This window comes from Synergistaceae bacterium, from assembly GCA_017540085.1.
In the GTDB taxonomy this organism is placed as follows: Bacteria; Synergistota; Synergistia; order Synergistales; family Aminobacteriaceae; genus JAFUXM01.
In genome coordinates this window covers 1-57,671 of the sequence record JAFYBQ010000033.1, presented here as the reverse complement: position 1 = coordinate 57,671, position 57,671 = coordinate 1, and the positions used below count along the sequence as shown (strand labels likewise).

Here is a 57,671-nt window from a genome sequence, read left to right as displayed (position 1 = left end):
AGGAAGCGGAATCGGCCCTGAAACCCTCGCCCCTGTTGACTGCGCCGTCTCTGCAATTTGTGCCGCCGAGATGTCTAAGACCCTGTGATCAAATGACTTCAGACGTATGCGGATTTTGCGTGCCATGATGATTTACTCGATTATCTGGGTTACGACTCCCGCGCCTACTGTGTGTCCGCCCTCGCGAACTGCGAAGCGGAGTCCCTCTTCCATCGCTATAGGCACAATCAGCTCAACCTCGAATGTTGCGTTGTCGCCGGGCATTACCATTTCGACACCCTCAGGAAGTTTGATGTTGCCGGTAACGTCTGTTGTCCTGAAGTAGAACTGAGGCTTGTAGCCCGCAAAGAACGGTGTATGACGGCCGCCTTCCTCTTTCTTCAGTACGTAAACTTCGCCCTTGAATTTCGTATGAGGAGTAACGGTGCCGGGCTTGGCAAGAACCTGTCCGCGCTGGACTTCGTTCTTGTCGATGCCGCGTAACAATACGCCTACGTTGTCTCCTGCCTCTGCGCTGTCAAGAATCTTCCTGAACATTTCGAGTGATGTTGCGACTGTCTTCTGAGTGTCTCTGCTCATTCCGACGATTTCAACAGCCTCGCCCGCATTGATTACGCCGCGCTCGACTCTTCCTGTAACAACCGTGCCGCGTCCTGAAATGGTGAAAACGTCCTCAATCGGCATAAGATAGGGCTTGTCGATTTCGCGAACGGGGTCGGGAATGTAGTTGTCGCAAGCGTCCATAAGATCGAATATCGGCTTGCAGATGGGATCGTCCTTCTTGCCCGTGCCTTTTTCGAGGACTTCAAGCGCAGAGCCGCGAATAATCGGGATGTCATCGCCGGGGAACTCGTACTTGTTGAGAAGCTCGCGGACTTCCATCTCTACGAGGTCAAGAAGTTCGGGGTCGTCAACCTGGTCTGTCTTGTTCATGAAGACGACAAGCGCGGGAACGTTGACCTGACGCGCAAGAAGTACATGCTCACGAGTCTGAGGCATAGGGCCGTCAGCCGCTGAAACTACGAGGATTGCGCCGTCCATCTGTGCGGCTCCCGTAATCATGTTCTTGATGTAGTCAGCGTGCCCGGGGCAGTCGATGTGCGCGTAGTGCCTCTTCGGTGTCTGATACTCAACGTGCGCGATGTTGATTGTGATTCCGCGCTCTCTCTCTTCGGGGGCTTTGTCGATCATGTCATACGCTGTGAACTCCGCGAAATTCTCAGTGGCAAGGCATTTTGTGATTGCCGCCGTGAGTGTCGTTTTGCCGTGGTCGATATGCCCGATTGTACCGATATTCAAATGAGGCTTGGTGCGCTCAAACTTTTCTTTTGCCATTTTTATTAACTCCTTACTTTGTTAAATTCTTCCCTGCAAAATCTTTTCGCTGACTTCTGCGGGAGTCTGCTCGTAATGGTCAAATTCCATTGAGTAATTTGCCCGTCCTGAAGTCTTGCTCCTCAAGTCCGTTGCGTAACCGAACATTCCTACAAGCGGGACAAAGGCTTTCACCTCGCGGGCGTTGGCTTTCATTTCCATTCCGTCAATGCGTCCGCGCCTCGATGACAGGTCGCCGATTACGTCCCCTAAGTATTCTTCCGGCGTTGTTACTTCAACTTTCATCACCGGCTCCATGAGTACGGGGTCAGCCTTCTTCATGGCCTCTTTGAATCCCATTGACGCGGCAATCTTGAACGCCATCTCCGAGCTGTCAACCTCGTGATAACTTCCGTCAACAAGCGCAACTTTCACGCCTATTACGGGGTAGCCTCCGAGAACGCCCGACTGCACAGCCTCTTCGAGTCCTTTCTCTACAGCGGCGATAAATTCTTTCGGGATCGCTCCGCCGACAATCTTATCCTCAAACTCGAACTTTCCGCCTTCAATCGGTTCAATCTCAAACACTACATGACCGTACTGGCCGCGACCGCCTGACTGACGTATATACTTGCCTTCAGCCCGCGCCGGTTTCCTGATTGCCTCGCGGTAGGAGACCTGCGGATTTCCGACTTTCACGTCAACGCCAAACTCACGCTTGAGCCTGTCAACAATAATCTCAAGGTGCAATTCTCCCATGCCTGATATTACCGTCTGGCCGCTTTCCTCGTCATTATGGACTCTGAATGTCGGATCCTCATCCGCAAGAGCGTTGAGTCCTTTCGACAGCTTCACTTTGTCCTGCTGAGTCGCGGGTTCAACTGCCAGAGATATAACCGGCTCAGGAAATTCGAGACTCTCAAGCACAATCGGCTTTGACTCGTCGCAAAGCGTGTCGCCTGTCCTTGTGGCCTTCAGTGATGGCACTGCTACAATCATTCCGGCTTCCATTGAATCGATGTCCTCGCGCTTGTTTGAGTGCATTCTCATTATGCGCCCGATTCGCTCTTTCTGCCTCGATGTAGGATTGTACAACGCCCCGCCCTTGTCCATTTTCCCCGAATAAACACGGAGGAAATATATTTTTCCCAAGAACGGATCTACAGCCACCTTGAACGCTAACGCCGAAAACGGCTCGTCAACACTGCTGTGTCTCTCAACAACTTTTTCCGGGTCAGTCGGCAAAAATCCTTTCACCGCAGGAAGGTCAACAGGACTCGGCAGATATTCCACAACCGCGTCAAGCAGAGGCTCTACGCACTTGTTCTTGAACGCCGAACCGCACAATACCGGGACTGCCTTCAGGCTGATTACGGCCTCGCGCATAGTCTTGCGGATTAATTCCGGGCTTACGGGTTTTCCCTCAAGATAGAGCATCATTATGTCATCGCTGAAATCCGAAAGGGATTCCACTATCTTGTCTCTTCCCTCTTTGGCCGCCATCGCCAGCTCCGGGGGAATTGTTCCCTCTCTCGGAGGCTGTCCCAGAACGCCGGGGAAGTAATACGCTTTCTGCTCTATGAGGTCAACAACGCCCTGAAAATCGTCCTCCGCGCCTATCGGTAACTGTATCGGGATTGCGTTTGCCCCTAACTTTTCGCGCATGGCCTTCACTACTGACGGGAAATCAGCGCCGATTCTGTCCATTTTATTGACGAATGCCACTCTCGGAACATCGTATTTGTCCGCCTGCCGCCATACTGTTTCGGACTGAGGCTCTACACCTCCTACCGCGCAGAACACCGCCACGACTCCGTCAAGTACGCGCAATGACCGCTCTACTTCCGCTGTAAAATCCACGTGGCCTGGCGTATCAATAAGATTGATAGTATGACCCTTCCACGCACATGTAGTAGCTGCTGAGGTTATTGTTATTCCCCTCTCGCGCTCCTGCTCCATCCAGTCCATTGTCGCGTTGCCTTCATGAACTTCTCCGACCTTGTAATTACTCCCCGTGTAATAGAGGATTCTCTCGCTGGTCGTAGTTTTTCCGGCATCGATATGGGCTGCTATTCCTATGTTTCTTACCTTGCTAATATCCTGCAAAAACTAACACCTGCACAAATAAATTTTTCTTTCAGACTACCAGCGGTAATGTGCAAATGCCCGGTTAGCTTCCGCCATTCTGTGTGTGTCATCACGGCGCTTGATTGAAGCTCCCTCGTTCTTGTATGCATCCATCAACTCACGCATGAGCCTTTCACCCATAGGCATTCCCTTTTTGGCACGGGCATATGAGACTATCCAGCGTATAGAGAGCTGGACTCCGCGCTCCGGCGTAACTTCAACGGGAACCTGATACGTTGCGCCACCTACACGGCGGGGACGTACTTCAATGTTCGGCGTAACGTTTGCCATTGCCTTCTCGAAAACCTCAAAGGGTTCAACGCCTAACTTTTCCGCAGCTCCTTCAAGTGCGCCGTAAAATATTCTCTCGGCTGTGCTGCGTTTTCCTCCCATCATCAATGCGCTGATAAACCTTCCCGCCGCGGCGTTATGGAATCTCACATCGGGCTGAGGCTCGCGCTTCTTGATATGTCCTTTTCTCGGCATGATTCAGAAATCCTCCCTAATTGGCTTTCGGCCTGCGTGCGCCATACTTTGAGCGGCTTCTCTTGCGGTTCTCAACGCCTCCGCAGTCAAGCGTACCCCTGATTATATGGTAACGGACGCCGGGCAAGTCCTTAACCCTTCCGCCCCTCACAAGGACTACTGAGTGTTCCTGTAAGTTATGGCCGATTCCGGGAATATATGACGTTACTTCGATGCCGTTTGTGAGTCTCACACGCGCAACTTTCCGCAACGCTGAATTGGGCTTCTTAGGGGTTATCGTGTACACTCTGGTGCAGACTCCCCTGCGGGCCGGATTCCCCTGCAATGCCGGAGAATTGCTCTTGCTCTTCTTTTCCTCGCGGCCTAACCGCACTAACTGATTAATTGTCGGCACAAGTCTCCGCTGTCAAAATTATTCCTGTAACTTTTCGGGCTGAAATTCACCGCCCTATTGACAGCAGATTTCCCCTCCTTCCTGAAATTTTGTCTGTGGAAAAACAGCCTGACAATCTTAGCAAATACAAGCCGTTAATGTCAATTCCCTGCTGTGAATTATTCTGACTGCGTTATGAGATTCATTGCTGCGTTTTCGTCATGTTCTACAGCGAGTTCAACGGATTTTACTGCAAGGGCTATGAGGCGTTCGGATTCTTTTCTGAGGGCGAAAGAGTCGCGGACATGTTCGGAGATTGACTGCTGAGTCTGTGAGTCGAATATTGGAATAACGGTGCGGGCAATGTCGCCGGGCTTCCAGTGTTTTATGATTGCTCCATTGGAATCGCGTTCGGCCTGCAAGCGCACAGCCTCTGAATTAAGCACAAGCGCAAGATAATCCGGCATGACTTCAGAGTCAGTAACACGCAAATGAAGCAACGCCCCCGATGTTACAGCCTCCATATCAGAGTCAACTTTGTACGCAATTCCTATAGTGCCGTCCTTCGACAACAAGATAGTATCTTTCTTCGGGTAAAGTTTCTCATTCTCAGATGTCCAAGGGATTCGTATTGCCGGAGGTGTTATGCCTGTCTCTGTGATGTCGCTGACACGGATAAAGGGTATTCCTTCTGTGCTGTAACATTCGCTGCCGGGTTCGATGGATTTCGTGATAGTTACGATTTCGCCGAGACGTTTTGCCGGGAGGGTCTCAAGGTGCGCTAAGAGTTCGTCATATTTGGGCATGAAGTATTCCGCGTCCATACGTCCTGCGCTGAAGACCTGCGAGAATGATACGGCAGTGATATTTGAGTCTGAATGCGCCGAGGGGGTGAAGTGTATTGCGTCATTGAGGATTGATTGTGCGCGGGCGTAGAGGGATTCGGAGTCGGCTATTGCGGTCATGGCCTGACGGGTTATTGATTCTATGAGCGAGTCAAATTCGTCGGACATTTTCGGGACTCGTATATCGTCAAATTCAAGTAATGCTATTTCGGGGCGCGTGGCCTTTACTCCCCTCCTGCGTAACTGTGAATAGCCGTAATTACAATTCAGAAACGCCGAGACAAAATAGGGATTATATTCATCTTTAAGCCGTATCATAGCAACATGTGAACTCATATTAGCTTCTTGTATATCGTCAGGCGTAACAGCACTTTTTCCGAAATATACACCCGTTTTTGTAACTAATACATCTCGCGGACGTGTTGCAGATTTTCGCAAGGTTTCATGTTTTTCCAGCGTTATGTAGCGTATTTTGCTTTTGTCTATATATCCCGTCTGTACAGTCTCACTCAAAAGATACGGAATGCCATCATCAAAATATTCTGGTGAATCGTGATCGCCGTCCGTAATTATTTGAGACATATTGCCAAGAGTTTCTGACTTCCTGCAAGCCTGAACTTTGCAAGCCGCATACACATAGCCTTTTGCGTAATATTCTGCACCAAGCGTAAAATAATTCTCAAGCCTGCTCAACATCACTTCACTCACTTCAAGCCCGCTCACTAATTCCCCGTAACGTTCCTCAGAGAAGCGGGCATCACCGAAAAAACTTAATCCCTCCCTTTTCGCAAACTCTATGAACGCCTCCGCTATTCCGTCCTGAGTCAAGCCCTCGTGATTATACAGATCATGATCAACAACCGGGTGATTATGCGCGTCCCTCAGTATATGCCCGTCTGAGTCCCTTACGTAAATTTTCCCGCCGGAATTGTCCTTCCCCGGCTTCCTCATTGTCGCGAAAAACACCGGGTAATCTTCACGGTGCGGGCATAAATCATCATCCCATTTCTGCACGAACAGCACAGAAGTCTTTGTGCCTGTGTGAGGCTTGAAGACGTTTTCATGAAGCCCGATTACCGCCAGAATCCTGCACTCCCTCGCAATGAAGCTCCGAATGTATTTGTCGCTCGAATTGTTGAAGCGTCCCTGCGGGAGTACTATTGCCATTCTTCCGCCGGGTTTCAGGAAATGAATATTGCGCTCAATGAATAATATATCCCGTCCGATTCTCTGCGCGTATTTGCCTTTTGCGTCTCTTGCGAGTTCATAGCGGGATATGATTTTGCCCTCTTTGATGTCGCCCGCAAAAGGAGGGTTAGCCATGACAATATCAAACGCAAAATTGCCGTAATCCTCTTCAGTGCCGCAGAAATCCGTAAACCTGAGCCAGCCTTCACTGTAGATTTTCTGCCATGCCCGCGGCTTTATTGTCTCCTCCCAGCGTCCGTAATCCAGCGTGTTAAGGTGAAGTACATTTGTCCGCCCGTCTCCGGCTATAAGGTTAAGCGTACGAGCGACTCTCACGGCTTTTTCGTCAAAGTCAATGGCAAAAACTTTATCCTTCACGTACTCTTGACACTCCGGGGGCTTTTCTTCCGCTGTGAACAAATGACTCTGTTCGATTCCCTTTTCGGCAAGAATATTTTTCCACACGTGAAATATTGTGTGAACGGGGAATCCGCATGAGCCTGCCGCGGTGTCAATCATTGACTCGTTCTTTTTGGGATTGAGCATTCTCACGCACATATCGATAACATAACGCGGGGTGAAAAACTGCCCTTTCTCGCCCTTGCTTGACTTGCTCATGAGGTACTCGAATGCGTCATCAATGACATCAAGATTAGAGTTGAAGAGCTTGACGCTTTGCAGAGCCGAGACACAAACGGACAAATGCGAGGGGGTCAATGATATTGTGTCGTTGTCGTTGAAGACTCCCGGCCATTTCCGCATAGCCTGCTTGAAGAGTGCCTGAATGTTTGCTTTGAGGTCAGAGTCTGTGTCGCCGTAATTCCTGAACTCAAGAATACGCGACTTGTCCCGCCCGCTTTGCATTTCGTCAAAAAGTTTCGTGTATATCAGCTTGAACACTTCCTCGAAAACATCGACTCCGGCGTTGGCTAATACCTCGTCTTCCATTTCCTGAATCAGCCCGGTCAATGATTTATGGCCGTCCCTGAGCCTGTCTTTTGCTTCAAGGTCTGAGATTGTCCAGCGTTCCCGGAGAATGTCGCGGAGTTTCTGCTTTGCTTTGGGTATGTCGGGTATGTTCTCGAAATAATTTGGGTCTTTGCGGTGATAGTATGCGAAATCCTGCCCGTTAGTCCAGACTCCCATTATTGCGCCTGAAGCATTGCAGTATGATTTGAGCTGTGCTTTTCCGTCGCGTGAGTTTGGCTTCTTGACCTCGACAATGATATATTCCGAGTTCGGGTGATCCTTCTCGAATATCACAATGTCAGCGCGCTTGATTTCACGCCCGAAATTTATTCCGTGTTCAAGCCTGATATTTTCCGGGTCATATCCATACTCATGAATCAGCCTGTAAATGTATAGCTGTCTGACGGCTTCTTCCGGGTTCAGGCGTATTTCCTTTTTGCGGATTATGCACTTGATGAAGGGGATAATTTTCCCGCGCTGTTCTTTCGTGTAAATCATGGACTCGACCGCGTGAACTGTTCCGGGTGTGAAGGCCGAGTCATCATGCGTTGAGTTCCTGAATAACTCTGAAAGCGAATACATATTATTTTCTGCTTGCCCGTCCTAATTCAGATAGCCCGGCTTGTTGTAGATAAGCGCAATAAATTCAAGCTCATCATCAGAATTATTCTCCAGTGAATGCCACTGACCCACGCGAATCACGCACACCTGCCCCGCGTGAACATGAGTCCGCCTCTTGTCGTTTTCCGAGTCTCCCTCGATGAAGTCGCCCTCACCGCGCAGAATGTAGTACGGCTCTGTGTCGTTGACATGCTGATGCCATCCCACGCAAGACCCCGGCGCAAGCACTATCCGCGCATAGAGTCTCCCGTGTCCGTTAAGCTCCTCCGGCGGCACTATCACATAGCGCATTGCCTTCCCTTTTCCGCCCGCTAAATTCTCAGCCTCTACTCCTGTTACATCACGAATCATTTTTTGACCTCCTCATTAATTTACAGCCGCAAACGGCCATGATACCGAAAATATTTCCGGCGACAACATACGCCCGCCAAGATACGCGAAAATCTCCGGGCCGAATATCATCGTCAGAAAGCAGCCTATTGACAGAAACGGCACTAACGGAATCGACTCTCCCCTTCCCCAGTGAAGACGGCCGATTATCATCATCAGTATCACCCAGAAGCCCCCGGACATTATTCCCGCGTAGAACGCAAAGAGCGTGAACTTCAAGCCCATAGCCGCACCGATCCCGGCCATGAATACAGCATCGCCCCAGCCCATTCCGCCGCGTGAAAGCACGATTATCACCGCAAAGACCGCCCAGCCCGAAACAGCCCCCGCGAGTCCGTCAAGCACCGCCGGAAATCCTCCCGCAATCCTCAGCAATAGGCACACAATCCCGGGCGCAACCGCGAAAACGTCAAAGACATCTCCCGACTCGTAGTCCGTCAGAGAGTTCAAGACAAGCCCGCAAGTCCCAATTCCCGCAATCAGTGCCGCCCATGTCAGCCGCCAGCGGTATATTATTGTTACGGCAAGAGCCGCGCAGATTACTTCAACGATGATATAACGCGCAGAAATTTTCGCCCCGCAGTGTCGGCACCTTCCCCGCTGTATGAGCCATGATATTACCGGGACAAGCTCAATCACCCCTAGCACATGGCCGCATGACTCGCAGGCTGAACGCTCATTCCCCCGCCATGAACGCCCCTGAATGCTTCTGTGCGCGACTACGTTCAGGAACGAGCCGAGACACGCTCCGAGAATCCCCGCGATGATTAGAGTCTGAGTCATCATTTCCGCTTCTGGGTGTCGTAAACATAGTGCCGACCGTCATTCTTCTTGTTCTGACTGTCCCGGGCGTAAAGGACTCCGCCGTATGTATTGATGTTGCGTTTGAGTTTCTCGGCCTCCGCGTTAATCGCCTCCGCTAATTTCTGCCGTGAGCCTTTCTTTTCGCGGCTGTAGGTCTGCAAGTCCCGCTCAATATATCCCAGGTCAACGAGAGCCTGAATATCAACAGGGCTTATCTCCATATCATCGGCGAGAGTCTCAAGGTCAAAATCCTTGTCCTGATTGTCGCGCATATACTCGTGAACGCGCCCGTATATTTCCTCAAGCCTGCGTATACAGTTCCCGCAGACACGCTGACCCTCAAAGCCGTTATAGATTCTCCGGCATAATCTGCACTCTGTTAATGGCATTCTTTATCCCCTCCGTGTTATTTTTTCCTCTTGCGCCTGTTTTTATAACGCTGGTAAACTCCGCCGTATGTAGTCGCCTTGTGATGTTCGACCATTTTCGCAAGCTCCTCGGCAAATTCCTTCGCTAACTTTCTGCGCTCTGTTACTGTGTCGGTGTAGGTCTGAATATCGCGCTCCATCCAGCCAAGCTCAAGAATTATCTCCATTTCGGCGGGAGTTGTCTTTGTTGCTTCCATTATCTTGGCGGGGTCGATGTCTTTTGTTTCGCGTATGTAGTTGTGGATTCGGGCATAAGTTCCTTCAAGCCTCATGCGGCAGTCGTGGCATATTTCTGTCGTGCCTATGAAGGTTTCATCATCATAAAGCGATTTGCAGACTTTGCATTCTCTGAGCGACATGGAAAACTCTCCCCGTGAAAATATACATGGTAATTTTACATGATATTATGAGAAAAATTTTCATCAGGAGGAAATTAATCACGCTGAAATTTTTTGTCGGACTGATTCGAATCATGCCTCATAATTTCGCGCTTGCCTTCGGGAAATTCATCGGGCGGGTTCTCCGTCTCATTTTATGGAAGACAACAGACAGGTGCGAGGCGCGGTGCGTTTCGTCTCTGGGAGTCGGCGTAACAATATCACGCGGAATAATCCGGGACTCGTTCGCCAATCTCGGAATGTCAGCCGCAGAATTTATCCGCCTGCCCAAAGTCATATCACGTATCAATGAGCTTGTAGAGTTTCCCGCAGAAAGCATTGACGTTTTGCGCTCGGCATTGTCGCGGGGGAACGGGGCAATCCTCATGTGCCAGCATTACGCCAACTGGGAATACGCCGCGGCAAGAGTCATTCACGAGGGCTTTCACCTTCACGCGGTCTACACTCCTCAAAGGGACAAAGGAGTCGAGTCGGTCATAATGTCAACAAGGGAAAACATTTCGCACATGGCCATGATTGACAGTGATACGGGCCTGCGGGAAATATTCCGCGTTCTGAAGGCCGGGGAAGTTCTTGTGATTATGCAGGACTTAGATGCACGGCAGGACGGAATCCCCTCCGAATTTCTCGGACTCCCTGCGCGGACTCACGAGGGTATCATCAAGCTGTACCGAAAATTCCGCTGCCCTATAATTCACGGGGTACACTGGCGCGACATTAAGCACCCTTCACGGCATCACATACGGCTTCACGGAATACTCAGCGACATGAACGACATTAACGGCAGGCCGTTCGGCGAGGACATTCCCGCAAGTATAAGACTCTGCAACGAGCATATAGAGAGCCTCATAAAGGAGCGTCCCGGTCAATGGCTCTGGCTTCTTGACAGATGGCAATACACATTAGGGAAGACGGTATAGCCTTAGGGTTTGACCCGGGGAGGGACAAAACCGGATTCGCGTTCGTGAGTCTTGACGGGGAGTTAGTGATGTCCGGGATATTTCCGACAGAGGAGACAGAGAAATTTTTTGCGGACTTCTCGCCGTATGTCATTGAGGGTGATATTTCTTTTGCTGACGGAATAATGTCCCGCGTGAAATTTATCGTGATTGGGAACGGGACTACTGGCAGGGCTTTCACGGAGCGAGTGAGAAAGATTGTCGGCCATGAGATTATTACGGTTGACGAGAGGAACACGACGCTTGAAGCGCGGAGTCTCTATTGGAGGCTTCACAGGCCGGGAATTTTCGTGCGTCTTCTGCCGGAGGGGATGAGAGTCCCGCCGAGAGTGATTGATGATTTAGCGGCGTGGGCTGTGGCTCTGCGCGGGCTGAAAGAATATAGAGATATACGCGGGAATAAGCTATAATAATGCAAATTCAAATTCCAATGACAATATAAATTACAGGGAGGGAGATTAATTTCAGATGGCCGGTAACGATAAACTAATCGCTCTGGTAAATAGTTTTGCATCGGCTGTTCTTTCCGTAGGGCGAGAAGTAGGGCTTAATATCACCCTCAACAAGTCAAAAGTTTCCCCGGGAATAAAAGTCGGCAATATCTGCACAACCGCCTTAATTGGAGTCGTCGGCGTAGGCTCACGCGGAACTGTCAATATCATGCTTAACAAGGACGGCTTCGACAACATCATCAAAGCCATGTCGGGCGGAATGATAATGCCTCAGTTAGGCGATGACGTATCAATGAGCGTAATAGGCGAGCTGTCTAACATGATAGGCGGGCGCGCATTGGTTCAGAGCGCACTGGGTACTGTAGACGTAACGCCGCCGCAATTAATCGTAGGGGAAAATATCAGGAACGTAACGAAAGAGGACAACGGCATGAGGAGCTTCACGCTTCCTTTTGAGCTTCAGCCGTCAGGGGGGCTTTATCTTGTGCTGTCGTTCAAAATTGACTAGCCTGTAACAGTTTCGCATATCGCAGATGAAATCAACCGGGCGGTTCTGGTCTGAATGGGCCGGAGCCGTTTTTCACATTAAGAGGGAGGAATAATTTTCATGTTCAGACGCTGTATATTCGCATTCATGGCCGCGGTGATTATAGCAATGACTCCGATTCAGGGGGACGCGGGAGTCGTTCTCGTTCTTTCGGGCGGAGGGACAAAGGGATTCGCTCACTTGGGAGTCATGGAGACGTTAGAGCTAAACGGAGTCGAGATTGTCGGGATTGTCGGCACGAGCATGGGTGCTTTGATGGGGGCTTTGAGGGCGAGCGGGTACTCAACAAGGGACATGCACAGAATCTTGAAGGAGTTAGACCTTCCCAGCCTCCTCAGCGAAAACACCGGGCCTATGTTCGTCTTCACGGGCAACGACAGACGCGCAAAGACAAACACCGTCAGCCTTCTGACCTACAAGAAGCAGGAAGGGCAGGTAGGGCCTAAAGGACTCTTAACGGGGGATAAGCTGTTCAGGTATTTTTCCCAGCTCATGAAGCATGTTACCGAGACGGATTTTCACAACCTCCCTATACCGTATGCGGCAGTTGCGACGGACATAAACACCGGGGAGAAAGTAGTCCTCAAAGAAGGCAACTTAGCGGCGGCAATGAGGGCATCAATGTCGATTCCGATGGTGTTCGAGCCGTGGAAGATTGATGATCATCTTCTTGTTGACGGCGGAATAGTCTCAAACCTTCCTGTTTACACCGCCAAAGAATTATTCCCCGGCGTACCGATTGTAGCAGTCGACATTTCCGGGGCGATGGAAAGCAAAGTAAATTCATACATGGATGTGCTGAATCAGTCATTGACGATTCTGATGAGGCGTACGACAGACGAGGAAGCATTAGCGGCGGATATACTGCTGAAGCCGGATGTTTCCGGGATGGGTACGCTTGACAATGTAGACCCTGAAATAGTAATCGCGCTTGGCACTGAAGAGGCAATGAAACATCTTGACGAGATAAAAGCACTCTCCGAGACAGGCCCGGAGCTTTTCACGCTGAAGAAGGAAGAAAGTAAGCAGAATAATATTGTCGGTGATGTTGAAGTTCACGGACTTCCGCCGAAAATGGCCGAGCTTGTGCGGAAAAGAATGCTGCGATGGATAGGCAAGCCAGTGGACGACAAGAAGATAGCTGACGGCCTCGACAGGCTTTCGGAATCAGTCGGTATTGACATGGCGGACTACCAGTTAGGGCGGACGGCTTCGGGAGATGTCCTTGTGCGTATTGACGTGAGGAGGTCCCCTGAGATTAAAGCGGGGATTTCAGGTTACACGACAAACCTTCACCCAAACAGATGGCTTTACCTGAAAGGCGAGCTGAACGGAATTTTGTCGGAGTATGACTCACTTGTGGGCGTGGCGAAAATCGGAGAGCAGTGGGGATTTGACCTGACATATCAGACAGCCCCTCAGCCTATGGACGGATGGCAGTTCACATTCAGCGCACAAAACTGGCGGCCTGCCGGGGAAGATGACCACCTCCGGGACTGGGACAGATACGCGACGGGAATTGCGCGGCTTTTCACGCTGGGCGATGTCAATATGGGATTCGGATATGCGTATGAGCATGTTGACGGGAACGCAATTTCAACAAAAGACGGCACGGAATCTGGCGGTCTTACGTTCTTTGCGGAATATGACACTCTTGACATGCCTTCAGACCCTACGAGGGGCTATGCGTGGAAGGTCAATGCCTGGTGGCCGAGCTTTGACGAGATAAATTACAGGCTGACTTACTTCAAGCCGCTTGATGTTTCGAGCCTTTGGAGGACGTATCTGCGTCTTGGTTTTGCTGAGGGCGACATGAACAGGAGAGCGCACGCGGTGTACTTGGGGGCGGCTGAGGAGCTTTACTCTGTGGCGGCGAATCCCATTGAGGCCGAGCGAATGTTCTGGGCTAACCTAGCTTTCAGGAAGATACTTAACCGAACGGCGGTCGGAGTCTTGGCGGGTGAGATTTTCGCGAGCTGGGGCTATGCTATGGACAAGGGCTGGGGAAAGATAGACGCTCCGTGGGAAGTAGGGCTTGCCGTGAATTTCCCGAACAACATAATCGACATGAAGCTGGCAATAATGTACGGCTCTGAGGAACTGAAGACGGGATTTTTCCTGGGTGTGCCGATATGGGATCATTATCCTTTGCCGTAGGAAGGAGGGAGAAAGATGATACTGAGTGAGGAAGATTTGAAGGTTCTTGAGGCAGTGCCGGCGGGAAAATGGCATGAGGTTATGGATTTCGCACGCTACCTCATAGCAAGCTCGGAGAAGGAGAGAACTGCGGAAGTCCGGAAGGGAAAGCAGTATCGTTCGGGCGGATGGGTTAAAGGAGAAATCTGGATGTCTGATGATTTCGGTGATCCGATGGAATTTGTTTCGCCTGATGAAATGCGGGTGCTTGAGGCCATGCGCGGAAACAGACAGGAAAAATTGCAGGAGGTCGCAGTCTGATGTATTTGCTTGATACATGCGCGTTCATATGGTACATAGAGACCAGCGGCAGACTTCCGGAGGCAGTGAGGGAGATAATAGACACCAGCGAGAATATTTATCTCAGCCAAGCCACATTGTGGGAGATTGCAATAAAGCAGACAACCGGGAAAATCAGCCTGCCTATGACGAGCTTTGAGCTTGAAGACAAATGCAGGGAGGAAAAAATTACCGTTCTTCCGTTAGAGTGCAGGTACTTCGAGCGCATAAAGCAATTGCCATTGATACACCGCGACCCGTTCGACAGAATCATAATCGCCTCAGCAATTGAAGAGGGATATACGATTCTCACAAGTGATGAAATTATCCCGCGCTACAGCGGAGTAAAAACACTCTGGCAGATAACGTAAAGGAGGGGAGTTAATTATGACACTGAGGGAAGAAGCCGCGCTCGCTCTTGAGACTGTTCCGGATTTCAAGCTGTCGGAGCTGATACACTACATGAGATTCCTTAGCGAATGCCCTGTGAGTCTCGGACAGCCTGACAAGCCAAGAGGAAAGCCGCGGGATTTGCCGGGACTGCTGAGAGGCAAAATTAAAGTTGCGGATGATTTTGACGACCCTATGGAGCTTGTGTTTTCCAGCGAGCTTAAGAAGCTGAGGGAAGCGGCAGAACGCAACTCTGCTGTACCACAGGAGGCCGTTGTATGAAATATCTGCTTGACACCTGCGCATTAGTCTGGCACATGACAGGGGACAAGAAATTATCTGACACCGCAAGGGAAATCATATTCAGCAGTGATAATGTCTATGTGAGCATCGTTACTCTCTGGGAAATCGCCGTGAAACAGACTATAGGGAAACTTTCTGCCGTAACAAAAAGCGTTTACGAGATTGCTGAAATTTGCGCGGACGGCGGAGTAAAAACAATCTGGCAAACACAAAAGGAGGACAAATAGAAATTGGCACGAAACATCACACCGAGAAAAGAAAACTATTCGCAGTGGTATCTTGACGTAATCAAAGCGGCGGAACTCGCAGATTATGCCCCCGTTCGAGGCTGTATGGTGATACGTCCGACAGGCTATGCGCTCTGGGAAAATATACAGGCCAAACTTGACGCTGAGTTCAAGAAGACCGGCCACGTAAACGCATATTTCCCGCTCCTTATCCCCGACTCATTTTTCCGCAAAGAGGCCGAACACGTAGAGGGATTCACCCCGGAGCTGGCTATGGTTACGCACGCAGGCGGCGAGAAACTCGAAGAGCCTTACGCAGTCCGCCCGACATCAGAGACCGTTATCGGCTACATGTACTCAAAGTGGATACAGTCATGGCGGGATCTTCCTGTTCTCATTAATCAGTGGTGCAACGTAATGCGCTGGGAGAAACGCCCGCGCCTGTTCCTGCGAACGTCCGAATTTCTATGGCAGGAAGGACACACAGCACACGAAACAGAGCAGGAAGCCCGCGAGGAAACTATCAGAATGCTTAACGTCTACAGGAAGGTGCTTGAGGAAGAATTAGCGGTGCCGGTGCTTTCGGGCGAAAAGACAGCGGGAGAAAGATTCCCCGGAGCTGAAGACACGTACACATGCGAGGCAATGATGAGCGACACAAAGGCGTTACAGTCAGCAACGAGTCATTTTCTCGGACAGAATTTCGCCAAGGCTTTCGAGATTCAGTATCAGAACAGGGACGGCGAATTGTCTTACTGCTGGACTACAAGCTGGGGACTCTCGACTCGTTCTATCGGCGCGCTTATCATGACACACTCGGACGATGACGGACTCGTAATTCCTCCCCGAATCGCTCCCGTGAAGGCCGTAATTCTTCCCATCTCGAAAGATGAGGCAGTCGCCGCAAATGACATTCTCCCGAAAGCCAAAGAGCTGTCAGAAAAACTTGACGCGGAATTAGGCGGAATGTATACGAAAGTTGATACTGACTTCCACATGAGGCCGGGAGATAGATTTTTCGCGCACCTTCAGAAGGGAGTCCCGTTACGGCTTGAGCTTGGCGAGAAAGATTTAGCGGCCGGGACTGTCAGACTTGTACGCAGGGACACAGGAGCAAAAATTGACGTGAGAAATGACGACATAATTCCGACTGTGATAAAAACTCTTGACGATATACAAGCTAATCTTTTCACACGCGCAAAAGACTTCAGGGAAGCAAATACTCATGACGCAGCGACATATGACGAGTTGAAAGAAATTATCGCGGACAAGGGCGGATTCGTCCGGGCATATTTCGGAGGCACTAAGGACGATGAGACACGAATCCGAGAGGAAACCGGCGCGACTCCCCGCGTGGTTTTGCCGGGGAATGACACGGGCAAATGTATCATCACGGGCAATGACGGCGCAAGGCTCACAGTTTTTGCGAAAGCGTATTGATTCATGAGGGAAAAATACGAGGCTGATTTAGTTTTCGCGGGCGGGGGAGGAAAAAACTATCTTCCGTCCGCTGATTTGTGGATGGTTATTGACGTTCTCCGGGCGACTACCGTAATGACACGCTGGTTTGAGCTTGGCGGGACTGAGCTTTACCCGGTGAAATCCCCCGATGAGGCGCGGAATCTTGTCGCTGAACTCAAAGCGCGGGGGTCATCTCCTCTTCTCATGGGCGAGGTGAACGGAATCCCCCCTGAAGGTTTCGACATGGGAAACTCTCCGCTTGACCTGAATTATGACATAATCCGGGAGCATTACTGCGGTGTAATGTCAACAACAAACGGAACAGGCGCATTGCTTGAGGCTGAGTCGTCCGGCTGTCCTGTCATGGCCGTAAGTCTCAGGAATTATTCTGCGTGTGTCGATTACGCTTTGACGATTGGGACTCGTGTCGGGATTCTTTGCTCAGGCAGGAAAGGCCGCCCCTCATGGGAAGATACCCTATGCGCCGGGGCAGTCATTGAGGATTTATTGAGGCGCGGAGAAGTCATAATGTCAGACAGCGCAAGAATCGCTCTCACTTTGTGGCAGGCAAGCGGAAACGACACAGAGTCATGCGTCAGGAAATCGAATCACGCGCAGTACTTGACGCAGATAGGGTACAGCAAGGATATATCATTCGCGTGTGAGATTGACTCGTCAACAGTTGTCCCGATGTTAGCGGAGAATGAAGAGCGCACAGTACTGCGGGCAGTCTCAGGAAGCGCGAGGCCGTATCACCGTGAGAATATCCCGCAGAAGAAGGCTGACCCGTTCGAGGAATTATTAGCATACACATGAAAGAAGGCTCAATGATTGAAGACGTTATATCTTGACTGTTTCGCGGGGATTGCGGGCGACATGTTCATAGGGGCATTGCTGAATCTCGTACCCAATCCCGAAATAATACGCGACGAAATCGGGAAGATTCATGCAATTGATGACGAGTACGACATAATCATAGAACACACTACAAGGAACGGAATCGCCGGGATAAATTTTGACGTTCGAGTCTTTCACGGAGACGAGCATGAACACGGCCATGAACACGCCACAGTCCACGCCCACGCCCACGAGCATGACTCGCACCATCATCACAGGCATTTGCGCGACATAGAGGCGATAATTTCCGGGAGCGGACTCTCTCAGAGGGTGAAGCGCGAAACATTGCGGGCGTTCTCATTGCTGGCTGAGGCTGAAGCACACGTACACGGGACAACGCCGGACGAGATTCACTTTCACGAGGTTGGAGCGGTTGACTCAATCATCGACATTGCCGGGGCTTTCGTGCTTATGGAGGCTCTTGGCTGGCCGCGTGTGATATGTTCGCCCGTTAATGTCGGCTCAGGTACGGTTAAATGCGCTCACGGCGTATTGCCTGTGCCTGCTCCGGCGGCTGAATATTTGCTGAGGGGGCTTCCTGTTTTCGCAAACGGCTCGCCGATGGAACGCACGACTCCTACAGGGGCATTGCTGGTGAAGATTCTTGCTGACGGATTCGGGGCAATACCTGCGGGGAAAATCACGATTTCGGGATTCGGATTCGGGAATCATGAGTCAGACGAAATGCCCAACGCTTTGCGGGCTGTTCTGACTGACAGCGCGGACGAGGCCGGCGGGCTTGTGTACGAGAAAGTTACGCTGATTGAGTGCAACATTGACGACATGAACCCGCAGGATTATGAGTCTGTCTGCGCGAAACTGTTTGAGTCGGGTGCGCTTGACGTTTGGACGGAAAATATCAGCATGAAAAAATTCCGGCCGGGCGTGAAATTATGCTGTCTCACTGTCCCGGAAAACGCCGTGAAATTATGCCGGGTGATTCTCACTGACACTACATCGCAGGGAGTCAGGCTGAAAGATTTTGACCGCCTCCGCCTGAAGTGGCATGTTGAGGAGGCTGATACATCGCTGGGAAAAGTCCGGGTGAAAGTTACGGAGCTTGACGGAGAAATTTTGCGGAGAGTCCCGGAATATGAAGACGTGAAAGAAATCGCAAGTCAGAAAAATATCCCTGTGAACGAGGCAAGGAATATCATCATCAGGGAAATATAGAGACACTAATCCCCCCGCCGGATTCATTCTGACGGGGGGAATTTTTGTTACTTTCGTATGTTGTATGTGAACTCGTTGCCGTCAATCGTGATTGTCATTCTGAGGGGTACTGTTTTGTCCTGCACGGGGTAATTCGGGATCTTGCAGAAAAATCCGTAATGCCCTGTGTACATAGGCTCTATAGAGAAGTCCGGGGCAAATTCTGTTTTGCTGCGGTTGTAATTGAACTGCCCTGTAAGCCCGTTATATTCGTATTCGTCATCATATACAGCTTGCACGCTTATGCTGCCCAGAAAATTTACATCTTTCTTCTGTAAGTTTCTTATGTCCGCTTTGAGAAGTGCTATATCAGCTTCATTTCCGCTTTCGACATTCAGCGTATGTAGCTGCCCGATAGAATCCACAAAGCTGAACTCCTGAAACGTAATCACCGCATAGCCCTTAATCTTGTAGGCTTTACCGAACGTTACATCATCAATCTTGAGCTTCTCGCCGTCATCCGCAAACGAAATCCCCGCGAACATCAAAGCAATAACTAGCGCAAACGCAAAAATTTTCCTCACTGTAATTCCTCCCTACATTAATTCTTGAGCGTCGACTCTTAATGTGTATTCATGGAGTCCAAGCTCTAATTCTTCAGGCTCTAAACGGGATATTGATATTATATATTTCCCCGCGTCCAAAACAAATGGCTTGATCTTCCTCGACGGCGTTGCGTCCCCCCTGAAGACAAAATTTCTGTCATCAACTGTAAGCCCGTAAAATTTCTTGTCGTATACCCTTCTTCCGTTCATGACTTCGCGAAACTCAAGGCAAGGGCGAATCATCATCGGCTTCTCAAGCGTGAACGTGAAATAATCCGTGTCATTATGCGTTCCTGACGAGGCACTGACATTTTTATTCAGCGGGATAACATTTGCTGTCTGCGGAGAATTGTTGCTCTCCTGCTCGGCGTTGCTGACGCGTGAAGTGCTGACTGTGATTCTGTAGGGCTTCCCGCTCCATGAATAGCCCCGCTCAATGTTCACCGTGTAATTTCCCGGACGCAGATATATATTCCCCGTTCCTGTGTGAAGGTTCTCGCTGTCGATCGTCTTGCGCGTAATGACATGGCCGGAGTCCCCTCTCACTGTCAGAACGTAATACGCTTTGTCGCCGTCAGAAGGTGTGAACGATATATTTGCCGCGCATGAATGAGTCAGCGTGAATGAATGAGTGTCTACGCTGCTGCGAGTCTTAAGCCATCCTGTGAACGTGAAATTTTCGGGTGCTGAGTCATCGCTGAGAGTCACGGCGTGAATGTCATGCGAAATTTTCTGAGGCTCAAACGTTTTCATGTCCTCTGAAATTTTTGCAGACGATTCATTTTTCCTGCGTGTGAAAATATCTGAGTGTTTGATTATGAACTGATAGATTAATTCTGTCCTGTCAATTTTTTCTTGAGGACTCGAATCTTTGCTGAACGTTTCTGCTGGCAGTGTGTCATTTGGTTCTTGCTGAATGACAGCGGGCTTTATGTCATATGAGATTTCCTGAACAATAAATGGCTGTTTGTCTTGCGATGCTTGCGGAATATCTACGCTACTGCGGGTCTTGTGCCATCCTGTGAACGTGAAATTTTCAGGTGCTGAGTCATCGCTGAGAGTCACGGCGTGAATGTCATGCGAAATTTTCTGAGGCTCAAACGTTTTCATGTCCTCTGAAATTTTTGCGGGCGATTCATTTTTTCTGCGTGTGAAAATATCTGAGTGTTTGATTATGAACTGATAGATTAATTCTGTCCTGTAAAATTTTTCTTGAGGACTCGAATCTTTGCTGAAAGTTTTTGCGGCTAATGTGTCATTTGAGATTGTCTGAACGATAACGGGCTTTATGTCTTGCGACGCTTGCGGAACAACGGCTGGCTTTGTGTCTTTTGAGGCTTGATTGACGGTAACGGGCGGTATATTTTCGGGAATGTTAGTTTTTGGCGGCGACTCAGAAATTGTTGCGGGGATATTCTGCTGTATGTCGACAGAATGAATCACGCCTGAAATTTTGCTGTCATTATCGCTGTGATTGTGTATGATGACAGTTCCTCCGACAAAAATATTGTCCGCAACCTTATGCAAAAGGCTGTCGAAAATGTTAAAGGCCACAAGCCCTCCGACAGAAATAAACAGTACAACTTTCATCACATTTTTCATAATTATTCACGCAGTCAATAAAATTTTTGGGGATTAATGCCTGAATTATAGCAGATAAAAAATCCCCGGCCATTTTCTGACCGGGGAGGATGATTTTCTTCCTGTGATTTTACTCTGCGGGAGTCTCGGCTGTTTCCTCTTCTGCTGACGGACTCACATCTTCCGGCGCGGGGGAAAGTCCTTTCTTCTGTCTTTCCTCTATGCGGTCAAGCCTCCGCGTGAATCTCCATGTCTCAATCTCCTGCTTCAGCGTAAGCATTTTCGCGTGAACCTCAAGAGCTTTCTCCCTGTTGAGCGGGCGTGATGTCATGGCCTCCTCAAGATCAATTCTCAGCTTGGCGAGTTCGGCGGCCTTCTCGCGGATTTCCTTGGGCATGTCGGGTGTGAAGATTCTGCTTCCGGCGCAGGGAGCGGGCTTAGGTGCGTCATGGCCGGGAATCTGCTGCTCCATTCTCGCGGGAGGATTCCTGCGGGGCTGGCTGTCTTTCGTACGGGCTAATGCTGTCCCCGTAACACAACACACTACGCACACTAACACTAACGCTAATACTTTCTTCATGATTATTCCTCCTAATTTCTGGGCTGTACACCCTGCTGTGATGTCCTGTTCATTCTGTGTTCGGGCGGTCTTCTGTCTCCTGAGTGCGGCGGGAAGGGCGGCCTTTTGTCCCCGCTGATTCTTGGGTGCCTTCCGTCAGGCGGGAGGGGCGGCCTCTTGTCCCGGCTCATAGGGCGGTTCATTCTGTCGAATCCTTCCGGCAGCTCCGGCGGTCTCTGTCCGCCTGTCTGAGTCTTTGCGGCTTTCACACCGCTGTCCCGGATAATTCTGCCTGTTTTGTTTTCCGCGAATGATGTTCCCGACAACGCTATTATTCCCGCTATCACTAATCCTGCTGTCATTGCTTTCTTCATGGCAAGATTTCTCCTTTCTTCACTGCTGTAATTATACCCTACCAGCGCGGGGGGCATCCTCTTTCAGGCGGCGGGGGCGGCGGAAAATGTCCCGGCCCTCTGTGATGTCTGTGAGGCGGGAAATCTCTTCCCGGCCCTTCATGAAATCCCATATGCTGCGGGCCTCTATCGAACTCGTGCGGGGGCATGTGGTGATGATGCTCCGGGCCTCTGCGCCATTCACGCGGCGGGGGCGAGGGAAAATGCCCGTGATGATGCCTCGACGCTTCTACCTTCTCTGCTCCTGCAATGTTCGCTGAGAGTAATGCGCTTCCTGCTGCTATTATCATCAATGCCGATGTGATTTTCGTCTTCTTCATTTTTCGTTACCTCCTTGTTTCAACGCTGATAGAATAATCCCGGATTGTGAACGCGCAGTGAAATCAATCTATAATTCTTGTGAAGGAGTCTGATTCACCCATGAAAATTTTAATCGTTGAGGACGAAGCCGCAATCGCTGAAGTCGTCAGTGCATACGCAAAGCGCGAGGGCTACGACACAGTAACAGCCGCTGACGGAATATCAGCCCTCGAAATTTTTGACCGCGAAGATATTTCCCTCGTCATTCTTGACCTAATGCTCCCGAAACTTTCAGGCGAGGAAGTCTGCCGGCGTATCAGGGAAAAATCCCAAGTCCCGATAATCATGCTCACCGCCAAGACCGGAGAGTCTGATGTCGTTTACGGTCTTGACATAGGCGCAAATGATTACGTCGCAAAACCTTTCAGCCCCCGCGTTTTGATGGCAAGAGTCCGCGCTCAGATGAGGCCGACAGCGGCAAGGGACAATATAGCGTCCGGGTTCTTTGCTGACGGAAGAATAGAGATTGACCCGGAGAGGGTAGAAATCCGCAAGGACGGGAAATCTATCCCCGTAACAAAAAGCGAGTTCCTCATATTTTCGACTCTCGCGTCGCGCCCGGTCCGCACATGGTCAAGAGACGAGATTATACGGTCAGCACTGGGCGATGATTATGACGGTTTCGACAGGACAATAGACACCTACATAAAGAATCTCCGCAAGAAATTAGCCGAGCCAGGCCACGAAAATGGATGGATTAAAACGGTCTACGGATTCGGCTACAGGTTTGACGATGAAAAGTAAGTCTCTCCGTTCTCACTTCCTAATGCTGTATGTGATTCTTGCGGTGCTTGCGGGAATCGTTGTGCCTGTGCTGGGTCTGAAATTGAGCGTTGACGCTTTCAGGAATTACCAGATTCAGCGCAGGCAGGCGGATCTTGAGAATCTCGGCGAGTCATTGTCTGAACTCTACAGCGAGGAAGGCGGAGTATGGAAACGCCGCAGGGTGATGGACATATTGCGCCCCGCTCCGCAGTGGGCAGGGATGATTATTGTCCTTGTCGACTCTTTCGGGAATGAGATATACACGCTCCGTCCCATGCCAATGCCCCGCATGAGAATGCACAGCTCCGCGCAGGAGACTCCCCCGTCAGCAAACACAGCCGAAACCGAGCACATTACGGTGAAACTTTCGGGGAACATCGGACGACTCGAAATTGAGCGCAGGCTTCCTTCAGGACGCTATGAGATGTCGTTCATATCGTACCTAATGCGCTACACTATGGGAGGGGCGTTAGTGATGATACTTTGCGCGTGCGGAGTCGGCTATGTTGTTGCCGGGAGATTAAGCCGTCCTGTTATTGCGGCCATTGAGAGAACGAAACACATTGCGCGGGGAGATTATGACGTTCATGAAGAGTCAAAGCCTGTGGGAATCCGTGAGCTTGACGCATTAACGCGAGGCGTTGAGGATCTTGGGCGGTCATTGGCTGGTCAGGAAAAATTGCGGCGGCGGCTGATGGTTGACGTAGCGCACGAACTGCGGACTCCCCTCACTGTAACGCGGACTCAGATTGAAGCGATTGCTGACGGAATACTTGAGCCGACTCCCGAACGCCTCACCCTTTGCGTGAACGAGATGACAAGACTCGCTGACTTAATCGGGAACATTGACGTATTGTCGCGGATTGAGGGAGAAACTTTGCGGCTTGACCTCGAAATCACAGACATGAAAAAGTTTCTTGAGTATGTAGCAGAGAGCTTCAAACCTGTTTTTGCGAAAGCAGGAATAAATCTGACGGCTGAACTTGAGACCGTGAAATGTGAAATTGACCGTGAAAAATTCCGTCATGTAATCGATAATCTTCTGTCGAACGCACTGCGCTACACTGACGCGGGCGGGAATGTTACGCTGAGGCTATATGCGCGTGATGATGACGCTGTTATAGAGGTTGCCGACACTGGAATCGGAATCGCGCCGGAGGATTTGCCGAATATCTTTGAGCGTTTCTGGCGGGCTGATGAGTCGCGGACTCGTGTTACGGGCGGAAGCGGGGTCGGACTGGCTATCGTGAAGGCTACTGTCGAGGCACACGGCGGGAAAATTTCAGCGGTCAGCAAAAAGGGTGAGGGGACTTGCTTCATTGTCAAGCTAAAACGAGTATAAACACGCTCAATCACTCATAGAGAATCAGCCGTCTAATGATATACTTTGCGTAATCATCACAAAATGAAAGGTGTGCTTAGAATTGGCCATGCCTGTACTAAAGATAGGGAGATACAAGCCTAAGTACCCTCTAATACAGGGGGGAATGGGAGTCGATATATCCGGGCCGAACCTAGCCGGCCATGTCGCGAAAAACGGCGCAATAGGGACAATTGCCAGCGTCGGACTTGCTCATGACTCGCCCTTGTTCCAGATAGAGAAGCATAATTATTTTGACGTGAATGAGATAGTCCTGAAGGAAGCAGTCGCAAAAGCCAAATCAATCGCCGGCCCTGAAGGAATAATCGCGGTGAACTGCATGGTAGCATTGACGGACTACGACAGGCAGGTGCGCTCGTCAGCAGAAGGAGGAGCGGACATCATCATATCGGGCGCGGGACTTCCTCTGAGGCTGCCGGACTACACGAAAGATTTTCCCGATGTCGCCCTAGTGCCGATAGTCTCATCAGCGAAAGCCGCAAGCCTAATCACACGGCACTGGGAAAAGAAATATCACCGAGTCCCGGACGCATTTGTTGTTGAGGAGCCAGCCACAGCCGGGGGGCATTTGGGAGCGATGACTATAGAGCAGGTCTACGATCCCGCATTGAGGCTCGAAAACGCGCTGCCCGATGTCGTGCGGTATGTACATGACGAAATGAAGAGCGACATACCGGTGATAGCGGCCGGGGGAATCTGGGACAGGTCAGACCTTGAACGGGTGTTTGCGCTGGGTGCATCGGGCGTTCAGATGGGTACGCGGTTCGCCTGCACTGTTGAGGGGGACGCTTCCGACAGGTTCAAGCAGGCGTATATTGACGCGAAGGAGGAAGACGTTGTATTGATTCACAGCCCTGCAGGTTTGCCTGGGAGGGCGATAAAGAATCCGTTTGTGGCGAAATATCTTGAAGGTGAAGTAGAGAGTAAGCCATGTTTCGCAAACTGCCTGACGCACTGCCGATACCGCAAGACAAAGGAAACATTCTGCATTGCCGCGGCGCTTGTTGACGCTCAGGTGGGGAACTGGGAGACGGGACTATTTTTCTGCGGGTCTAATGTCGTGAAGGTGAACAAAGTAGAAAAGGTAGCTGATATTATCTCGGAGCTATTTGCGTAAAACGCCATCCCCCTTGCTGTAACGGTGAGGGGGATTTATTCCTCCCTTAACGCCTCATTCACTGCCCTGTCCGTGAATCCTCTCGAAATAAGCCGGGATTTTATTTTCCTTTCCTCGACTCCTGACTCCCGGAGGCTGCCGGAAATTTCCCGCGCCCTTTCGGATTCGTCAGCAATATCATCAAGCGCAGACCGTATATTTTCCCGCGACACTCCCCGCGTTGAGAGTTCATGCGAAATTTTCGCGTTGCCCCATGAGGTGTGGCCGTCAGCAAAAAGCCGGGCATATGCCAAATCATCAATCAATCCCGCGTCTGTGGCCTCGTCCAATAATGACTCAGGTAGCTTCATGCGGTGCAGATATTCACGCGCCTGCTTCTTTGTTGATGTTTTCCGCAGAAGGTACGCAAAGAATTTATCCCGGGATTCTCTTTCGGGGTCAATGAGTTCCGCCCAGTCTTTCATGATGTCGCGGCAAGCTCCAAAACTCCGCCGAGCCTCCGCAGAATTTCGCGCTTCAAGTCCGGCTCAGTCCTCAAATCAGGATCATCATCAAGCAGCTTTTTCGCCTCATCACGCGCAAGAGTCAAAATTTTCTCGTCCCGAATCAAGTCCGCAACCCTGAAATCCGTAACGCCGTGCTGATGAGTCCCGCAGATTTCCCCCGGCCCGCGCAAGTCCAAATCACGCGCTGAAAGCTCGAAGCCGTCAGAAATTTTCACCATCGCTTCAACCCTGAACTCACCCGCCCCGGACATCTCGTTGTTCTCAAGAAGAACGCAGCAGCTTTTTGCCTCGCCGCGCCCAACACGCCCCCGCAGCTGATGGAGCTGGGAGAGTCCGAACTGCCCCGCGTCCTGTATCACAATCATTGTCGCGTTCGGGACATCTACGCCGACTTCAATCACCGTTGTTGCTATGAGGATGTCAATTTTCCCCTCGCTGAAGTCCTGCATTATTTTCGCTTTCTCGTCAACGAGGAGACGGCCATGAAGTATAGCTGTCCTCATTTCGGGCATGGCAGAGCTTATGCGGTCAAATGCGTCTGTTACGCTGTGGAGGTCTTTCTCTGTCTCATCGATTACGGGGCATACCCAGTAGACTTGATGGCCTTTGCTGACTTCCTCGCGTATCATTCCGTAAACGCGCTTGGCATTTCGTGGACTTAGTGAAGTTGTCTTGACGGGCTTGCGTCCTTTGGGCATTTCGTTTAACGTAGACACCTCTAAATCGCCGTATATCGACATAATCAGGGTACGTGGGATAGGCGTTGCGGTCATGGCGAGAACGTGAGGGGCCTCCGATTTTGCTGTGAGGCTCCCGCGCTGAAGGACTCCGAATCTGTGCTGCTCATCGATAATGGCGAGCGCAAGATTCTGGAACGTTACCCCTTCCGAGAAAAGAGCGTGAGTCCCGATGGCAATATTAATACTCCCGTCAGAAAGTCCCGCGAGAATTTGACGGCGTTCGGAGGCTCTGAGGCTTCCTGTGAGGAGTGCTGTTTTCACGCCGAGGGGGGCAAGAAACTTTTTCAGGCTCAAATAATGCTGCTGGGCTAAAATTTCTGTCGGTGCCATGAACGCGGACTGAACGCCCGAATCACACGCCGCTAACATGGCCGAAATTGCCACGAGAGTTTTCCCGGAGCCTACATCGCCCTGCAATAATCTGTTCATGGGATACGGCTTCTCTATGTCCTCGAATATCTCATAGATTGCTATCCTCTGTGCGTCCGTCATCCTGAACGGGAGACTGTCGGAGAATTTCGCGAAAATTTTTCCGGGCTTCAGGCTGTGAGCGTGATATTTCCCGGTGAATGACCTCCTCCGCATTATGACTCCCGCCTGAAGGAGGAATAATTCATCAAAGGACAGCCGATTCCTTGCGCGTATAAATGCGTTCTCGTCTTTGGGATTGTGGACGGTCTTCACGGCTTCTTCAAGCGTCATCATTTTGTGGCGCGATGTTATACGTTTCGGGAGGAAGTCAGAAAGCAGCGAGGGCGCGTAAAGATTCAGGGCGTTGTCAACAAATTTCTTTATTGCTTTCTGCGTCAAGTCAGCCGTTCCCGGGTAAATGGGAAATATTTTGCCGATTATTGTCGGAGTCTTGTTCCTGTAGAGAATCTCAAACTCAGGGTGAGAAAACTGCGGCACAAGATAGTAATTACTCAGCTGACCGTAAAGAGCCAGCCTCATGCCCTCGTAAACAAACTCCGAAATCTTGTCCGTGAACCACACAACACGCGCAGAGCCAGAGTCGTCCGTAATTACTGCCTCTGTGCGTCCGTTCACCGCTGTAATTTCTGCAACAGTCGCAACGGCGCATTCAGTTTCGCCCGGCCTGAGTTCGGCCAAAGGCTTGGGAAATCTCCTGTCCTCATAGCGTCTCGGCAGAAGGAAGAAGAGATCCTCAAGCGTGAAAACTTTGAGCCTTCCGAATGCTTTTGCGGTTTTCGGGCCGACTCCTGCGAGGATTGTTACGGGGGAGTCAAGCGCGGGATTACTGCTGTTCCGTGTCAGGGCTGTCAATTTCCGGCTCTTGTGCCTGTTCCGGGAGTGTCCCGGCTTCCGGGGCTGTATCGTGTTCGGGGTATTCTTCCGGCTCTGATTCGGGCTGTGATTCACGGGCGTTATGTTCGGCGTTGTCGGCTTCAATTTCCGCGTCAATATCTTCCTGCGCCCGGTCGATTATCTTCCCGAAATCTATCAGCAGTGAATAAGCGTCCTTCAGGAACTGCTGTTTTTGCAGGCTGAGAAATCTCATCTGCCCCTCGTGGCGGACTGTCTCCGATTCTGCCTCGTCAAGAACTTTCTGCGCCTCTGCTTTTGCTGACGATATTATTTCCTCAGCTTGGGACTCTGCTTCCTGCCGCCTTGATTCAAGCTCCTGCTCAATAGTTGAGAGTGAATGCTCTGCCTTTGCGCGCCTGTCTTCTGTTGACAGGGTGATTTCCTCTGCGCTGATTTTTGCCTGGGCTAATATGTCGTTGGCTTTGCGTTCTGCCTCGTCAATTTTCTGCTGAACAAGTGCGTCCGCCTCGGCTACATGCTGCTTTGCTTCCTCGTCAGCCTCAGCGAGAATTTTCTCGGTCTGAGTGCGGGCTTGCTCCTCCATGTCTTTGGCGGCTTTGCGTGCCTGAATTAATGCGTCCTTTATTGCGTCGGTCATGGCCTCCTGCTTTTTCACGAACGCTTCAAGCTCCTGAATGCGTGCGTCCTTCTCGTCAATCTGCGTAACGTAGGCTTCAAGATCATCGGCAACCTGATTCAGGAAGTCTTCAACCTCCGGGACTGAGTAACCGCCGAATCTGACCTTCTTGAAGATTTTGACCTCTACATCTTTTGCTGTGAGTAAATCGCTCATTCGTGGGACTCCTCTTCCGGCCAGACCTCGAACATGTCAGGGCGCGGGGTAACTAGATACTGCGCCGGCTCAATGAATTTCAGCTCACCGTTTCGGGCAAAGGCAACTCCGCCCATGAAGGTAATGAAGTCTTTTCCGTCCTCGTCAAATTCGCGCTGGTTGAGCGTGTGAAGGTCAATAAGAATCATCGCGCCGCTGTTGAACGCCTCGCGGAGTCTGCGTTTGTCATTGTCTGAAGCAACGCCGTTGAAGAGGATTAATTTTCCCCCTGCGCTTGTTCCGCCTGATGATGAGCGTGTGTTTTCTTTGCGTGATGGCTGTGATTTCCTGCGGGGTTCTTCTTTGTAGTCTTCGCTGTCGTCGTAATCGTCCTCGTCAGTCTCGAAGCCGAAAAATTTCATCAAATTCAACGCTAACTACCTCCAGTAAAAATTGTGTGGATTATGAATGTTAATATATCATAAAATACAGTGATTAGTGTTTAGTGTAATCCCGCGGGCCGAAAAGAAGAGTCCCAATCCGGATTAATGTACTGCCCTCAAGAATAGCCGCCTCAAAATCTCCGCTCATGCCCATAGACAGAATCGGCAAAGCGAGTCCCGTCTCAGACCTTGCATTTTCCGCAAGCCCTCTCAGAGTCGCAAAAGCTCTCCTGATTTCGCGCTCATCGTCCGTAATCGGGCCGACTGTCATTAGTCCGTCAAGCCGCAAATTTTTCCCTGAGACTACAGCGTCAAGCAATGCGGGGAAATTTTCCGGGCTGACTCCTGACTTGCTCATTTCGCCGGAAGTGTTGACCTCAATCAATACGGGGATGACTTTTCCAAGTTCGCCTGCTATGCGGTCAAGCCTCTGTGATAATTCGGGGGAGTCTATGCTGTCTATCGTGTCAAAAATCTCAGCGGCCTTCCTTGCCTTGTTCGCCTGAAGGTGTCCGATTAGCCGCCAAGGGATTCGGGACTCGCCGTAAACTTTGCGCTTTGACTCTGCCTCTTGGACTCTGTTCTCGCCGAAAAAGTCAACCCACGAAATTTTTTCGGCCTCTCTCATTTCGTCAACATTGCGAGTCTTGCTGACCGCCGCAAAATATACCTTGTCCCGCCGTCCTGCTTTTGACATTGCCGAGTCTATTCGCTCGCGGATTATTTCTGCGTTCAACTTTTACCATATCCTTCCGTTTTCGTCTTTTATCGTGTTCGCGTCAAGTATGAGCTTGTCGCCGTGCCTGACTCCTGTCTCGATGAAAAAATTTTCCTCGTCTGCCGGGAATCCTTCAACATCATGCGACACAAGGCTGTTGCCCTGAAGCAGGAAGACTTTATTTTTCCCCCCGCGTGTAATCACTGCCGTGTCAGGAATCATTATGCCCTTCTGAATGTCAGTAACAGCACTGGCCGTGAATCTTCTTGACCGCAATAACCCCGGCGGGAAAAACGGCAGGCGCAGATATACTTTGAGCTTCTGCCCTGAAGATTTCACCGCGACAACATCGGACTTTCTTTCTTTGCCCTCGTATTCAGTCCTGACTCGTATTGTCGGGCTGTTCTTGTTGCGGAGGGCGCGTTCAAGCGAGGGAGTCGTGTCAAGATAGGCGATACATCTTAGGGTCTGAGGCTGCGGAATAAGTTTGCCGATTGGGTCTCCGCGGCGGATATACTGCCCGTCCCTGATGAGTGTCGCGTCCTGAAAATCGGGGAACGGTGAGAAATCCGGCCACAGTTTAGAGTAAGCCCAGCTTCCTTCCTGGCCGTCAAGACCGGGGAAAAAGTATGCAGGGTAAGGCGCGTACACCGCAGAGCCGTCAACCGCCGCAATCATTTCGCCCTTTGCCACCATTCTTGCCCGCGGTGAAGGGTAGGTGATTATTCCGTCCCTTGTGGCGTAGACTAGCTGCTCATCCCACAATAATATACCGTCAAGCGGCTGTTCCTCGCTGTAGTTTGTTGTTACGGCCTCGATCACATGAGGGTGTGAATACTTGTAGTCCTCGTACCATGAGCTGTATACCCTGTAGGCCATGAGGAACAAGAAGAGAATGACGGAATAATACAGGAGTCTTTGAGGGAGTCCCCGGCGTTTTCTTCGGCTCATTTCGTGCGCTCAATCTCCGCGAACGCGCTGTGATCGTGTATGCTTTCTTCACTCTCAACGCTCGCACTGTACCACGTAATGCGGTCATCATCGTCAAGCCTCACAGCAAGCTCCCGTATAACGTCCTCGACAAAGCGCGGATTCTCGTAGGCGTGTTCGGTGATATATTTCTCGTCCTCACGCTTCAGGAGGGTATACAGGGGTGAAGACGCTGACTCCTCAATCATTGCTATAAGCTCCTCGAACCAAACAAGCCCCCTGCACCTGACTTTGAGCGAGACAACAGCCCGCTGATTATGCGCCCCGTACTGTGATATTTCCTTGGAGCATGGGCATAGCGTCTGAACACTCAGCGCGAGGCCCGTAACCATGTCGAAATGTCCGGCGGTGTAATTTGCCTGAAGATCTATGTCGCACTTGCTGAAGCTCTCAATCCCTGAGACGGGAGCCTTCTTGCGGAAGTAATACGGGAAAAGGAATCTCACGGAGCTTTCCGGGGCGTTAAGTTTCTCGCACAGCCTGCGGGTGAAGCCCTCAAGATTATGCGGGGAGACTCTTCCGCGGTATTCTTCTAGTGTCTCAATAAAGCGGCTCATGTGAGTCCCTCGGTATTCTCTCGGAAGTAGTACGCTCATTGAGATTTTTGCGATTGTGGACTGAGTCCCGCCGTCATGGTACAGCGTGATTATAGGGTAACTGACATTGCGGACTCCAACGCGGTCAATCTGAATGTTACGCGGGTCATATTCCTTCTGAACGTCTTTCATTGTGTCATCTTCCGTTCTCGTACAATTCTTCACAGCTAAGGTCAATTTCATCGTTCCAGATTATTCCGTAACCGCCCGTATCAATTCTCACCTGCTCAAAGAGTCCGTGAACATATCGGAGCATATCAAACACGGGAATTTTTTTCATCAGCGGCTTAACGTCATAAAATTTTTTCGAGCCGTCAAGAAATTCTGCCTTCAGCGTGAAATCAGGAAGCGGGGTAATACTCTTCAGCCTGTGAAATATCACCTCCGGCAATTTATATCCTCCCTCCTGAGAATAACCCGGCTGTCTGCTGTCTCCCACACATGAATCTCATACAGGCTGCAATTTTCCCGCCTCACAGACTCTTCAAGCTCCGCCCATATCCATACCGCTATATTCTCCGCGCTGGGCTGTGTGATTATGTCGTTGATATATGAATGGTCAAGCCGGGAGAGTATTTTTTCTTTCACTATGGCTTTAAGCTCTATGAAGTCGATAATCATTCCTTCAGAGTCGGGCGTTCCCTCAACAACTACGCGCAATTTATACGTATGCCCGTGAAGCCTCTCGCATTTGCCGTGATAGTTGACTAGGTTGTGCGCCGCGTCAAACGTGAAATCTTTTGCCAGTAACATCTTTTCTCATGGCCTCCATCTTTTGTGAAGCCAGAACCAAAGCTCCGGCCTTTTCCGTATGAATCTCTCTATCGCTAAATTACAGTCAAGAATAATCCTGCGGAGTCTTTCCTCACGCGGCAATTCAGGATCGGGCATTTCTATCGGCGGGAAAAATTCTACCTCATGCTGAAATGGCGCGTTCCTGTATATGCACACCGGGATTATCGGAACCCCGGACAGCATCGCCATAATCGCCGGGCCGGGCATGTTCGTAGCGTCATGTCCCATAAACGGAACAATCATTTTCCCCGTTCCGGCAACGTCATTAAGGAGGGCGATATGATTCCCGGCCTTTAGGAGCCGCGCATACTTCTGCACAGAGTAATCACTCGGAAGAACGTCAAAGCCTATGTGATTCCGAACGCTGTCAATGTATTCTGATATGTCCCTGTCGTGAATGGGCTGTGTTACAACGTACATCTGATGTCCGCGCTTCTTTGTGTACTGTCCGTACCATGCCGCCATAATCTCCCAGTTTCCGAAATGCCCCGACAGAAACACCGCCCCCCGTTTTGAGGCCATGAGGTCATCTGCGATTTCAGGATGTCCGACAGCCTTAACCCAGCCGAAAATCTGCGAGGGGTCGCGCTGAAGGGCTAATATCTCCGTGATCGTCCACGCTATATTGTCGTACATGGCCGAGCGAATATCATTGCGCCACTGGGACGGGGCTTCGGGGTAAGCCAGCCTGAGATTCTCATCAACGACTTTTGCGCGAGGGTGAATCATTCGCAGGAGGCCCGACAGAAATTTTTGCGTGACTCTTCCCTTCATGCCCGTGTCAGAAAGGTGTGTGAATAACTTTATCGCTTTTACTGCTAGTTTGCTCATTGGGATATTATTTTCCTGTAAAGGCTTACGATTGAGCTTGCACAGCGTTCATGAGACCGCCGGGAATTGAGGAAATGACGCGCTGTCATGGCCGTATGCCTGCCCCTGCTGCCGAGTCCCTGCTGAATTATCCGGGGAATATCATCATCATCACGAATCATAAAATACCCGTCAGGCCCTAAAATTTCGTCGAGATACCCGGATTTCTGAGACGCTACGCAGACTCCCCGCATTGTGAGTATTCCCGCCCTCATGGCCTCGCGGGGGCCTGTGTCATTGGTGATGTATATCCCGCTTAACGCTTCAGGCCGTAATAGCTTCTCGGTGATGTCGGCTACCTCGTAATCCCCTTCAGGAATTTTTCTGCCGTCCCGGACAAATACAGCCCTCTTCCCGTCCTCAGTGTAACTGCTCAGAGGGTCAAACACAGGGAAGATTACAGCCTCGCCCGATTTCGCGCCCTCTGTGAAGAATCTTGACGGATGTCCCGCCCAGTAATTACTCTCAAGCAATGTGTGAACAGTCCGCGAATGTAGCTGGACAATTTTCCACCACAACGGAGCGCGCCCGAACAAGTGCCAGATTTCGCGCCTCCTGAAAATGTTTCTGACACGCTCGAATCCGGCCTTGTAGGACTCTTTCGCGCTGATAACGTCAATGTCGATATTCCGCGAATGACTCCGCAGGGCGTTTGCCATGTCCTTTATGACCTGCGCCAATACATCGCTGACATTCCCGGCAATATACCATGTGCATGTGTGCATGTTACGATATTTCGGCCATGCTGAATTTCTTACGGCCTATTCTGAGGAACAAATATTTTCCCGCAATCAGCATTGACGGGGAAATCTCTGCTTTCTCGTCCGTAATCTTCACGCCATTGACGGAGACTCCGCCCTGCCGGATAGCGCGTTTTGCCTCGCCGTTTGACTCGCACGTCCCGGAAGCCGACAAGATTCCCACAACGCCCGCAGGAAGACTCACGCCTTCAAGTTTCGCGTAGGGGATTTCCTGCTTGAGCATTTCGCATGTTTCCCCGCTTACGTCAGCAAAATCAATTTTCGGGTTGAATAGAATCTCGCTGGCTGTGATTACGCTTTTTGCTGTATCTTCTCCGTGTACTGTCCGCGTAACCTCGTATGCGAGTCTCTTTTGGGCTGTGCGTTTTTCGGGGGCTTGATTGTGTTCGGCCATGATGGATTTGATTTCGTCTATGGGAAGGAACGTGTACAGCTTGAGGAGTCTTTCTGCGTCTTTGTCTTCCGTGTTGAACCAGAACTGATAGAACTTGTAGGGGCTAGTTTTTGACGGGTCAAGCCAGACAGCTCCGGCCTCAGTTTTCCCGAACTTTGTCCCGGATGACGTGAGCAGCAAAGGCTGAGTGAGTCCGAAAACTTCCGCGCCTGTCGTCCGGCGTATGTAGTCAGAGCCTGCGAGAAGGTTGCCCTGCTGATCGTTTCCGCCCATCTGTAATCGGCAATTGTAGTGTTCATTCAGATATTTGAAGTCCATCGCCTGAAGTAACACGTAAGAAAACTCGGTGTAGGAGATTCCTTTTTCGGGGTCTTCGAGGCGTGAGCGGATATATTCGCGGGCAATAAGATTGTTGACGGAGAAATATTTTCCCACATCGTGAAGGACATCGAGGAAAGAAATTTTGCTGAGCCAGTCGTAATTGTTGAGGAGGAGAGCGGAATTTTCCCCGCAGTCAAAATTCAGAAACTTCACGAGCTGTTTTTTCACGCCCTCAATGTTATGCATGACCGCTTCAAGTGTGATGAGATTGCGCTCCTTGCTTTTTCCGGAAGGGTCGCCGATGAGTCCCGTACCCCCTCCCGCGAGTGCTATGGGTCTGTGTCCAGCCCGCTGAAGCCATCCCAGTGCCATTAACGGAATCAAATGCCCTACGTGAAGGCTGTCCGCTGTCGGGTCAAAGCCAACATAGGCCGTAACCATCTCTTCATTCATGACCTGAGAGAGCCGCTCTTCATTTGTGCACCACTCGAAATAGCCGCGCTCCCTGAGAGTCTCAAACGCATTCATAAAAATTTTGTCTCCTTTGCGTGAAATCCTTTGTCTGTAACGGTTATTATATAATACACAGAAATTTTCAATCATAATTCAGCAAGGAGCAGGAAATATTTATAATGTGCAAAATTTTCCGTGCGTTAATTCTGACACTGATAATAACCTTCTCGATTACTCCGAAATCAAACGCCGCCGCAAAACTTGAGGACTACTTCTGGAAGCGGGCATGGCCGGAAATGGAATCGCAGTTCAACTCCATCAAGAAGAAATCCGCCCGCGATTATTCGCTCATGGCAAACGCATACAGATTCCAGGAGAGATGGCCGGAAGCCGTGAGCATTCTTGAATCTCAGTCAAAAAATTTTCCCGCGTCCGTGAGACCGTATGCGGAGATGATATTATTGCTGGGCTATGAGAATCTCGGACAGTCTCAGAAAGCTCTTGCCCTCGCCGACTCCCTCTACAAGTCTGCACCCTCTGACCTGAAATATTACGCGGCAATGGCTCAGTACCGTATCAATGACTCGCAGGGCAATCCGGGTTCAGCCCTCACGGGATTAACACGAATGCTTCAGCACGCCGGGACAGACGAACGGAAGATATACACTCTCTCGCGCCTCATCAAGCAGATGGGAAACAGGGACATCAATTCACACGCATTGCAGCTGTTAGAGCTTCAGGCCGGAAACAAAGAGGCCGCCGCAATACTGGCAAGAGTCCCGAAACCGAACAACAATATACGGACAGCCTTGGGAGTCCACTATCACACAATCGGCGAAAACAAGTCAGCCCGCGAAATTCTCACAGGGGCACAGGGACGGAAGGCGCAATATTACCGTGCGTGGGCAAATTCCCGCCTCAAGAACAACAACGAGGCACTAAACCTCTGGGGCAGTCTTGCCATCAGCGGAAATTCATACGCGGCAAGCTCCGTAACAAGAATCGCTAACCTCGCCAAAGACAAAGGAATGCACGACTCCTGCGCGAAAGTCTTAGACCGAATATCACGCGAGAGGCGCGGAAATGTTCAGGCGCGGGCTTTGCAGGCACTCGTGAATCTCAGCGGGAAGAACACCGCAAGAAGAGACGCATTAGAGGCGCGAATACTGAAATCATTTCCGGGTACAACATTCGCGTTCAATACATTATGGGCAAGGGCATGGCGGAACATGGACGCAAGGAATTACGCTGAGGCCGCAAAATTATTCCGACAGTGCGACGCTCCGAACACGAATCAATACAGGCGGGCGCGTATTCTCTACTGGCTCGCGCAGGCTCAGACTCTTTCGGGACAGAATCAGGCCGCCGCGAATACATTAGCCCTACTCAAGCGGAAATATCCCCTCACGATTTACGCGCTAATCACGGGGCAGAAGCTCAACATCATCAGCGGCACGAACCCGAATTTGACCCTGAAGCCGACAGAGCTAGAGCAATGGGGCTACATATATCACGCATACCTGAAACTTTCACGGCCAAAGGCAAGCACGCGGGAGCTATACCGGGCTTTGCATTTGTCGCGTTGGCTTGGGCTTGAGGAGAGCTACAGCGAGGCAAGACGGCTTGAGACTCTCATGACATCAAGCACAACAATGTACCGTCAAGATTTGGAGGCACTATACCCGCGTCCGTTCAGGGCAATCGTTGACTCAGCGTCAAAACAATACGGCACGGAGACAAATTTTATCTGGGCGATAATGAGACAGGAGAGCGCGTTCAAGCCTGACGCAAGAAGCTGGGCAGGGGCAGCAGGATTAATGCAGTTCATGCCCGCCACAGCAAGGGAGGAAGCAAAACGGGCCGGACTCGCAAGCTATGACCTCTACAACCCAAGCGACAGCATTCGGCTGGGAGCGTCCCACCTCAACTGGCTGAAGCGGAACTTAGGCCGGGAAGAATACGCAATGGCCGCATACAACGCAGGCTCAGGAAACGCACGGAAATGGCTCCGCAACTCCGGCGGGAATCCTGACTTGCCGCGATGGATTGAGGCTGTTGTGTTCAGCGAGACAAACGGCTACGTTCAGAGGGTAAGCGCAAATCTTGAAGTCTACAGAATGCTTTACGGCAATGGAAAATAGGCAGGGGATTCCTTTTCACCTTTCAGATTACGCGCTGGGAAAATATTTCCGCGAGACCGGGACTCGTCAGTCGTGGCTTCCTGAAAACGGGAGGAATATTGCCCTTGCTGTTTCGGGAGGCGGGGACTCTCTTGCGCTCCTGTGGATGTTCAGACAGTTTTACGGCGGAGAAATCACAGCGGTACACGTCAATCACGGCATAAGAGGACAGGAGTCGGACGGGGACGAAAAATTCACGGCCATGTTTGCGGAGAGACTCGGCGCAAATTTCCGGGCGGTGAGGGTAGATGTTCCGTCAGAAAAAATGAAGGGCGAGTCCCTCGAAACGTCAGCAAGAAGACTCCGCCTTAACGCGCTGGCCGACACTGCGCGGGAAATGGGAATATCATCAATAATGCTGGGACACAACCGCGATGACCTCGCAGAAACCGTGCTGTTCAACATTCTGCGGGGGACTGGAATACGGGGGGCTGTCGGAATGACAGAGGCGACTCAGACTCAGGGCGTTACGTTCTATCGGCCTTTGCTGGGACTGAGGCGGGAATTTCTCCGGGACATTCTGCGGGTTAGGGGGCTTTCGTGGCGCGAGGACTCTACCAACAATGATGACAGATATACGCGCAACTTCATACGCCTGCGGTTACTGCCTGAAATCGAGTCCGGTATAAACTCGTCAGCAGTCGAACATTTAGCGGCATTCGGCGAGGACATGAGGAAGATACGCGGCAATGAGGACGAACGGAGCCGGGAAATTCTTTCGTCATGCCGGGAGGATTCGCACACTCTTGACCGCAGGAGGCTCAAAGAATACGGCCATGATGATATATCGATTGTGATTCGGGACATGGGCAGGCAATTGGGACTCAGGACTTTATCCCGGAGAAGGTGCGCCGAGCTTGCCGGATTAATCCTGAAGGGCGGAAATTTCACATTTCAGTGGCGCGGGAATATGACAGTCTCAGGCAGGAACGGGAAAATATATTTTGAGGGGGAATAATAGGTTTGACGGAAAAATTACTTGAGGGGTTCGAGGAATTACGGAAGATATTACAGCACAGGGCGGAGGAATTGCACCAGCAGGAAAAACTGAGGGACATTGACGCGAAACGGGCAGACCTAGAACGGCGGACAGCGTTATTTGTGCCGTCAAAACAGAGACTCGAACGCGGCGGGAAAACTCTTGAGCTTGGCGAGGAGTACGAAGCAATAAAGGACTTGAGGGAACAGCGCGGGAAAAACAAAATCCGCCAGGACTCTTTGAGGGACGATCTTACCGAGTCGCGCACAGCCCTGCAAAACGCAGAAGAGGCACTCACCATCATAGAGTCAGAATACCGCGACAAACTCGCCGAACAATCAAAGCTCGCCAATCTCGTACAGCGGGTGAAGGCTCTTGACGCTCAAATCACAGACAGGTCTGACGCAGTAATTCAGGCCAGGAAAGAATACGAAGACTCCGAGAGAGAATACCGCGAATGCTCCGCCAAAGCCGAGTCCGAACAAGTTTCCCTAGAGCGCGTAGAAGTGGCATTGCGTGAGGCGCGGAAATTCCTTCAGCAGCATTCTATTGATGAGAAATTGCAGACGGGACTCTCAGGTATACAGAAATGTTTTGCCATGTATGAGCAGGCAGAAGAGAAACATACCTCGCTCAAAGTCTCGTGGTCAAAAGCAATTCAGCGAAAGTTGCAGGCTCAAAGCGTCCTCAATGACAGAAGCGCGATGTTCTCAGACGTGAATCACCGTTACGCCGTAACAGAGAAAAATTACGCAAGGGCGCGGGCATTTTACGAGGGTACGCTCAAAGGAAAGTCCATAACCGAATGGCGCGAGGTCTGCGACAAGAGCATAAAGAAACTTGCTGACCTTGACGAGCTTTACCGAAAGTTTCAGGAAGTCAGGAGTCTTGAAGAAAAGCTGAAACAGTTTCAGGACATAAGACTCCGAATCCAGCAGGAGACACGGACTCTTAACATTCGGGACGTAGAGCAGTCCGGGAGGATTCACGAGTTACAGATGGAGGCCGAACGACTCGAAAAACGTGCGGCATTATTGCGTAGGATTGAAGATCTTGACGCGGTGCGGGAATTATTGCAGGACGGTGCGCCGTGTCCCCTTTGCGGCTCAATGACTCACCCCTACACATCAGGCGCGGCAATCCCTGACCCGGAGGAAGTGCACAGACAATTACAGGAGACACAGAAAGCATTATCCGAACTGCGCGACGCTCTCACGACGAGGCAGACAAGAGCCGGGAAACTCAGCGAGGAAAGCACAGCGGTAGGCCGGGACGAGTCAGAATTACGCCGGAGGATTAACGAGCTTACAGCGGAAATATCATCATCAGTTTCACTGCTGGAACTCAAAATCAGCGCGGGAATTTCGCCGTTTGAGGAGCTTGACCGGGAACGCCAGCGGACACGCGACACATTACAGTTAGCACGAAACGCCGCCGACACAGCAGAGTCAGCCGAACGCGACATGAAAGCCGCCGAGGACGAACTCAGCAAGATTCGCGAGACACGCGGGGAAGTTACGCGAATCCATCAGGATGCATTATTCGCCCTTCAGACAGCCCGCACAGAGGAAGAGCAGTTAGACACCGAGACAAAGACTCAGGCCGAAATTGTAGCCAGCCTGAAACGTGAATTGATTTCGCAGGTCTCAGCATACGGCTACAAGACTCTCCCCGACAAGAACCCCGCAGAAGTCGTTGAAGCCCTCGAAAAACGCCTCAATGACTGGCAGGAAGGCTCAAAGAAACGTGATGACCTCGAACGCGAAATGACATTAGCCGGCACGAAAATGACAGCCCTCAAGAAGGAGCGCGAGGCCCTCCGCGCAAAACGCGAGGAAGCCGCCGGAAGAGTCAAAGCTATAGAGGCCGACCGGGACTCAGTCCAGCAGCAGAGAATAATATTGTTTGCCTCACGGAAGCCCGATGACGAAATGTCGCGCATGAATGCCGATGTCGAGTCGCTCCGTTCACAGCTCAATGAACGCCGCGAGGACAGGAACGCAAAATCACAGGCACTAGAGCGAATCCAGACCGCAATTCACACGCTTGAGACTGAGACAGCTAAAGGCCGGGAAGATTTGCAGAGGCACGAGATTAATTTCAACAAGAGACTTCTTGCGCTGGGCTTCAGGAACGAGGACGATTACGCCGCGGCATGTCTGACTTCTGACGAACGGCGCGACCTTCAGAACAGACTGCGCGAGCTTACGCAGGAAGATTTAGACCTCAAAGCCGAGAGGGAGAACACACGCGCAAAAATTCTCGAATTGCAGTCGGACGGAATGACCCGGACAAATGATGAGATTGCAGAAATGGCCGAACGCCTGAAATCCGCCCTGGCTGAAGATGTGAATGGTGACTCCGAGTCGGGAGCGTACCGCGAAAAAATTGACGGCGAAATCATCCCGGCGGTGAAAGATTTGATGCTGACATGCGGACTGGAGGAAGTTTTCTGATGATGGATGACGCATTACGCAACATGAAATACATGATGGAGTGCCTGAAAGATATTCCGTCAAATGAGACTCTGACTCTCGGAAATTCCGGGGGCTTCTGTGTTTCGACAAGGACGGAGGCTGAAAACTGGGTGTGTTTTCCCGGCTCTGTGAATGATGTTGAGACCGTGAGGAAAGCGGCTGAATTTTTCCGTGAGCGCGGCGAGTCTTTCATGTGGCCTGTTTTTGACGGGGGCAATGAGATTCTTTCTGACGGAGGACTCATTCAGTCCGAACAAATAAGGGCTATGACTCTTGATTCTGACTCCCCTGCCCTGATTCGCGGGAATGATTCCGTAACTTTCACCGCTGTAACGTCCCGTGAAGACTCTGCGCGGTGGGCAAAATGTGCGTGGCGCGGGTTTGATTATGACGGTGAGAATCCCTCGGAGGATTTCTGTGCGTTTGCGTGGAATCTTGCGGGCTGTGAGGATTTCGGGCTGTATGTCGCTGTGCTTCATGGCTGGGATTCGGGGTCGTTCCTGACGGTGAACGATGACGCGGGATTTGCGGGTGTCTACTATTTCTCGGTTGTCCCTGAGATGAGGCGGGAAGGAATCGCCTCGGCAATGATGGACGAGATTCGCAGATTGTCAGGCGGGAAAAGAATCGTCCTCCAGGCTGAAGCAGCGGGAGTCCCGTTCTATTCTGCTTACGGGTTCAGGGACATGGGCGGGATTGAAGTATATTCCGGCTGACCCCCCACCACCCTACGACCCCTCCGGCCTTCGGCCATCTCCCTTTACGCAGGGTTGTCGACCCCTCCGACCCCTCCGTCAGCAAGCTGACACCTCCCCTTACGCAGGGGAGGCAAGAACACGGGCGAGTCTTGTCCCCCCTGTCAAGGGGGGATACAGGGGGGTAATCCTGCCAAGGGGGGAGGGAGCGACAGCGGAAGAGGGGTTACTCTACAGCCGGTTCAGCCTCAGCAAGGAAAACGCCTTCCTCGGCCTTCTCATTCTTCCAGATAATTCCGAGTCCTAACGCCGTCATTGCGAACGCCACAAGGGGATTCAGCCAGTTCATGAAACAGTAGGGCAGGTAGTCGAGAGTCGCAACGCCCAGCACCGAGCTTACGTATACCCCGCATGTGTTCCACGGGACTAAAACGCTTGTCATTGTGCCGGAGTCCTCAAGTGAACGCGACAGCATTACGGGCGCGAGTTTCTTACCGTTCGGCCAGACTCTTTCGTCAAATGCCCTCTTGAACATTCTGCCCGGTACAATGATGGAAAGATACTGTTCCGACAGAAATACATTCGCCATGAACGCAGACGCAAGCACCGACCCTATAAGCCCCGCGACGCTCTTAACGTGCCTCATCAGCGCGTCAAGTATAACATCGAGAAATCCGCAAACCTCCATAATTCCGCCGAGAGACAGCGCGACTACTATCAGGCATATAGTCTCAAGCATTGATGTCATTCCGCCCCTCGTGAAAAGCTGTGTGAGAAGCCCGCCGACTTTCGCGAAAATGTCAGGCGTTACGCTGAACGCAGGACTGCCCGCCGTGAATGCCTGCGTGAATGAAGCTGTCGCGGCTGTGATTGCCTCCGGGGTAGCGGCCTGCGCGAATGTACCGAGATGTTCGGGGACATAGCCGGAGAATAATACGTTAAGTGCCTCGAATGCCGTTGACCCTCTCACGAGCGATAACACTATGCTTGCGGCAATCCCTGAGACGATTCCGGGTATCGCGGGAATTTTCATTACGGCCATGATTATGACTACCATCGGCGGAATGAACGCCCACAGCGATATGTTGAACTCTGCCCTCATCATGCTTTGAATCAGCGCGATTCTTCCCCCGTCCGAACCCTGAGCAGAGTCGCCCATCATGAACGCGATTATAGCTGTGATGATAAGAGTCGGAATTGTCGACAGCATCATAGCCCGGACGTGTTCAAACAATTCGCTTCCCGCTACAGCCGGGGCTAGGTTTGTTGTGTCTGAGAGGGGCGAAATCTTGTCCCCGAAATACGCGCCGGAAATCACGAACCCCGCTGTGATTGGCAGGGGCAGTCCGAGTCCCGCGCTTATTCCGATTAGGGCGACTCCTACAGTTGAGCTTGTTGTCCAGCAGCACCCTGTAGCAATCGCGACAACTACGGAAATTATCAGCGACGCAAGATAGAAATATCTCGGTGTCATCACTTCAAGCCCGTAATATATCATCGTGGCAACAACACCGCTCTGTATCCATGACCCTACGAGGCAGCCAACAAGCACAAGGATAACGATTGCCTGAATTGAGACCTGAATCGCTCCGGCCATGCCTTTTTCGAGGTCTGACCATGAGCGGCGGAGATACAATGCTCCGACAAGGGCGGCGAATATTGCGGCGAAAAGAAGCGGAACCTGCGCGGGAAGTCCGAGTCCGAAATGAGAGCCTGACTCTAATTCAACGTCAACAACTCCAAACGTAACAATCAGCGCGCTAACAAGGAGCACAGAAATCGACAATAAAAGATTTGGACGGCGACACAAATAACATTCCTCCTAAATTATGATAGGTGTTACATTTTCCGACTATACCCGGCAGTGTCCGCCAGAACGTTTTGAGGAATGCTTTTGCCTATTGGTCTTAACGGCTTAATTCGGAAATCGCGCAAATTTTAGAACATTTCCGTTAAAATTCAAGACACAAATATTTTGCCGGAGCGTTATTGCTTTTGTCTGCGTCTCCTGTATCATTCTCACAATTCATAAACAGGGGGAATAAAATTTTGTGGGACTTTGTGCAGGTTCAAGTTCTCGGAATGAAGTGGCTTAATGATATTTCGGGGCGTTTGCTTTCACTTGCAGGGATTGATACATCTTCAGCGTTTGGGAAAAGTGTACAGTTCTTTCTGTTTGACACTGTGAAGATAAGCCTGCTTCTTTGTGCGCTGATATTCTGTGTGTCGTACATACAGACATTTTTCCCGCCTGAACGTAGCAAGAGAATCATGGGCAGATTCCGGGGACTTTGGGCGAATATCATAGGGGCATTGCTGGGAGCTGTAACGCCTTTCTGCGCGTGTTCATCGATTCCGATATTCATAGGTTTCACAAGCGCGGGGCTTCCTCTGGGTATGACGTTCTCATTTCTGATTTCGTCGCCTATGATTAATCCGGGGAGTCTGGTTATTCTGATGAGCGTTTTCGGAGCGAGGACGGCGGCGGCGTATATTATTCTTGGCTTAACGCTGGCGGTTCTCGGAGGGTCATTTATCGGACATCTTCACATGGAGAAATACATCGAGGATTTTGCGCGGTCTCGTTCGGGAGTAATTGATTCGGATATAGAATTTCTGAGCTTCACGACAGCACAGCGCGTAAAGTATTCACGCGGGGAAGTCGCCGCAACTTTCCGGGTTGTTTTCCCGTATATTCTCGCGGGCGTGGGAATAGGCGCGGTGATACACAACTATGTGCCGGAGAAGCTCATAACTTCCGTGCTTGGCGGCGATAATCCTTTCGGGGTGATTCTGGCTACAATTGTGGGAATCCCGGTTTACGCTGACATTTTCGGAACAATCCCGATTGCTGAGGCACTGCTGGCAAAAGGCGCGTTAATTGGTACGGTAATCAGCTTCATGATGGCTGTTACGGATCTGAGCCTGCCCTCGCTCATAATGCTGCGGAAAGTCATAAAGCCCCGACTGCTTTGGGTTTTCGTGATGACATGCGCGGCCGGAATCATAATCACGGGCTACGTGTTCAACTTCATGTTTTAGAATAAGAGCAGGTTTTCGGGAATGTCAAATACTAATGGCCTTTGCGCCTGGAGACATTGCTTCCTGAAAGCCTTTTGTCTTGCGCTGTAACAGCTGCTATATATTCGGTGTCTTCCGGCAGTGCGATTCTGTGATGGCTGACCGTGATATTTCCGCCCGCAATGACTCGCCTGACAGCATTATTCCCACTTGCGATAGATTCCCGCCTGCCGTTTTGCTTCTGCCTTCTTTGAGATGTGAGTCCCAAGAACGATATTCCCGAATCCCTTATGCTGTAACAATGCCTTCATGCGGTTCATGAACGGGCAGGGAAGCCTATGCGCGTTCTCGGAACATATACACGAGGCAAAATGAAACGTAACATCGTCCTTGCTGATTCCGTCCTTGCGGAGTCTCATGGCGAGGTTCTCAAGTTTGACGGTGATATTACCGCAGCACCCTCCGCAGGTCATCGACATATAGCGAGTCCCTTCAGGGTAATCGGCGAATTTCCCGGCGCGGTCGTAAAAGTCCCTCATGCAGAGAAATCCCGAACACCTTTTCACGACATCATCGCACTGAATAATCACAACAAGTCCCATAATTACACCCTCCCTAATTTTCCGTCAGAGTTATCATCCACAGCGGCATCAATTCCCCGCGAGGCCAGGAAAGTTTTTGCACGGTCTGAGTCTTACTGCCTAACGTCAACAAAATATATATCCCTGTCGTATATCCCTGTCGATTTTCCCACCCGCCCCGAATTTTCTAGGGTCAAGTTTTGCATCGCACCCGCACGGGAAAAGAGAGTCCCCCGAAAATTTCCATGAAGTATAACAAAAATTCCGTGCAATAAGATTTTTAGGCTATAATTGAACAATTCAAAACTCAAAACAGGGAGGTAAAAATTTTATGTGGCTTTTCTTAGTGTTCGTTACGCTGGTATTCGGATTGCTTGCCGGGCTTTATGCTTGGACGGTTTACCAGAAGTTAGAAGAGAGTCAGATCGGTCATCCCCGCGTGGCTGAACTCTCGTCAATCATTCATGAAGGCGCGATGGCGTTCCTCAAGAAGGAATATTCATGGCTCGCTCCGTTCGTCGGGGTCGTTGCGGTACTGCTCATTGCCGCTCCCGGACTGGGACTCGGCTCTGCGTTCGCGTTCGTTCTCGGTGCGCTTTGCTCGGCTACAGCAGGGTGGATAGGGATGTACGTTGCGACAAATTCCAACGGGAGAACAACATATGCGGCTCTCTCAGGAATGCCCGCAGAGAAACCTGCGCCAAAGTCAGCAAAGAAATCATCCGTTGACCTCGACAAGTCAGAAGCCGTAACAGAAGAAGCCCCCGCTCCTGAAGCACCGAAATCCGAGGGGATACTCTCAGTTGCGGCGGGGAATGCTCTTGAGGTAGCGTTCTCAGGCGGAAGCATTGTCGGTATGGTCGTTGTAGGACTGGGACTCATTGGTCTTGCCATCGCGTATTTGTTCCTGAATGATGTTACAGCTTTGACGGCGTTCGGAATGGGCGCAAGCTCGATAGCGTTATTCGCCCGTGTGGGAGGCGGTATCTACACGAAAGCGGCTGACGTTGGCGCGGATCTTGTCGGAAAAGTTGAGGCCGGAATCCCTGAAGATGACCCCCGCAACCCTGCTGTTATCGCGGATAACGTTGGGGACAATGTTGGCGACATTGCCGGAATGGGCGCGGATCTGTTCGAGTCATACGTCAACTCAATTCTCGCGGCAATGGCAATCGGGGCGGTCTACACCTTCACGCCGGGAGTCGCTGACTCACATCTCGGACTCTGGGGAATCGGCTTCCCTCTGTTCCTTGCGGCCTGGGGCATATTCTCGTCAATCGTTGGCTGCATGATGATCTCGCAGAAAGCCCCCTACGCCGGGCAGGTTCGCGGGATAATCGCAAAACTTCCGGGCATGGCCGGAGTCGTCAAGCGCATTGAGGACGGGGACGCGGCATTTGCTCTCAGGACTGGTACATTTGTCGCGGGCGGTCTGATGATTGCCGGAACATTCATTCTCAGCATATTCTTCTTCTTCTCCAACTCGTTCAGCGTTTTCCTTTCGGTTACGTCAGGAGTTATCGCGGGAATAATCATCGGAATCGTTACGGAGATTTACACGTCAGGGGATTACAGGTTCGTTCAGAGCGTGGCGGCCTCATCTGACACAGGCCCGGCGACCGTAATTTTGTCGGGGCTTTCTCTCGGAATGATGTCGACAGGAATCCCGGTGCTTCTCATCTGCCTGTCAACCCTCATCAGCTACTACCTTGCGGGCATGTTCGGCGTTGCTGTGGCGGCGGTAGGTATGCTTTCGATCACGGGAATTTCACTGAGCGTTGACGCATACGGCCCTATAGCGGACAATGCCGGCGGAATCGCGGAGATGAGCGAGCTTCCTGAAGGTGTGCGGAAAATCACAGACCACCTCGACGCAATCGGAAACACAACCGCGGCTATGGGCAAGGGGCTTGCTATCGGCTCTGCGGCATTGACGGCACTGGCTCTTTTCGTGGCATACTCGCAGGCGGCTCATATCGACAAAATTGACATCATGAATCCGTATGTCATTGTCGGACTGCTTATCGGCGGAATGCTCCCGTTCATATTCTGCTCTCTGTCAATTGACGCTGTGAGCAAGGCGGCAGGCTCTATGATTGAGGAAGTCCGCAGGCAGTTCCGCGAGATTCCCGGCATTATGGAGGGAACCGGCAAGCCTGATTCAAATCGCTGTGTAGAGATTTCGACACACGCGGCTTTAACGCAGATGATTGTACCGGGCGTTATGGCTGTGGCTGTCCCTGTGCTTGTGGGATTCCTGCTGGGCAAAGAGGCTCTCGGCGGTCTTCTCGGCGGTGCGATCGTTACGGGCGTAATGATGGCTCTTTTCATGGCTAACTCCGGCGGAGCTTGGGACAACGCAAAGAAATACATCGAGGAAGGCCACTTCAACGGCAAAGGCTCACCCAATCATGCCGCGGCGGTCGTGGGCGATACAGTCGGCGACCCGTTCAAAGACACAGCCGGCCCCGCGCTTAACATTCTCATCAAGCTAATGACCGTTGTAGCCTTAGTGCTTGCCCCGTTATTCTAGGTTAAACGGGAAATTTTCCGGGGGGAGTCGTGAATGATTCCTCCCGTTTTTTGTGTGAAAGGAGTGTTTCAGGGAATGAGAAAACTTGCAGGAATTATGATTTTTCTGTGCGTGATGATGTTTCTGACTGCTGACTCTGCCGCGGCCGCTCAAAGCAAGCGCGTAGAATATCCCGCAGAAGGAGTCGTGATAAACACGGCGGAGAATGACCGCCTCAATGTCCGCGAGAAGCCCGATGCTAAATCACAAATTTTAGCCAAGCTCCCAAACGGTGCGCCAGTTACGGTAAACGGAGAAGCAAAATCCCCGAACGGCTCATTATGGTACTTCATTCACGAGGAAGAGTCCGGGATTCTGGGCTATGTGTCGGCGAAATATATCGAACTGCCCGGCCAAAAAAAGCCCAAAGAGCGCAGGAAAAATTATCCGGCTGAAGGAGTCGTGATAAACATCGCGGAAAATGACCGCCTCAACATCCGCGAGAAACCCACCTCGAAATCACGCATACTTGACGCACTCGACAACGGGGCGCATGTTACCGTGAACGGCGAGGCAAAATCTTCAGGCGGGGGAATATGGTATTACATCTATGACGAGGAGTCCGGGGTATCGGGCTATGTTTCGGGGAAATATATTGAGCTTCAGTAGAAAGAACAGCGGGAGGAGTCGAGAATGATTCCCCCCGTTTTCGCGCTTTACGGCTTCTTCCTGCGGACGTGTATAACGACTGTTGACGCAAGAACGAATCCCACGCTGAGTCCCGCAAGCGATATGAGGCAGTTTACCCCGTTAAGCTCAACCCATTCACGCGCACCGAGATATATCCCCGTTATCGCGTAATAGAACAAATCGCCCGGTATCAATGGAATAATTGACGGGTAAACGAAATATGTTGACGGCTGTTTGCGTCTTATGGCGAGAAACTCCGCGTAAAGTGCCGCTACTGAGGCTGAGAGGGTCATATACGCGAAACGCCCGGGCATTATTCCCGGAAGATATATTATCGACAAACGCGACAGCGCACCGCCGAGTCCCGCAAGCCATAAATCTTTGGGCGGAATCCTGAACACTACCCCGAATCCCACTGACGCGAGAAACGACAGCCCTACCAGTAACGCCGGGTCAGACGGAGCAGACAAAGCCGGGCTTATCATCCCTTCAACGCCGAACATCATGAACGCCGCGTAAATTCCGAGGGCAAGTGCCATAGTCTCAACTGAAACTTTCAGCATCTGCAATATCCCATTAATTTCGCTCCCGCACAGCAAATTACGCATGGCATTTACTAGGGGTATGCCGGGTATGACGAGCATTGATACCGTTATCATTATTACAGCGAAATTTCCGCTGAAGCCCGAATATATATACGCAAGCGCGACAGAGGCCGCCGACCACATTGTCAGCGAGTTCACTAGCATACGGTCAAGCCCCTTCCGTTCAAGCCACGACATCAGGAAATGTATCACCGCCGTAATCACAGCAACAGGAATCAAATCCCACGCCGTAGCCCCGAACATTATCCCAAGACAAAGCATAGCGCATATTTTCCCCGCAAGAACAAAATACTCCGGGTAATCGCCTACATTCATTGCACGGTCTAACATCTGCGATAACGTTTTGGGATTGGGCGTAATTTCGGCGACTTTGTACGATAACTGATTGAGGCTCCGCAGGCGGTCAAGGTGAATCCCTGAAGCAGGAATCGAAATCTGCCGCGAGGAATAATTGCCCTCATCATCAATTGCGCTGACTGACATATGAGTGCTGAGAAGGAATATGCTGACTTCATGCAACTTATACGCCCGGCATACAGTGTTGACCGCCGTGTGAATCCGTTCGAGGTTCGCCCCGCTCATAATCATATTGCGGCTCAGGTTCACGCAGAATGTGAGAATGTAATCTATATCGCGCATTACTTCAATAATTTCTCCGCTGATTCTATTACGTGTTTCGCAAGCACCGCCGTTGTGAGCGCACCGACTCCCCCCGGCACAGGCGACAATGCCCGCACAATTTTTGATACCGCGTCAAAATCAACATCACCGCATAATTTCCCGTTCTCGTCAACATTAATCCCGACATCAATAACCGTCTGGCCTTCTGACACAAATTCAGCCCCGACAAATTTCGCCCTGCCTATCGCGGCTATGATTATGTCAGCGTTCCGACAGAGTGCGGGAAGATTACGTGTCTTTGAGTGGCAGATTGTTACGGTTGCGTTCCGGCTCATCAGGAGCATTGACACGGGGCGGCCAATTACGAGACTCCGCCCGATAACAGCAACATTTTTCCCGGCAATGTCAATCCCGTAATAGCCGAGAAGCTCAATACATGCCTGCGCCGTGCAGGGAGGGTAGCCCACATTCGCACCCGTGAAGACTCCCGCGAGTGATTCATCTGTCATGCAGTCAACATCTTTTGACGGAGAAAGAATTTCACGCGCTGAAGATTCTATGTCTTTGTCGTCAAGAGGACGGAACATCAGCAGGCCGTGAATAGAGTCGTCATTATTGATTTCGCTGACATGGCCGAGAATTTCACCTTTTGACGCTGAATCCGGGAGGATGATTTTCTTGACGGTGATTCCGATTTTTGCACATCGTTTTTCCGCGCCAGACTCGTAGGATAAATCGCCGGGCTTTTCTCCGACTCGTAACATCGCGAGCGTCGGAATGATTCCCCGTGCCTTTAACTTTTCACAGCGGGCGGATAATTCCTCTGTGATTTTCGTTGCGGCCGGGACTCCTTTCAGCAATTCTGCCATGCGCTAAACCCTCCTGACGATAATTGTAACTTTGCCGGAGATGTCATCGATTTTGGGCAGGTATTCGGCCATGAGCGAGTCAATCTGCGACTCCATTTCTCGCGCTTCCGGGCAGTCTTTGAGGCTACCTGTGTTGATGTATACATTCATTGCTGACGAACTCATAGCGGCCTCGCACAATGACACCCCGCACCCGACATCAGAAATCAGCATTATGTTCCCTTTTTCCATGACGACCGCAAGAAGGTCTATAGCCTCGCAGCAGCACTTTACCATCTCAAATGGAGCTTTGCAGGCATTGAGTGAAGCGCGTGTGAAGATTTCTTTTCTGTTGGGATAATCTTTCGGGAGCCTCCACGCCGCTGAAAGTTCCGGGAAGGCTTTTGCGTCCTCGTCAGAAAGCTCAAGAAAACGCACCCGGAGCTTCTCGGCTTTCTTCACGATTTCTTTCATTTCCGGCTCAACGTCATAATATCTTTTGTTGCCGACCGTGAAATTTGCGGCCATCTCGCACAATGCCGCACCCAGCGCACCCACAAGAGCAGACGCGGCACCGCCTCCGGGCATTGATACTTTTGCGCCTAAAAGTTTTGTGAACTCAGCGCATGATTTGCTCATTAACTCGTCAGCCATTAGAACAGCCCCGTAATCTTTCCGTCAGAATCGACATCAATATTCAGCGCGGCAGGCTTTTTCGGCAGGCCCGGCATCGTCATAATCTCACCCGTAACAGCCACAAGGAAGCCCGCCCCCGCAGACAATCTCACTTCACGGACAGTAATGCGGAATCCTGAAGGCCGTCCGATTTTCGCGGGGTCATCGGATAATGAGTACTGAGTTTTCGCCATGCAGACAAGTAAATCATCCTTGCCGAGTTCGTGAATCTGCGCTAAATCTTTCTCCGCCTGTGCTGTGAAGTCTACGCCGTCCGCGCCGTAAATCTCGCGGGCAATCGCATTCATTTTCTCTTTGGGAGTCATGGCCGTGTCGTAAATGAATCGGAATGATGACGGCTTCTCGCAGGCCTCGACAACTTTCCGCGCTAATTCTGTGCCACCCTCACCGCCTTTGCTCCACACCTCAGACAGTGCGAATGACGCGCCAAGCTCCCGGCATTTTTCCGCAACAAGTGATAATTCCGCTTCCGTGTCGTTCGGGAATCTGTTTATCGCGACAACAACAGGGAGGCCGTATTTCTGTATGTTCTCGATGTGCTTCATGAGATTGGGAATACCTGCCTCAAGCGCGGGCAAGTCCTCTGTGTTAAGCTCGGTCTTCTTCCGTCCTCCGTGCATCTTCAACGCTCTTACAGTCGCAACAACTACAACCGCGTCCGGCTTCAGCCCGGCGACACGGCATTTTATGTCAAGAAACTTTTCCGCGCCCAAGTCAGCACCGAACCCCGCCTCAGTAACGAGATAATCCGCGCATTTCAGTCCGAGCCTCGTTGCCTGAATGCTGTTGCACCCGTGCGCGATGTTCGCGAATGGCCCGCCGTGAATGAATACGGGACTGCCTTCAAGCGTCTGAACGAGATTCGGCTTTATTGCGTCCTTCAGCAAGACAGCCATTGACCCTGCCGCGCCTATGTCGGAGGCTGTTACGGGCTTCCCGTCATACGTGTACGCAAGAACCATCCTGCCGAGTCTGGCCTTCAAGTCCATCAAGTCAGACGACAGGCAAAGAATCGCCATGACCTCAGAAGCTACTGTGATGTCGAATCCTGACTCACGCGGGACTCCGTGAGCTTTTCCGCCGAGACCGATAACGATATTCCGTAATGCCCTCTCGTTGAGATCCATTACTCTGCGGAAAACGACTCTCCGCGGGTCAATGTTCAGCTCGTTTCCCTGCTGAATGTGATTGTCGAGCATGGCCGCGCAGAGATTGTGCGCTGTCGTAATCGCGTGAAGGTCTCCCGTGAAATGTAGGTTGATGTCCTCCATCGGGATAACCTGAGCATAGCCGCCCCCTGCCGCGCCGCCTTTGAGTCCGAAGCTAGGCCCTAATGATGGCTCACGTAATGCCGCCATTGCGTTTTTGCCGATTTTCCGCAGGCCGTCAGTGAGTCCTACAGTTGTTGTAGTCTTGCCCTCGCCCGCAGGTGTGGGAGTTATGGCCGTAACGAGGATTAATTTCCCGTCCCGCCTGCCCGCTAATCTCTTCATTACGGAGGGTGATACTTTTGCTTTGTACCGTCCGTAAAGCTCTAACTCATCTTCCGAAATTCCTATACTTGACGCGACATCAATAATATTTTTCGGTGTTACTGACTGCGCGATCTCTATATCACTTGGGAATGACATTATGATTTTCTCCTTTGCGTGTGGATTTTGTTTCGTGGATTATAGCAGAGGGGGAAAATATTACTCGCAGAGAGTCAGTGCCTCAGAGTACAAATATATTCCGCGCCGTGAATTTGGGTGTATATGGTCATCGAGATAATACCCGGACAATGACGCGAGGACTTTTGACGATATATATCCGTTCACGTCAAAATATTCATGGCCTTCACGCCTGCAGTGATTCTTGAGAGCCTGAGAATATGCCTCATTCAGCGCGAGCTTGTCTTCATATGTCAGATGGGTGCGGTAATAATCATCGTCCGACCACCACGGGGCAATATACGCGAATTTTGCATCACTGCGTTTTCCCCTGATGATGTTTTCGAGGGACTGAAGGCGCGAAATATATTCCTCCGGGGTCATAGCGCACGTATTAGCGTCCCTGAAGCTAATATCATTCGCCCCGATTGCGATAACGTAAAGCCCGGAATTTGCCGCTGTGATTTCGTCTGCGTGTTCAATGAGAGTCTTCACTGTCGCCCCTCCGTATGAGACGTTATGAATCTCCGCTTTTATCCGGCTCTCTAGCGGCTCATAATACGGATAGCCGCCGTTAAGTGTACCCTGCGTTACAGAGTCGCCGACAAAGCACACAGACCCGCAGGAATTAATCACCCTCATGAATCTTGAACCGCTCACATCTGCCTCGATCTGCCGGGCTTTTTCCCGGATATAGCCGCGCTCGTCAAAATAATATTTCTCCCTCACTATGCCGAAATCAAAAGCATGTCCGAAAATCCTCGATGTGATTATCCTGTTGGCTTCATCAGCCCGTTCAAAATCGTACATTGTGAGACGCGATGAGAGTATCCCGTCAGCAATGACACTCAGCGGAACAGGCCGATAATTTCCGTCCATGTACGAGAATATCCACATGGGAATGACACTGCCCCCGATAACCTTCTTTGTGTTGCGGTCAATATAGACTTCAGCGAGAATATTTACGTCAACATCCTGCTTTGTGTAGATGTCAGCATAACACCCGGGAGCGTAAAGCGTGAATGCTTTTCTTCCGCCAAATTCTGAGAAGTCTATCGTCTGAACCTGAAAAGGATGGCTTCCGAGAATTATATCAGCTCCGAACTCCGCGAAAATTTTTGCCCATGTCCGCTGGAACTCGTCCGGCTCACTCCTCAGCTGCTCGCCCATGTGAGGCAGCACGATAATTAGATCGGGATTCAAGTTTTTGGCGCGGTCAAAATCTTTCCTCACTCTTTCTTTGACGGCCTCAAAATTTTTGCTTGACGGCGGGACTATAACCGATGTCAGAAAATTTATGTCCTCCGAGAAAAGCATATCTTCTTCGGTGCGGTCATTACAGCCGTATGTGTATGACAGGAAAGCGAGCTTGATTCCGTCTTTCTTGATTAGCGTTACGGATGACGACTCTTTTTCCTCCGGCGACCTGTAAGCCCCCGTGTGAATAAGGCCGATTCTGTCCATCGTGGCGAGAGTCCGAATTACGCCGGCTTTCCCCTTGTCGAGAAGGTGATTATGCGCTTCCGTAACGAGGTCAAAGCCCGCACGTTTCACAGCCTCCCCGAAAGAGTCCGGGAAATTCACAGACAGCTTCTTTTCGTCCGTGAGATTGCTCCGGGAATATCCTGCCTCTTTGCCCGCCATAGGCCCCTGAAAGACTCCTAACGCGAAATCCGCAGTCTCAATATATTTCCGCGTGTACTCGAACATGTCATCGAAATGTCCGCGCTTCACCTGATCTTCAAGAAGTATAAGCTCACCGCAGAACAATATCCTGAAAGCGTCCCGGAAATTCCTGCTCTGCCCTTCAGTCATTACACGGGGAAGAAAAATATCTCCCGACTCTGTTTTTGTGAAAGACTCCGCCGTGCCGGGAGCATTGAGACATACAGTTAGAACGAGAAGAACCGCAAATATTTTCCTCATGATTTTCTCCTTTAGTGATATAAATTTTCGAGATTGTAGCATAGTGTATAATAACAAAACAAAAACGGAGTGAGCATTCAATGCCGAAAACGTTAGTCGCATTCTTCAGCAAGAGCGGACACACTAAAGCAATCGCCGAGACGATAGCCCGCGAAATTTCATCACCACTTCACGAAATTACGACCGCGAAAAAATATCCCTCAACTTACATCATGACTATTCTTGAATCGCGCAAAGAGTTCAAGCACAACGAGAAGCCCGAAATCACAAGCCCTAAGATAGAGGACTTCTCATCATATGACCGCATAATAATCGGTTTCCCTGTGTGGTTCTTCACATGCCCGATGGCTGTCGTGTCGTGGATTGAGCAGTACGACTTCAGCGGCAAGGAAATTTACCCCTTCTGCACGAGCGGAGGAAGCTCCTGCGCCAAAGCAACCGCGAAAATCAGGGAGCTTTGCCCCGGCGCAACTGTCCATGACGGAATAAAGGCCAACACAATCAACGGCGAAAAAATTCGGGAATGGCTGAAAGGTTAAGAGATGGGAAAAGTATTATTCATACGTCAGGAAGATTACAGCCAGGAAGGAATCGACTCTGCAATTCTGAGAGCCTTTGAGCATTTCGGCGGGGTCAGGAATTTCGTCAGCAAGGGAGACAGAGTCCTCCTGAAGGTGAATCTTGTCTCCGGCCATGACCCTGAGCGGAGAGTCTCAACAGACCCGGCAATAGTGCGCTCAGTCGCAAAAATTGTGATTGAGGCGGGTGGGACTCCGTTCATTGCCGACAGTCCCGGAATCGACAGCTTCAGAGGTGCCGCAGAAAAAGCCGGGTTCATGAATATAGCGCGGGAATTAGGGATTGAGTGCCGCGAGCTGACTGACCCCGCAGACCTTCCAGCGAATGACAGCGCGGAATATCGGCATATTCAGGTGAGCCGCTATGTTCTTGAGGCCGACAAGGTAATCAACCTCGCCAAGCTCAAGACACACGGGCAGATGTATCTGACGATGGGAGTCAAGAATCTTTTCGGCTGCGTTCCCGGACGGCTCAAAGCAGGATGGCATTACAACGTCGGACTAAAACGGGAAAAATTTGCGTCCCTCCTTCTTGATATATATCTTGGGATAAAGCCTGCCTTCACGATTCTTGACGGCGTTATAGGCATGGACGGAGACGGCCCGACATCGGGAGACCCGTACAATTTCGGGATAATAGGCGCGTGTATTGACGCTCTGACGATGGACTTCACGCTGTGCAAAATGCTGGGCGGAAATCTTGAGGATTACCCGCTCTACATGGCCGCAAAAGCCCGCAATATTCCGCAGTGTGAGCTGAACCCGTCAGATATTGAGGGCGACATTTCCCCGGAGCATGTTTTTCCCGGCGTAACGATTCCCAAGACGCGCTCAATGAGACTCCTTCCCCGTATACCGTTCATTGACAGGCTGATAACCTCAAAGCCCGTGCATATCCCGGAAAAGTGCATAGGCTGCGGGCGGTGTGCTGAAATTTGCCCGGCTGACGCATTGAGGCACGACAACAAGCGGCTGTATTTCGACTACGGGAAATGCATTCGCTGTTACTGCTGCCACGAAATGTGCCCGGTGAAGGCGATAAAATTCCGTGAGAGTTTTCTCCTGAGAATGATTAATATGTTTACTACAGGAACGAGACAGCCATAGCCTGCGGGAGCTGTCCGCCAAAGTCAAAAGACATGTCAGCCGTGTGATATACTCAAAAAATCCCACACAGTAAGGAGCCGTCTCAATGGCCAAAAAGAATCAGGAAGAATCATCCCTCAACCTTGACGCGATATTGTTCAAATGCCGCGATATTCTCAGGCAGGCTCGCAACTCCGGCTCATTTTTCGAGAAAAGAGACATGATGCTGACATTGATATTTCTGCGCTTCATGGGCGAAAAATTCGAGGAAGGAAAGAAAGTTTTACGTCAGAAATTAATTGATGAGGGACTCAATCCCGATGACCCGGAAATTCACGCGGCATTCTTTGACGATGATCCGACATTCACGGACGGAACATATAACCTTCCGCCCGGCTCGCGGTGGAATGAGATCATCAACACTCCCGCAACAAGTCTCAACAAAGCACTAGACAACGCACTGCGATTAATCGGTGAAAGCAGTCCCATACTCAAAGGCTGTTTCGTGGAAGGCACATTCAGCACAAGAGGACTCCTCCCGAATGACATCAAGAAAATTGTCGATGAGGTCAGCAAAATTTCACACAAAACTTTCGGCGAGGAAAAAGACTTAATCGGCCGGGTGTATGAATACTTCCTCAAAGAGTTTGCAGTCAACGCCACAAAAGAAGAAGGAGAATTTTATACCCCTCATGATGTTGTGCAGCTCATCGCGTCAATGATTAGACCGTTTGACGGAACACTGTACGATCCCTGCTGCGGCTCCGGCGGAATGTTCATTCAGAGCGCGGAACTCGTAAAGGCGAAATTAGGCGACCTGACTCACATCAACATTTACGGGCAGGAGAAAGAACCCGCAACATTCAGGCTCGCGAAAATGAATCTTGCCCTGCGCGGAATAAGCCACAATCTTGGCGACAAGGCCGACTCCTCATTCACCCACGACATTCACAGGGGCGTATATTTCGATTACATCATGGCAAATCCTCCCTTCAACCTCAAAAACTGGTACAACTCAAACCTTCAGCATGACTCACGCTGGACTGACTACGGACTCCCGCCCGAAAGCAACGCTAATTATGCCTGGATTCTTCACATTCTTTCACACCTGAAACGAGACTGTACAATGAACTGTGTAAGAGGAAAATACACAGGAGGTAAGCATAATGGAAGAAGCTAGACAGGAAAAACTCAAGATTAGCAACGACTTGCTCGATGCCATGCTCGTAGGGGTCAAAACTCAAGACGATTTATG

At 50.9% G+C, this 57,671-nt stretch carries 57 protein-coding genes (1 of these 57 running past the window's edge); 24 read left to right on the top strand and 33 right to left on the bottom strand.

Features of this window, described 5'->3' with window-relative positions:
- The 10 genes from rpsJ to IKQ95_07845 all read right to left on the bottom strand — a co-directional run.
- On the bottom strand, positions 1-126 hold the 5' portion of the coding sequence (rpsJ, locus tag IKQ95_07890) for a 30S ribosomal protein S10 (protein ID MBR4196614.1). Its footprint begins 180 nt before the window's first position; only the first 126 of its 306 coding nucleotides appear in the window; its start codon is at positions 124-126; the stop codon falls past the left edge of the window.
- 6 nt (positions 127-132) lie between these two features.
- Entirely contained in the window at positions 133-1,335 is a 1,203-nt protein-coding gene (gene tuf / locus IKQ95_07885; protein MBR4196613.1) for an elongation factor Tu, read from the bottom strand.
- Between the two features lie 21 nt (positions 1,336-1,356).
- Positions 1,357-3,420, bottom strand: coding sequence for an elongation factor G (fusA, locus tag IKQ95_07880; protein ID MBR4196612.1), 2,064 nt, complete (start codon positions 3,418-3,420; stop codon positions 1,357-1,359).
- 36 nt (positions 3,421-3,456) lie between these two features.
- Positions 3,457-3,927: a 30S ribosomal protein S7 gene (gene rpsG / locus IKQ95_07875; protein ID MBR4196611.1), complete on the bottom strand. Its 471-nt coding sequence runs from the start codon at positions 3,925-3,927 to the stop codon at positions 3,457-3,459.
- Between the two features lie 16 nt (positions 3,928-3,943).
- Positions 3,944-4,321, bottom strand: a complete 378-nt coding sequence (rpsL, locus tag IKQ95_07870) for a 30S ribosomal protein S12 (protein ID MBR4196610.1) — start codon at positions 4,319-4,321, stop codon at positions 3,944-3,946.
- A 158-nt stretch (positions 4,322-4,479) separates the two neighbouring features.
- The gene (locus IKQ95_07865) at positions 4,480-7,884 is read right to left on the bottom strand and encodes an N-6 DNA methylase (GenBank protein MBR4196609.1); all 3,405 of its coding nucleotides are present in this window, start codon (positions 7,882-7,884) and stop codon (positions 4,480-4,482) included.
- Between the two features lie 21 nt (positions 7,885-7,905).
- Complete coding sequence (locus tag IKQ95_07860; GenBank protein MBR4196608.1) at positions 7,906-8,274, bottom strand: cupin domain-containing protein; 369 nt, start codon at positions 8,272-8,274, stop codon at positions 7,906-7,908.
- Between the two features lie 15 nt (positions 8,275-8,289).
- On the bottom strand, positions 8,290-9,099 hold the full coding sequence (locus IKQ95_07855) for a prepilin peptidase (protein ID MBR4196607.1): 810 nt from the start codon (positions 9,097-9,099) through the stop codon (positions 8,290-8,292).
- A complete protein-coding gene (locus tag IKQ95_07850; GenBank protein MBR4196606.1) occupies positions 9,096-9,506 on the bottom strand; it encodes a hypothetical protein in 411 nt (136 codons plus the stop codon). Before IKQ95_07850 ends, IKQ95_07855 begins: the two co-directional genes overlap by 4 nt.
- A gap of 17 nt (positions 9,507-9,523) precedes the next feature.
- Positions 9,524-9,904 (bottom strand): hypothetical protein, encoded by a 381-nt coding sequence (locus IKQ95_07845; protein ID MBR4196605.1) that lies wholly within the window; start codon positions 9,902-9,904, stop codon positions 9,524-9,526.
- A 26-nt stretch (positions 9,905-9,930) separates the two neighbouring features.
- Between IKQ95_07845 and IKQ95_07840 the strand changes: the two genes are divergently transcribed.
- The 11 genes from IKQ95_07840 (at position 9,931) to larC (ending at position 18,827) form a co-directional block, all read left to right on the top strand.
- Positions 9,931-10,863: a lysophospholipid acyltransferase family protein gene (locus tag IKQ95_07840; GenBank protein MBR4196604.1), complete on the top strand. Its 933-nt coding sequence runs from the start codon at positions 9,931-9,933 to the stop codon at positions 10,861-10,863.
- Positions 10,833-11,312 carry an endonuclease gene (locus IKQ95_07835; GenBank protein ID MBR4196603.1) on the top strand — a complete coding sequence of 160 codons (480 nt, stop codon included), beginning with the start codon at positions 10,833-10,835 and terminating at the stop codon, positions 11,310-11,312. Before IKQ95_07840 ends, IKQ95_07835 begins: the two co-directional genes overlap by 31 nt.
- Positions 11,313-11,370: 58 nt before the next feature.
- Positions 11,371-11,862, top strand: a complete 492-nt coding sequence (locus IKQ95_07830) for a chemotaxis protein CheX (GenBank protein ID MBR4196602.1) — start codon at positions 11,371-11,373, stop codon at positions 11,860-11,862.
- Positions 11,863-11,961: 99 nt separating this feature from the next.
- Positions 11,962-14,058, top strand: a complete 2,097-nt coding sequence (locus IKQ95_07825) for a patatin-like phospholipase family protein (protein MBR4196601.1) — start codon at positions 11,962-11,964, stop codon at positions 14,056-14,058.
- A gap of 15 nt (positions 14,059-14,073) precedes the next feature.
- The gene (locus IKQ95_07820; GenBank protein ID MBR4196600.1) at positions 14,074-14,358 is read left to right on the top strand and encodes a DUF2281 domain-containing protein; all 285 of its coding nucleotides are present in this window, start codon (positions 14,074-14,076) and stop codon (positions 14,356-14,358) included.
- Positions 14,358-14,747, top strand: a complete 390-nt coding sequence (locus tag IKQ95_07815) for a type II toxin-antitoxin system VapC family toxin (protein MBR4196599.1) — start codon at positions 14,358-14,360, stop codon at positions 14,745-14,747. Before IKQ95_07820 ends, IKQ95_07815 begins: the two co-directional genes overlap by 1 nt.
- A gap of 16 nt (positions 14,748-14,763) precedes the next feature.
- The gene (locus IKQ95_07810) at positions 14,764-15,048 is read left to right on the top strand and encodes a DUF2281 domain-containing protein (protein ID MBR4196598.1); all 285 of its coding nucleotides are present in this window, start codon (positions 14,764-14,766) and stop codon (positions 15,046-15,048) included.
- The gene (locus IKQ95_07805) at positions 15,045-15,296 is read left to right on the top strand and encodes a PIN domain-containing protein (protein ID MBR4196597.1); all 252 of its coding nucleotides are present in this window, start codon (positions 15,045-15,047) and stop codon (positions 15,294-15,296) included. Before IKQ95_07810 ends, IKQ95_07805 begins: the two co-directional genes overlap by 4 nt.
- A 3-nt stretch (positions 15,297-15,299) precedes the next feature.
- On the top strand, positions 15,300-16,736 hold the full coding sequence (locus tag IKQ95_07800; GenBank protein MBR4196596.1) for a proline--tRNA ligase: 1,437 nt from the start codon (positions 15,300-15,302) through the stop codon (positions 16,734-16,736).
- 3 nt (positions 16,737-16,739) lie between these two features.
- Positions 16,740-17,573 carry a 2-phosphosulfolactate phosphatase gene (locus IKQ95_07795; protein MBR4196595.1) on the top strand — a complete coding sequence of 278 codons (834 nt, stop codon included), beginning with the start codon at positions 16,740-16,742 and terminating at the stop codon, positions 17,571-17,573.
- A 15-nt stretch (positions 17,574-17,588) separates the two neighbouring features.
- Positions 17,589-18,827, top strand: coding sequence for a nickel pincer cofactor biosynthesis protein LarC (larC, locus tag IKQ95_07790; protein ID MBR4196594.1), 1,239 nt, complete (start codon positions 17,589-17,591; stop codon positions 18,825-18,827).
- Positions 18,828-18,874: 47 nt separating this feature from the next.
- Here the strand turns inward: larC and IKQ95_07785 are convergent, their stop codons facing one another.
- The 5 genes from IKQ95_07785 to IKQ95_07765 all read right to left on the bottom strand — a co-directional run bounded on the left by IKQ95_07785 (position 18,875) and on the right by IKQ95_07765 (position 22,284).
- Complete coding sequence (locus tag IKQ95_07785; protein ID MBR4196593.1) at positions 18,875-19,390, bottom strand: hypothetical protein; 516 nt, start codon at positions 19,388-19,390, stop codon at positions 18,875-18,877.
- Positions 19,391-19,402: 12 nt separating this feature from the next.
- Positions 19,403-20,965: a hypothetical protein gene (locus tag IKQ95_07780; protein MBR4196592.1), complete on the bottom strand. Its 1,563-nt coding sequence runs from the start codon at positions 20,963-20,965 to the stop codon at positions 19,403-19,405.
- Positions 20,966-21,122: 157 nt separating this feature from the next.
- Positions 21,123-21,572, bottom strand: a complete 450-nt coding sequence (locus IKQ95_07775; GenBank protein MBR4196591.1) for a hypothetical protein — start codon at positions 21,570-21,572, stop codon at positions 21,123-21,125.
- 11 nt (positions 21,573-21,583) lie between these two features.
- A complete protein-coding gene (locus IKQ95_07770) occupies positions 21,584-21,925 on the bottom strand; it encodes a hypothetical protein (GenBank protein MBR4196590.1) in 342 nt (113 codons plus the stop codon).
- Positions 21,926-21,963: 38 nt separating this feature from the next.
- Positions 21,964-22,284 carry a hypothetical protein gene (locus IKQ95_07765; GenBank protein MBR4196589.1) on the bottom strand — a complete coding sequence of 107 codons (321 nt, stop codon included), beginning with the start codon at positions 22,282-22,284 and terminating at the stop codon, positions 21,964-21,966.
- Positions 22,285-22,384: 100 nt separating this feature from the next.
- On the opposite strand from IKQ95_07765, the gene IKQ95_07760 reads away from it, so the two are divergent.
- The 3 genes from IKQ95_07760 to IKQ95_07750 all read left to right on the top strand — a co-directional run bounded on the left by IKQ95_07760 (position 22,385) and on the right by IKQ95_07750 (position 25,587).
- Complete coding sequence (locus IKQ95_07760) at positions 22,385-23,068, top strand: response regulator transcription factor (GenBank protein ID MBR4196588.1); 684 nt, start codon at positions 22,385-22,387, stop codon at positions 23,066-23,068.
- Positions 23,052-24,431, top strand: coding sequence for a hypothetical protein (locus IKQ95_07755; protein ID MBR4196587.1), 1,380 nt, complete (start codon positions 23,052-23,054; stop codon positions 24,429-24,431). Before IKQ95_07760 ends, IKQ95_07755 begins: the two co-directional genes overlap by 17 nt.
- 88 nt (positions 24,432-24,519) lie before the next feature.
- The gene (locus IKQ95_07750; protein ID MBR4196586.1) at positions 24,520-25,587 is read left to right on the top strand and encodes a nitronate monooxygenase; all 1,068 of its coding nucleotides are present in this window, start codon (positions 24,520-24,522) and stop codon (positions 25,585-25,587) included.
- A gap of 35 nt (positions 25,588-25,622) precedes the next feature.
- Here IKQ95_07750 and IKQ95_07745 read toward each other — a convergent pair whose 3' ends face one another.
- The 11 genes from IKQ95_07745 to IKQ95_07695 form a co-directional block, all read right to left on the bottom strand.
- On the bottom strand, positions 25,623-26,051 hold the full coding sequence (locus IKQ95_07745; protein MBR4196585.1) for a RecX family transcriptional regulator: 429 nt from the start codon (positions 26,049-26,051) through the stop codon (positions 25,623-25,625).
- The gene (recG, locus tag IKQ95_07740; protein MBR4196584.1) at positions 26,048-28,255 is read right to left on the bottom strand and encodes an ATP-dependent DNA helicase RecG; all 2,208 of its coding nucleotides are present in this window, start codon (positions 28,253-28,255) and stop codon (positions 26,048-26,050) included. Before recG ends, IKQ95_07745 begins: the two co-directional genes overlap by 4 nt.
- A gap of 693 nt (positions 28,256-28,948) precedes the next feature.
- A complete protein-coding gene (locus IKQ95_07735) occupies positions 28,949-29,362 on the bottom strand; it encodes a cell division protein SepF (protein ID MBR4196583.1) in 414 nt (137 codons plus the stop codon).
- Between the two features lie 64 nt (positions 29,363-29,426).
- The gene (locus tag IKQ95_07730) at positions 29,427-30,071 is read right to left on the bottom strand and encodes a YggS family pyridoxal phosphate-dependent enzyme (GenBank protein ID MBR4196582.1); all 645 of its coding nucleotides are present in this window, start codon (positions 30,069-30,071) and stop codon (positions 29,427-29,429) included.
- A gap of 42 nt (positions 30,072-30,113) precedes the next feature.
- Positions 30,114-31,043: a hypothetical protein gene (locus IKQ95_07725; GenBank protein ID MBR4196581.1), complete on the bottom strand. Its 930-nt coding sequence runs from the start codon at positions 31,041-31,043 to the stop codon at positions 30,114-30,116.
- A complete protein-coding gene (locus tag IKQ95_07720; protein MBR4196580.1) occupies positions 31,040-31,861 on the bottom strand; it encodes a GTP cyclohydrolase I FolE2 in 822 nt (273 codons plus the stop codon). Before IKQ95_07720 ends, IKQ95_07725 begins: the two co-directional genes overlap by 4 nt.
- Positions 31,815-32,069, bottom strand: a complete 255-nt coding sequence (locus IKQ95_07715; protein ID MBR4196579.1) for a DUF2442 domain-containing protein — start codon at positions 32,067-32,069, stop codon at positions 31,815-31,817. Before IKQ95_07715 ends, IKQ95_07720 begins: the two co-directional genes overlap by 47 nt.
- Positions 32,057-32,431 carry a 6-carboxytetrahydropterin synthase QueD gene (gene queD / locus IKQ95_07710; GenBank protein ID MBR4196578.1) on the bottom strand — a complete coding sequence of 125 codons (375 nt, stop codon included), beginning with the start codon at positions 32,429-32,431 and terminating at the stop codon, positions 32,057-32,059. The genes IKQ95_07715 and queD overlap by 13 nt, the downstream gene beginning before the upstream one ends.
- A gap of 6 nt (positions 32,432-32,437) precedes the next feature.
- Positions 32,438-33,304 (bottom strand): lysophospholipid acyltransferase family protein, encoded by an 867-nt coding sequence (locus tag IKQ95_07705; GenBank protein MBR4196577.1) that lies wholly within the window; start codon positions 33,302-33,304, stop codon positions 32,438-32,440.
- Positions 33,301-34,068 (bottom strand): hypothetical protein, encoded by a 768-nt coding sequence (locus tag IKQ95_07700; protein ID MBR4196576.1) that lies wholly within the window; start codon positions 34,066-34,068, stop codon positions 33,301-33,303. Before IKQ95_07700 ends, IKQ95_07705 begins: the two co-directional genes overlap by 4 nt.
- 1 nt (position 34,069) lies before the next feature.
- Positions 34,070-35,347 carry a tyrosine--tRNA ligase gene (locus tag IKQ95_07695; protein MBR4196575.1) on the bottom strand — a complete coding sequence of 426 codons (1,278 nt, stop codon included), beginning with the start codon at positions 35,345-35,347 and terminating at the stop codon, positions 34,070-34,072.
- A 104-nt stretch (positions 35,348-35,451) separates the two neighbouring features.
- On the opposite strand from IKQ95_07695, the gene IKQ95_07690 reads away from it, so the two are divergent.
- Genes IKQ95_07690 through IKQ95_07675 form a run of 4 tightly spaced genes read left to right on the top strand, consistent with a single transcriptional unit; the run spans position 35,452 to position 41,624 of the window.
- Complete coding sequence (locus tag IKQ95_07690; protein MBR4196574.1) at positions 35,452-37,413, top strand: transglycosylase SLT domain-containing protein; 1,962 nt, start codon at positions 35,452-35,454, stop codon at positions 37,411-37,413.
- Positions 37,376-38,410: a tRNA lysidine(34) synthetase TilS gene (tilS, locus tag IKQ95_07685; protein MBR4196573.1), complete on the top strand. Its 1,035-nt coding sequence runs from the start codon at positions 37,376-37,378 to the stop codon at positions 38,408-38,410. Before IKQ95_07690 ends, tilS begins: the two co-directional genes overlap by 38 nt.
- A gap of 5 nt (positions 38,411-38,415) precedes the next feature.
- The gene (locus IKQ95_07680) at positions 38,416-40,887 is read left to right on the top strand and encodes a hypothetical protein (GenBank protein MBR4196572.1); all 2,472 of its coding nucleotides are present in this window, start codon (positions 38,416-38,418) and stop codon (positions 40,885-40,887) included.
- Positions 40,863-41,624 carry a GNAT family N-acetyltransferase gene (locus IKQ95_07675; protein ID MBR4196571.1) on the top strand — a complete coding sequence of 254 codons (762 nt, stop codon included), beginning with the start codon at positions 40,863-40,865 and terminating at the stop codon, positions 41,622-41,624. Before IKQ95_07680 ends, IKQ95_07675 begins: the two co-directional genes overlap by 25 nt.
- 205 nt (positions 41,625-41,829) lie before the next feature.
- On the opposite strand, the gene nhaC is transcribed toward IKQ95_07675, so the two are convergent.
- Complete coding sequence (gene nhaC / locus IKQ95_07670; GenBank protein ID MBR4196570.1) at positions 41,830-43,413, bottom strand: Na+/H+ antiporter NhaC; 1,584 nt, start codon at positions 43,411-43,413, stop codon at positions 41,830-41,832.
- A 239-nt stretch (positions 43,414-43,652) separates the two neighbouring features.
- On the opposite strand from nhaC, the gene IKQ95_07665 reads away from it, so the two are divergent.
- Positions 43,653-44,645 carry a permease gene (locus IKQ95_07665; GenBank protein ID MBR4196569.1) on the top strand — a complete coding sequence of 331 codons (993 nt, stop codon included), beginning with the start codon at positions 43,653-43,655 and terminating at the stop codon, positions 44,643-44,645.
- Between the two features lie 179 nt (positions 44,646-44,824).
- Here IKQ95_07665 and IKQ95_07660 read toward each other — a convergent pair whose 3' ends face one another.
- Positions 44,825-45,226 carry a CGGC domain-containing protein gene (locus IKQ95_07660; protein ID MBR4196568.1) on the bottom strand — a complete coding sequence of 134 codons (402 nt, stop codon included), beginning with the start codon at positions 45,224-45,226 and terminating at the stop codon, positions 44,825-44,827.
- 604 nt (positions 45,227-45,830) lie between these two features.
- Between IKQ95_07660 and IKQ95_07655 the strand changes: the two genes are divergently transcribed.
- Entirely contained in the window at positions 45,831-47,738 is a 1,908-nt protein-coding gene (locus tag IKQ95_07655) for a sodium-translocating pyrophosphatase (protein MBR4196567.1), read from the top strand.
- A 75-nt stretch (positions 47,739-47,813) separates the two neighbouring features.
- On the top strand, positions 47,814-48,386 hold the full coding sequence (locus IKQ95_07650) for an SH3 domain-containing protein (protein ID MBR4196566.1): 573 nt from the start codon (positions 47,814-47,816) through the stop codon (positions 48,384-48,386).
- A gap of 47 nt (positions 48,387-48,433) precedes the next feature.
- Here the strand turns inward: IKQ95_07650 and IKQ95_07645 are convergent, their stop codons facing one another.
- Genes IKQ95_07645 through IKQ95_07625 form a run of 5 tightly spaced genes read right to left on the bottom strand, consistent with a single transcriptional unit; the run spans position 48,434 to position 54,752 of the window.
- Complete coding sequence (locus IKQ95_07645) at positions 48,434-49,651, bottom strand: threonine/serine exporter family protein (GenBank protein MBR4196565.1); 1,218 nt, start codon at positions 49,649-49,651, stop codon at positions 48,434-48,436.
- Entirely contained in the window at positions 49,651-50,502 is an 852-nt protein-coding gene (locus IKQ95_07640; protein ID MBR4196564.1) for a bifunctional 5,10-methylene-tetrahydrofolate dehydrogenase/5,10-methylene-tetrahydrofolate cyclohydrolase, read from the bottom strand. The genes IKQ95_07645 and IKQ95_07640 overlap by 1 nt, the downstream gene beginning before the upstream one ends.
- Positions 50,503-50,505: 3 nt before the next feature.
- The gene (locus IKQ95_07635) at positions 50,506-51,135 is read right to left on the bottom strand and encodes a cyclodeaminase/cyclohydrolase family protein (protein MBR4196563.1); all 630 of its coding nucleotides are present in this window, start codon (positions 51,133-51,135) and stop codon (positions 50,506-50,508) included.
- Positions 51,135-52,808, bottom strand: coding sequence for a formate--tetrahydrofolate ligase (locus tag IKQ95_07630; GenBank protein MBR4196562.1), 1,674 nt, complete (start codon positions 52,806-52,808; stop codon positions 51,135-51,137). The genes IKQ95_07635 and IKQ95_07630 overlap by 1 nt, the downstream gene beginning before the upstream one ends.
- A 60-nt stretch (positions 52,809-52,868) precedes the next feature.
- Positions 52,869-54,752 carry a CapA family protein gene (locus IKQ95_07625; GenBank protein ID MBR4196561.1) on the bottom strand — a complete coding sequence of 628 codons (1,884 nt, stop codon included), beginning with the start codon at positions 54,750-54,752 and terminating at the stop codon, positions 52,869-52,871.
- An 80-nt stretch (positions 54,753-54,832) separates the two neighbouring features.
- Between IKQ95_07625 and IKQ95_07620 the strand changes: the two genes are divergently transcribed.
- The 3 genes from IKQ95_07620 to IKQ95_07610 all read left to right on the top strand — a co-directional run bounded on the left by IKQ95_07620 (position 54,833) and on the right by IKQ95_07610 (position 57,596).
- Positions 54,833-55,291: an NAD(P)H-dependent oxidoreductase gene (locus tag IKQ95_07620; protein ID MBR4196560.1), complete on the top strand. Its 459-nt coding sequence runs from the start codon at positions 54,833-54,835 to the stop codon at positions 55,289-55,291.
- Between the two features lie 3 nt (positions 55,292-55,294).
- Positions 55,295-56,437, top strand: coding sequence for a DUF362 domain-containing protein (locus IKQ95_07615; protein ID MBR4196559.1), 1,143 nt, complete (start codon positions 55,295-55,297; stop codon positions 56,435-56,437).
- Positions 56,438-56,522: 85 nt separating this feature from the next.
- A complete protein-coding gene (locus tag IKQ95_07610; protein MBR4196558.1) occupies positions 56,523-57,596 on the top strand; it encodes an N-6 DNA methylase in 1,074 nt (357 codons plus the stop codon).
- Positions 57,597-57,671 lie beyond the last annotated feature (75 nt).

Bases quoted from the DNA above. Each gene is read 5' to 3' on its own strand.
- tuf (MBR4196613.1), bottom strand. From the start codon at position 1,335: ATGGCAAAAGAAAAGTTTGAGCGCACCAAGCCTCATTTGAATATCGGT.
- rpsG (MBR4196611.1), bottom strand. From the start codon at position 3,927: ATGCCGAGAAAAGGACATATCAAGAAGCGCGAGCCTCAGCCCGATGTG.
- IKQ95_07865 (MBR4196609.1), bottom strand. From the start codon at position 7,884: ATGTATTCGCTTTCAGAGTTATTCAGGAACTCAACGCATGATGACTCG.
- IKQ95_07860 (MBR4196608.1), bottom strand. From the start codon at position 8,274: ATGATTCGTGATGTAACAGGAGTAGAGGCTGAGAATTTAGCGGGCGGA.
- IKQ95_07855 (MBR4196607.1), bottom strand. From the start codon at position 9,099: ATGATGACTCAGACTCTAATCATCGCGGGGATTCTCGGAGCGTGTCTC.
- IKQ95_07850 (MBR4196606.1), bottom strand. From the start codon at position 9,506: ATGCCATTAACAGAGTGCAGATTATGCCGGAGAATCTATAACGGCTTT.
- IKQ95_07845 (MBR4196605.1), bottom strand. From the start codon at position 9,904: ATGTCGCTCAGAGAATGCAAAGTCTGCAAATCGCTTTATGATGATGAA.
- IKQ95_07840 (MBR4196604.1), top strand. From the start codon at position 9,931: ATGGTAATTTTACATGATATTATGAGAAAAATTTTCATCAGGAGGAAA.
- IKQ95_07835 (MBR4196603.1), top strand. From the start codon at position 10,833: ATGGCAATACACATTAGGGAAGACGGTATAGCCTTAGGGTTTGACCCG.
- IKQ95_07830 (MBR4196602.1), top strand. From the start codon at position 11,371: ATGGCCGGTAACGATAAACTAATCGCTCTGGTAAATAGTTTTGCATCG.
- IKQ95_07825 (MBR4196601.1), top strand. From the start codon at position 11,962: ATGTTCAGACGCTGTATATTCGCATTCATGGCCGCGGTGATTATAGCA.
- IKQ95_07820 (MBR4196600.1), top strand. From the start codon at position 14,074: ATGATACTGAGTGAGGAAGATTTGAAGGTTCTTGAGGCAGTGCCGGCG.
- IKQ95_07815 (MBR4196599.1), top strand. From the start codon at position 14,358: ATGTATTTGCTTGATACATGCGCGTTCATATGGTACATAGAGACCAGC.
- IKQ95_07810 (MBR4196598.1), top strand. From the start codon at position 14,764: ATGACACTGAGGGAAGAAGCCGCGCTCGCTCTTGAGACTGTTCCGGAT.
- IKQ95_07805 (MBR4196597.1), top strand. From the start codon at position 15,045: ATGAAATATCTGCTTGACACCTGCGCATTAGTCTGGCACATGACAGGG.
- IKQ95_07795 (MBR4196595.1), top strand. From the start codon at position 16,740: ATGAGGGAAAAATACGAGGCTGATTTAGTTTTCGCGGGCGGGGGAGGA.
- IKQ95_07775 (MBR4196591.1), bottom strand. From the start codon at position 21,572: ATGAAGAAAGTATTAGCGTTAGTGTTAGTGTGCGTAGTGTGTTGTGTT.
- IKQ95_07770 (MBR4196590.1), bottom strand. From the start codon at position 21,925: ATGAAGAAAGCAATGACAGCAGGATTAGTGATAGCGGGAATAATAGCG.
- IKQ95_07765 (MBR4196589.1), bottom strand. From the start codon at position 22,284: ATGAAGAAGACGAAAATCACATCGGCATTGATGATAATAGCAGCAGGA.
- IKQ95_07760 (MBR4196588.1), top strand. From the start codon at position 22,385: ATGAAAATTTTAATCGTTGAGGACGAAGCCGCAATCGCTGAAGTCGTC.
- IKQ95_07750 (MBR4196586.1), top strand. From the start codon at position 24,520: ATGCCTGTACTAAAGATAGGGAGATACAAGCCTAAGTACCCTCTAATA.
- IKQ95_07745 (MBR4196585.1), bottom strand. From the start codon at position 26,051: ATGAAAGACTGGGCGGAACTCATTGACCCCGAAAGAGAATCCCGGGAT.
- IKQ95_07730 (MBR4196582.1), bottom strand. From the start codon at position 30,071: ATGTCAAAAGCAGGACGGCGGGACAAGGTATATTTTGCGGCGGTCAGC.
- IKQ95_07725 (MBR4196581.1), bottom strand. From the start codon at position 31,043: ATGAGCCGAAGAAAACGCCGGGGACTCCCTCAAAGACTCCTGTATTAT.
- IKQ95_07720 (MBR4196580.1), bottom strand. From the start codon at position 31,861: ATGAAATTGACCTTAGCTGTGAAGAATTGTACGAGAACGGAAGATGAC.
- queD (MBR4196578.1), bottom strand. From the start codon at position 32,431: ATGTTACTGGCAAAAGATTTCACGTTTGACGCGGCGCACAACCTAGTC.
- IKQ95_07705 (MBR4196577.1), bottom strand. From the start codon at position 33,304: ATGAGCAAACTAGCAGTAAAAGCGATAAAGTTATTCACACACCTTTCT.
- IKQ95_07700 (MBR4196576.1), bottom strand. From the start codon at position 34,068: ATGCACACATGCACATGGTATATTGCCGGGAATGTCAGCGATGTATTG.
- IKQ95_07695 (MBR4196575.1), bottom strand. From the start codon at position 35,347: ATGAATGCGTTTGAGACTCTCAGGGAGCGCGGCTATTTCGAGTGGTGC.
- IKQ95_07690 (MBR4196574.1), top strand. From the start codon at position 35,452: ATGTGCAAAATTTTCCGTGCGTTAATTCTGACACTGATAATAACCTTC.
- IKQ95_07675 (MBR4196571.1), top strand. From the start codon at position 40,863: ATGCGGACTGGAGGAAGTTTTCTGATGATGGATGACGCATTACGCAAC.
- IKQ95_07660 (MBR4196568.1), bottom strand. From the start codon at position 45,226: ATGGGACTTGTTGTGATTATTCAGTGCGATGATGTCGTGAAAAGGTGT.
- IKQ95_07655 (MBR4196567.1), top strand. From the start codon at position 45,831: ATGTACGTTGCGACAAATTCCAACGGGAGAACAACATATGCGGCTCTC.
- IKQ95_07650 (MBR4196566.1), top strand. From the start codon at position 47,814: ATGAGAAAACTTGCAGGAATTATGATTTTTCTGTGCGTGATGATGTTT.
- IKQ95_07645 (MBR4196565.1), bottom strand. From the start codon at position 49,651: ATGCGCGATATAGATTACATTCTCACATTCTGCGTGAACCTGAGCCGC.
- IKQ95_07640 (MBR4196564.1), bottom strand. From the start codon at position 50,502: ATGGCAGAATTGCTGAAAGGAGTCCCGGCCGCAACGAAAATCACAGAG.
- IKQ95_07635 (MBR4196563.1), bottom strand. From the start codon at position 51,135: ATGGCTGACGAGTTAATGAGCAAATCATGCGCTGAGTTCACAAAACTT.
- IKQ95_07630 (MBR4196562.1), bottom strand. From the start codon at position 52,808: ATGTCATTCCCAAGTGATATAGAGATCGCGCAGTCAGTAACACCGAAA.
- IKQ95_07625 (MBR4196561.1), bottom strand. From the start codon at position 54,752: ATGAGGAAAATATTTGCGGTTCTTCTCGTTCTAACTGTATGTCTCAAT.
- IKQ95_07620 (MBR4196560.1), top strand. From the start codon at position 54,833: ATGCCGAAAACGTTAGTCGCATTCTTCAGCAAGAGCGGACACACTAAA.
- IKQ95_07615 (MBR4196559.1), top strand. From the start codon at position 55,295: ATGGGAAAAGTATTATTCATACGTCAGGAAGATTACAGCCAGGAAGGA.
- IKQ95_07610 (MBR4196558.1), top strand. From the start codon at position 56,523: ATGGCCAAAAAGAATCAGGAAGAATCATCCCTCAACCTTGACGCGATA.